We start from the raw sequence: 57,671 nt of genomic DNA, 5'->3' as shown, positions 1-57,671 counted from the left end.
CGCGGACGCCAATGCGGGCCCGCCCGAAGACGGCGGTCACCTCTACAGCCGTCAGGTAGCCGAGGCCTCGAGGCTCGTTGCGGCCGCGTCCGGTGTCGAGGACTACGACCTGGTGTGGCAGTCCCGATCGGGACCGCCACAGGTTCCGTGGCTGGACCCCGACATCTGTGACCATCTCGAAGCGCTCTCGGCTCGGTCGGTCGAGTCGGTGATCGTGTGTCCGATCGGATTCGTGTCCGACCATCTCGAGGTCGTGTGGGATCTGGACACCGAGGCCGAGGAGAAGGCTCGCGAACTCGGGATGGCCTTCGCCCGCGCTGGAACCCCCGGGTCGGATGTGCGTTTTTCCAAGATGATTCGCGAGCTCGTCGACGAGTACCGCCTCGGTGCCGACTGCCGCGGGCTCGGACGCGTGCCGGGCTACGGTTCGACGCTGGACGGAAATCGCTGCGCCGTCGGCTGCTGCGAGCAACCGACCCGGCCGGCTCGTCCTGCCGGGGCCGCTTCCCGATAGTCGCCGATCGAACGACCGACGGGAATCAAGCGGAGTGCATCCCCGCTTCGATGCTCGTCGCGACCGCGATGGTGCGGGCAGTACGGACAGCAGCCCACAGCGGCCGAACCAACTCCTCGCGCGCCGCAGCAGCTGTCGCGGTGGGGGCTTCCGACGGAGCAGACCCCGCCGCGACGGTCAGAATGGCCGCAACCCGGTCTGCCGATTCGAGTACCCGGAATGCCCTGTCCGACATCTCGGCGGGGTAGCGATGCCGGGCCGCGTCGGCGATCAGTGCGGCGATGCGGGCGCGTGGATCGGATTGCAGGGTTCGGGTGGGGAGCGACTGCATCTGGGCGAGAGCGTCCGCCGCGCCGCGAACGGCCTCGCGCATCTCGTATTCGGCCTCGCCCAAGCCTTGTTCCCGATGGCCGTGCTCGGGAACGACTATCGAATACACGGTCCAGCGCAACACATCCGGTCCCTCGACGATCGGCACCACTCCGATCCCGTGGTTGCCCGAGGCACCGACTATCACGGCCTGCCCGGCGTTCAGGGCGGCGCGCGAGAAGTCCGTGTTCGCCGGCAGTCCGCTGACTGCGCCTGGGGCAGGCAGAACGAGTCTGACCCGGTCGTCTCCGACTGCAGACCGCATCTCTGCCCCTGCGGTGGCCCTGATCGCCTGCAGCAGGCCTGCGATGCCCTCGACGTAACCGGGATGCTGCAGTCCGAAGCTCGCGGCCGCACCCGCATCGCCCGCACCCACCAGATGCATCGGAGCCCACTCGGACATGGCGTCGATGACGTCGTCCGGTGAGCTGGCACCAGCCAGCCAGGAACTGGCCCACAGGGCAAGACTCGCACTCGAAGAACACACGACTCACGAGCATAGGTCGGCGTGGCGAACCGTGCTCGGGACGCCGGTGTCGCTAGCGTTGACCGCCGTGAACGACATGTACGGCGGAGACATTCTCAAAGGGCACAGTCGGATGCGGAAGGTGCCGGCGCCGGAAGTTCCGGCCGAGCGCGGACTGGTCGTCGAAGACGCCGGAACCGGTTACTGCGGTGCGGTGGTCGGATTCGAGCGCACTTATGACGGAGACTTCGTCCGACTCGAGGACGGTGCCCGTACCACGCGTCTGTTCGCCCTGCGCGAAGCCGCGTTCCTGATCGACGGCCGTCGGGTGACTCTGGTCCGCCCGAAGCCCGCCGCTGCGACACCGCAGCAGACGCGCTCTGCCTCCGGGTCCACCAAAGTCGAGGGACTGCGGGCACGAACGGCCCGCGCGAGCCGGATCTGGGTCGAAGGGGTGCACGACGCGGCCCTCGTGGAAAGTGTGTGGGGCCACGATCTTCGAGTGGAGGGAGTGGTCGTCGAGCACCTGGAAGGTCTGGACAACCTGGGGGAGCGATTGGCTGATTTCGGTCCAGGCCCCGGCCGGCGCGTCGGAGTGTTGGTGGACCATTTGGTGACCGGCTCCAAGGAGTCGAAGTTGACGAGGTCGCTGGGCGAGCACGTGCTGGTCACCGGGCATCCGTTCATCGACGTCTGGGAGGCGGTCAAGCCTGCTGCTGTCGGTATCGATGTCTGGCCGAAGATCCCGCGGGGCGAGGATTGGAAGACCGGAATCTGCCGAGAGCTGGGGTGGGGGAGTCCGCGGGAGGGATGGCGTCGGGTGTATTCGTCGGTGTCGAGCTTTCGTGACCTCGAGGCACCGTTGATCGGAGCGGTCGAACAATTGGTCGACTTCGTGACCGAGTGAACGCTCTGTACTGCTGAACGCCCAGGTCAGGCCGTTCCGCAGGCTTCACTCCACCGCCGGATGTCCGATTCGTGATTGGATGGAGGCTGTGGCAGCGATCATTTGGCTCATAGCGGCAGTGGTGCTCGCCGGTGCCGAGGCACTGACGGGTGACTTCTTCCTTCTGATGATTGCCGGCGGTGCCCTGGGTACTGCCGGTGTCTCTGCTCTCACGGATTTCCCGGTGTGGGCCGATGCGATCGTCTTCGGTGTCCTCTCTCTGGCGCTGGTTCTCGGGTTGCGACCGATTCTGTTGCGGCGCTTCGCGAATCCGCCCGATACCCCGATGGGCATGGCGGCACTCACCGGCAAGAGTGCCGTGGTGCTCGAGCAGGTCACTGCGCACGAAGGCCAGATCAAGCTCGGTGGTGAGGTGTGGACCGCTCGTCCACTCGACGAGACCGAGGTCTATGCCCCGGGTACCACCGTGACCGTGATGGAAATAGACGGCGCTACCGCCGTCGTATGGAAGGGACCGTAGCCAGTGGAAGCACTCATCGCACTGGCTGTCATCGTCGTGTTCGTCGCGGTGCTGATGGCCAAGTCCATCTCGATCGTCCCGCAAGCCGAGGCAGCCGTGATCGAGCGACTCGGTCGCTACACGCGCACCGTGTCCGGTCAGCTCACGGTCCTCGTACCGTTCGTCGACCGCATTCGTGCCAAGGTCGACCTGCGCGAGCGGGTCGTGTCGTTTCCCCCGCAGCCGGTGATCACCAAGGACAACCTGACCGTGTCGATCGACACCGTCGTCTACTTCCAGGTGACCAATCCGCAATCGGCCGTGTACGAGATCAACAATTACATCGTCGGCGTCGAGCAGTTGACGACCACCACGCTGCGCAACGTCGTCGGTGGAATGACGCTGGAAGAGACGCTCACGTCGCGTGATTCGATCAACGGTCAACTCCGCGTCGTGCTGGACGAGGCGACCGGCCGATGGGGCCTGCGAGTGGCCCGAGTGGAGCTCAAGAGCATCGATCCGCCGCCCTCGATTCAGGAGTCGATGGAGAAGCAGATGAAGGCCGATCGCGAGAAGCGAGCGACCATCCTCACTGCCGAAGGACATCGTGAATCGGCGATCAAGACAGCCGAGGGTGACAAGCAGAGTCGAATTCTTGCAGCCGAGGGTGGCAAGCAGGCAGCGATTCTCACCGCCGAGGGTGAGCGGCAGTCGCGCATCCTGCGAGCGCAGGGTGACCGTGCCGCGAAGTACCTCGAAGCTCAGGGTCAGGCCAAGGCGATCGAGAAGGTGTTCGGTGCGATCAAGGCCGGCAAGCCCACGCCCGAGTTGCTCGCGTACCAGTACATGCAGACGCTGCCGCAGATGGCTCAGGGCGACGCCAACAAGGTGTGGATGATCCCGAGCGATTTCGGCGATGCGCTCAAGGGCTTCGCCAAGACACTCGGTGCTCCCGGCGAGGACGGGGTGTTCCGCTACGAGCCCAACGAGTCGGCGGGCAACGAGCCCAAGCCCGAGGACGACTCGGACGAGGTAGCCGAATGGTTCGAGACCAAGACCGATCCGGCGGTCGCCGAGGCGGTCAAGGCTGCAGAAGCAGTGGCGCGCAAGCCGGTCGACACGTCGTTGGCTGCGTCTCCGGAACTCTCGAAGGGCTTCGACGTCGGTGCCCTCTCGGCGTCGCCCGAGGCGGAGCCGGAACAGCGCTGAGATTTTCGGTGATCAGTTGAACAGGGCGGTTCCTACACCGGCAGCGGCCAGGGCCCACAGCACGCTGGCGAAGGTGCCGATGATGAACTGTTCGGAGGCATGGGATTCGCGCAGCTCGGGATAGCGCGCGAGTCCCTTGACTGCGAGCACGATGGCGATCCCTTCCGGCCAACCGGCGAGGATCGACACGGCAACGGCCACGCGTTCGAGGATGCCGATGGTCAGTCCACCACGAAGCGGCTCGACCGGATCGTCTCCGGTCGAGTCGCTTTGTCGTCGTGCGACGCGAAACACGGTGGGTACCATCGCTGTTCCGCCCAGGGCCGCAGCGAGGACGGTGAGGACCACTCCGATGGCGTGGCCGAGACCGTAGGCCGGTCCGGCCACCGTGGCCAGGATCGCCGCTGCCGCGAGCAGACTCGACGCGGCGGCGGTGGGCAACCATCGGCGAATTCCGGTGCCGGCGGGGATGGTGGCGGCGCCTGCGGTCAGTGCCAGTAGCACCAGGGTGGCAACGATCATGGCCGATGGCTTCCCGTCGTGTTCGCGGTGTCGAGCAATCGAGTCGCCAGGGTGCGGCCCGCGTTCTCCACCTGCCAGCCGGCGACGGAGAGTCGTTGCGACATAGCTTGTTTGCTGATCTTCAACCGCTCTGCCGCGTCGGTCTGCGACAACCCGTCCTCCATGAGTGCAACCGCTTCGCGGCCGTTGTCCGATCGGCGGCCGATCAGGAGGGCAACAAGGGTGAATGCCGTCTCCGCATCTTCGGCGGCAGTGGGCTCGGGGCCGGAGACGGCAAGCGCGGCGGGGGTTCCCTTGGCTCTGGTCACAGCGTCTCGAGCTGCCTCGAAAGCCGGACCACGTCCGGCTCGCGTGGTTTCCGGTAGTGGAAGCTCTACGGAACCGATGCCGATTCCTACGCTCCATTGTGGTGTGGATACCAGTTCGAGCGCGATGGAGACGACGGTGGCGGCGTCCTCGCACACGGCTTGGACTTCGTCTCCTGCCGTGCGATCGAAAGGACGGATCAGCCCGTGGTCGCGATACCGGTCGAGCAGTTCGGGCACCCGATCGATATCACGTCTACTTCGACGTTGGTCCACGGTCAGAACGAACATTGGACAAGGCTAGGTCGTTGATTTGGAATAGTCAAGCTTCAAGGCTTGATTTATCGGAGTCAAGGCTCCCGCCCTGCTGACTGCCGGCAGGAACACGCTCCGACTTCGAGCCGCGCGAGAGCCGCCAATCCACCACCAGGCCGCTCAGTCCGATCGCGATGCAGACCGCGGACAGCACCAGCAGCACCGGATGCGTCTCACCTCCGATGGCGCCGCCGATCACGACGATCCCGAGAGTGCCCGGCAGCATGCCGATCGCGGTCGCCACGGCGAACGGCACGAGACGCACCGCCGATACACCGCAGGCGTAGTTCACCAACGAGAACGGCACCGGGGCGATCAAACGCAGGGAGCCGACGGCGAGCCAGCCTCTCCGGCGAAGGCTGTCGTCGACCGAGTCCAGGGCCGAATGGGACATTCGAGCTGCCACGGCCTCGCGTCCGATCGCGCGGACCAGCAACAGAGCCAGGATTGCGCTGACCGTCGACGCTCCGATAGTGACGGCCAGGCCGGTCAGCGGCCCGAACAGAACTCCGGCACTGAGTGTGAACAGGGTTCTCGGGACCGGCGCGATGGTCACGATCGCGTGCACGGCGAAGAAAGCGAGCGGGAACGCAGGCCCGACGGCTGTTCCCCACCGGCGAATCTCTTCGACACTCGGATGGGGAGCGAACACGGCCACGAGGGCGAAGACGACGATCACCGCCACCAGCGCGATCAGTCGGAGGTCGCGCAGGTGCCGGGTCACGAGAGGCCAGCGTACCGGCGCAAGGTGACACCTTCGCCATCTCGGAGTTCGACGACCGAGCGGTACGACCGAACGTGAGGTGATCCTCACGATAACCTGCAATGAAGTGGGGTTAGCATCACTTCAAGTCGGGTGTAGAACTGCCCGCCGAACCGAGGGAGCAGCACACGTGTCCATCGCGTCGCACGAAGATGCCGCACGCAGTGCTCATGCGGCCTGGCAGAAGTCAGTGGCCGGTGTGTTGGCCAAATCTCGCAGGGTCGAGGTGGCCGATCTGCCCGCCGATCCCGAACATCTCCTCGATTCCACGACCTACGACGGGATCACGGTCTCCCCGTTGTACACAGCGTTCGACGAGCGACCGGAAGGTCCGCTACCGGGCCAGTTTCCGTACGTACGGGGTCGCGATCCCCATCGCGACGTCAATGCAGGCTGGAAGGTGTGCACTCGGCACGGCTCGACTGCCCGTGACGCAGCCGACGGTGACGCGTCCGTTCTCAACACCCAGATTCTCGACTCGCTGTCCAACGGCACCAGCGCCCTGTGGTTGGCGGTCGGCGGCCACGGCGTCGACCCGGCCGTGCTGCCGGAGGCTTTGCGCGGGGTGTTTCTCGAGCTCGCACCGCTGACGATCGATGCGCGCGAGGACGTATCCGCCGCGGCAGCCTCGTTGTTCTCGATTCTCGACTCGGCCGACATCGACGATCGCGCCGCAGTCGATATCCGACTCGGAGTGTCCACCCTCACTGCGCAGTTGGGGGGCACCGCGACGATCGAGATGACCGAGGCACTCGAGCTGGTCCACGAGTCGATCGGTCGCGCCGAGACCGTTCGCGCGATCACCGTCGACGGCACCGTCTTCCACAATCTCGGAGCCGGCGACGCGCAGGAACTCGGTGCGTCGATTGCCGCAGGCCTCGAGTACGTCCGCTCCATGACGAACGCAGGCGTCGGCATCACGGATGCTCTGCGCCAGATCGAATTCCGGTTCGCCGCCACCGACGATCAGTTTCAGACCATCGCCAAGTTCAGGGCCGCGCGCACACTGTGGGCGCGCGTTGCGCAGGTGTGCGGATCCCCGGACGCCGGTGATGCTCCACAGCATGCGGTGACCTCGGAAGCAATGATGTCTCAACGAGATCCGTGGGTGAACATGCTGCGCACCACACTCGCGTCCTTCGGTGCCGGGGTGGGCGGCGCGGATTCGGTGACGGTGCTGCCGTTCGATGCAGCGCTGAACGGCGGCGCGGCGGGGGTGTCGAAGACCTTCGCGGCCCGCATCGCCAGGAACACCCAATTGCTGCTGCTCGAAGAAGCCCATCTGGGACGGGTGCTGGATCCCGGCGCGGGGTCCTGGTACATCGAGGAGCTGACGGCCGCGGTCGCCGCGAAGGCCTGGGAGTTCTTCCAGACCGTCGAAGCGTCGGGTGGATTCCGCGCCGCCGTCGACGACGGTTCACTCGTGGCGGCGATCGAGAAGACCCGTGCAGAGCGCGATTCCGACATCGCCCACCGGCTCACCCCACTGACCGGTGTCAACGAATTTCCCAATCTGGCCGAGGCTCCACTGAGCCCCGAGCAGACCGCGCAGCAGGGCTCGGCGGTGCACCGGTACGGCAGAGCCTTCGAGGCGCTTCGGGATCGGTCGGATGCCTTTCTGGCCGAGCATGATTCGCGGCCCACCGTGCTCCTGATACCGCTGGGAAGCGTCGCCGAACACAACGTCCGAACGACGTTCGCGTCGAATCTGTTGGCATCGGGCGGGATCGAGGCCGTCAATCCAGGTCCACTGACTGTGGACGGAATCGCCGGATCGATCGGGACCTCTCGAGCCTCCGTCGCAGTGGTGTGCGGCACCGACAAGCGGTACGCCGACGAGGCGTCCACTGCCGTGGATGCAGCACGCGCCGCTGGTGTTTCGCGGGTTCTGCTCGCCGGACCCGAGAAGATCTTCGCCGGCATCGAGGGCACGTCGCGCCCCGATGGATTCCTGACCGCGAAGGTCGATGCCATCGCCGTGCTGACCGAACTTCTCGACACCCTGGGAGCCTCGAAGTGACGACCGACGAGAACCGAATCTCGCACACCATCGGCAGTTTCGCCGACGTGCCCCTGGTCGACCCCGACGAGCCGACGCCGTCGCCGCCGTCGGCCGAGGACGTCGCCGCTCATGTGGAGCAGGGTGCGAAGGCCAATTTCTACACTCCCGAGCAGGTGGTGTGGTCCACCCCCGAGGGTATCGACGTCAAGCCGGTGTTCACCGAGGCGGATCGTGACGCCGCGGAGGCCGAGGACTATCCGCTGCACAGCTATCCGGGTGCCCCGCCGTTCCTCCGCGGGCCGTATCCCACGATGTACGTCAACCAGCCGTGGACCATTCGTCAGTACGCCGGATTCTCCACCGCGGCCGAGTCCAACGCCTTCTACCGCCGCAACCTAGCGGCCGGCCAGAAAGGCCTGTCGGTGGCGTTCGACCTGGCCACCCACCGCGGGTACGACTCCGATCATCCGCGCGTGCAGGGTGACGTCGGAATGGCCGGTGTCGCAATCGATTCCATCTACGACATGCGTCAGCTGTTCGATGGCATCGACCTCGGTAGTGTCTCGGTGTCGATGACGATGAACGGAGCGGTGCTGCCGATCCTGGCGCTGTACGTCGCCGCCGCGGAGGAGCAGGGTGTCGGGCCGGAGAAGCTCGCCGGCACCATCCAGAACGACATCCTCAAAGAGTTCATGGTGCGCAACACCTACATCTATCCGCCGAAGCCGTCGATGCGCATCATCTCGGACATCTTCGCGTACACCAGCGAGAAGATGCCGAAGTACAACTCGATCTCCATCTCCGGTTACCACATCCAAGAAGCCGGTGCCACAGCCGATCTCGAACTGGCCTACACCCTCGCGGACGGTGTCGAGTACATCCGCGCCGGCCTCGATGCAGGTATGGACATCGATACGTTCGCACCGCGACTGTCGTTCTTCTGGGCCATCGGAATGAACTTCTTCATGGAGGTCGCCAAGCTCCGAGCCGGGCGCCTGCTGTGGGCCGAACTCGTCCAACAATTCGAGCCCAAGAGCGCCAAATCCCGTTCGCTGCGCACTCATTCGCAGACATCGGGTTGGTCGTTGACCGCACAGGACGTCTTCAACAACGTCGCGCGTACCTGCGTCGAAGCCATGGCCGCTACCCAGGGCCACACCCAGTCCCTACATACCAATGCGCTCGACGAAGCACTGGCGCTGCCGACGGACTTCTCGGCCCGCATCGCACGCAACACCCAGCTGCTCATCGCTCAGGAGTCCAACACCGTGCGCCCGATCGATCCGTGGGGCGGCTCGCATTACGTCGAATGGCTCACCCACCAACTCGCGAATCGGGCTCGGGCACATATCGCCGAGGTCGAGGAAGCGGGCGGTATGGCCCAGGCCATCGGCGAAGGAATTCCCAAGCTGCGCATCGAGGAGGCGGCGGCCCGCACCCAGGCTCGCATCGACTCCGGCCGACAGCCGCTGGTGGGCGTCAACAAGTACGTGCCCGACGAGCCCGACACCATCGAGGTGCTCAAGGTCGAGAACTCGAAGGTCCGCCGTGAGCAGATCGAGAAGCTCGAACGCCTTCGTGCCGAGCGCGACACGGCCGAAGTCGAGGCAGCACTGGCGAATCTGACCCGGGCCGCGGCCTCGGATCAGCCGGGAATGGAGAACAATCTGCTCGCTCTCGCCATCGCCGCCGCGCGCAAGATGGCCACCGTCGGCGAAATCTCCGATGCGCTCGAGAAGGTCTACGGGCGCCATCAGGCGGAAATCCGGACAATCAGTGGTGTGTACCGCGACGAGGCAGGTAAATCCGAGAACATCACCCGCGCCACCGGGCTGGTCGAGCAGTTCGCCGAGGACGAGGGCCGTCGGCCCCGTGTGCTGGTGTGCAAGATGGGTCAGGACGGGCACGACCGTGGCCAGAAGGTCATCGCAACGGCGTTCGCGGATATCGGCTTCGACGTCGACGTCGGCCCACTGTTCCAGACGCCGGAGGAGGTGGCCCGCCAGGCCGCCGACAACGACGTCCATGTGGTCGGCGTGTCGTCCCTGGCGGCAGGCCATCTGACACTGGTGCCCGCCTTGCGTCAGGCCTTGGCCGACGTCGGCCGCGGCGACATCATGATCGTCGTCGGTGGCGTCATCCCACCCGGCGATTTCGACGAGCTCTACGCGGCGGGCGCCGCGGCGATCTTCCCTCCGGGCACCGTTATCGCCGACGCCGCGATCGGGCTGGTGGAGAAGCTGTCCGTCGCGCTCGGGCACGCACCACGCGAGGCCAACGCCTGAGTATGGGTTCTCCGAACGACAACACGAGTTCCTCGACCGGTGCAGCGTCGCCGAGAGGCCGAACCATCGACATCGATGCGGTGGCCGAGTCGGTCCGAGCGAACGAGCGATCCGGCCTGGCGCGTGCCATCACGCTGGTCGAGTCGACTCGATCGGATCATCGAGATCTGGCGCAGCAACTGCTCCTTCGCGTGTTGCCCGACGCAGGTGGCTCTCACCGGGTCGGCATCACCGGAGTGCCGGGGGTCGGTAAATCGACGTTCATCGACGCGCTCGGTATGCGGTTGATCGAGAAGGGGCACCGGGTCGCGGTGCTGGCGGTCGATCCGTCGTCGACGCGGACCGGTGGTTCGATCCTGGGTGACAAGACCCGGATGTCGCGATTGGCGGTGCAGGAGAACGCGTACATTCGGCCGTCTCCGACGTCGGGAACCCTGGGCGGGGTCGCACGTGCGACCCGAGAGACCATCGTCCTGCTCGAAGCAGCCGGTTTCGACGTGATCCTGGTCGAGACGGTGGGCGTCGGACAGTCGGAGGTGACGGTGGCCAACATGGTCGACTGCTTCACGTTCCTCACGCTTGCGCGCACCGGAGATCAGTTGCAGGGCATCAAGAAGGGCGTTCTCGAACTCGCCGATCTGGTGGCCGTCAACAAGGCCGACGGCAAGCACGCGACCGACGCGAAGAACGCGGCGCGGGAGTTGGCGGGCGCGCTGCGGCTGATCTATCCGCACGATGCGATCTGGAAGCCCCCGGTGTTGACGATGAGTGCCATCGAGGGCACCGGGCTCGACGAGTACTGGGACACAGTGCTGCGCCATCAGCAAGTGCTCAGTGACGCAGGCGAATTCGCAGAGAAGCGTCGCAAGCAGCAGGTCGATTGGACGTGGACGATGGTCAACGATCAGCTGCTGCGCCGGCTGGCGCAGAATCCCTCCGTCAAGGCCATCCGTAGCGACGTCGAGGCCCGGGTGCGCGACGGTTCCCTGACCGCCGCGCTCGCGGCGCAGGAGCTACTCGACGCGTTCGATTCCTGAATCTGCGTCGGCCGCCGGCGTCGCGGGATAGAGCCGGGCGGCGAGAGCTCCGACACGATCGATCAGGCGGTCGAAGAACGCCTCCGGATCGGTGTGCGTCGCGATCGCGACGTTCGCGTCCCTGCCCCACATTCCGCGCCAGTCCGCGACTGTGGTTCCGCGCGTGAGGGTTCCGACGAGTTCGACGTCGACGGTCGCGTGTCGGTAGGTGGCGATATCCGCGTCCAGCGCGACAGCGGCCGCGAACGGATCGTGCATGTGCGCCAGGAATCCTTGATCGTGATCGCGATGAAATTCCATGTAGAACCGCACCGCGTCGGAGAAGTGCCGCACGATCGGATTCGACGCGGTCGACCGAACACCTGGTGCATCGTCGGGCGAGATCACCTCGCCCGGAGAGCTTCCGGCCCGATCGGCAAGCCGCCGGACGTGTTCCGGCGTCATCTCGATGGTCTCGGTGATGTCGAGCGCACAGACGATGGGGCGGCGCTCTGCAGGTAGTCCGGAGAAGGCTGCGAACACCTCCGCGGCTGCCTCCGGGTCCACCGCGATGTTCCATTCGCTGGTAGGTGTGGTGTTGCCCTGGTGTTGGAAGGCTCCGCCCATCAGCACCAGACGCTTCAACAGTCGAGGAAGCTCGGGGTCACGCCGGATCGCCAGCGCGAGATTGGTCAGTGGACCGGTGACGAGACCGGTGATCTCGCCCGGACGCGACCGGACCAGCTCGATCCACATCGTGGTGGCGTCTCGCTCCGACAGCGACCGCGACGAGACCGGTAGTTCCGCGTAGCCGATGCCCTGCGGCCCATGAGTGTCCTCGGTGGTCATCAGTGGTGCCACGAGCGGCACCTGCGCACCGAGGGAAACCTCGACATCACTCGCGCGGCACAGGTCGAGCCAGGCCAGATTGTTCGCCGCCACTTGGTTCACCGGCACATTGCCCGCGGTGGATGCGATACCGAGGATCTCGGCATCCTCGCTGGCGAGCAGATAGAGCAGGGCGAGCGAGTCGTCGATCCCGGTGTCGACGTCGACGATCAGTGGCGCCGTCATGCGGCCACCTGCGTGGTCGGGGTGTGGCGAACCGGAAAATTGACCGAACGTGCGATGAAGCACTTCGACGACGCGGATGCGTGCAGTTTCTCGGCGCGGGCCACCATCGACGGGTCGGCCACACTCACGACCGGGGCCAGGGTGACTTCGACGAACTGCCCGGACCCATCGGATTGCTCGGTCATCACCCCGGTGGGGGAGTCGACGTAGCCGGTGACGGTCACGCCCGACGCGGCGGCCAGTCCGAGGTACCAGAGCATGTGGCAACTCGACAGCGAGGCCACGAGGAGCTCCTCGGGATTCCAGCGCTCTGCATCTCCGCGGAAGCTGGGATCGGAACTTGCAGCGAGGTCGGGTTTCCCTGGAGCCGAGACAACGTGGTCGCGGTCGTAGCAGGAGGCGCCCGAGGTGCCCTCGCCGCGGTTGCCCGTCCAGTTCACTGTGAGTCCGTAGTTGTGGTTCGGCACGAGACCATCGTGCCAGTACCGGGCCGAGGGGCGACGGTCCACCTGGTCCCTCGATGTCCGGATCGACCGTATTGCCCCAATTGTCAAGGGGGCCAGGCAAAACGGATCTTTCGACCACCGACCTGGTGAAACCTGGACCGATGTCGCCTTTTGTCGTGTTCGTTGTTTGATCTGCGGTCATTCCCCTGGCTAACGTTGCAGCAATGACGGTTGCGCAAGGTCCAGAATCTCCCGAGTCGTCACCCCGACAATCGCGATGGGGACATCGGCATGTCCAACTCCTCCGACGGGACGCGTTCTCCCATCGGATGCGGAGAAAGCCGGCGCTGTCGGAGGAGAGCATCACCGTCGTCGATCAACCGATGCTCAAACGCGCGGTGTCGGCTGCGGCCCTCGGCAACACGATGGAGTGGTTCGACTTCGGTGTCTACGGCTACCTGGCGGCGACGCTGGGCAAGGTGTTCTACCCCGACGCCACGCCCGCGGTTCAGCTCATCTCGACGTTCGCCACGTTCGCCGCAGCATTCGTGGTTCGGCCACTGGGCGGCCTGTTCTTCGGCCCGTTGGGGGACCGAATCGGTCGGCAGAAGGTGCTCGCCGCCACGATGATCATGATGGCCATCGGGACCCTGGCCGTCGGACTCATCCCCAGCTACGCGACCATCGGAATCTGGGCACCGATCCTCCTTCTCGTCGCACGCTTGGTTCAAGGCTTCTCCACCGGCGGTGAGTACGGCGGTGCCACGACCTTCATCGCCGAGTACTCCCCGGACAAACGGCGTGGCTTCCTCGGTAGTTGGCTCGACTTCGGCACCTTCGTCGGATACGCGATGGGCTCCGGCCTGGTGACGATCCTCAACGCGGTGCTGGGCGAGGCCTCGATGGTCGAATGGGGCTGGCGCATACCGTTCTTCGTTGCCGGCCCGATGGGGCTCATCGGGCTGTATCTACGTCTCAAGCTCGAGGACACTCCCGCATTCCGTAAGCAACTCGACGAACACGACAGCAAGGTGAAAGCGCAGGAGAGTGCACGGAGGTCGGTGGGAAAGATCTTCACCGATCACTGGCGAGCTCTGCTGATCTGCATGGGAATCGTGCTGTTGTACAACGTGACCAATTACATGGTGACGTCGTATCTTCCGACGTACTTCACCGAAGTTGTCGGACGTAGTCAGCTCAGTGCCGACTTGCTCGTACTTTCGGCGATGATCGTCGTGGTGAGCATCATCGTGCTCGTGGGCAGACTCACCGACAGGATCGGCCGCAAGCCGGTATTCGTGTTCGGTGCCGTCGGACAGATCGTTCTGGCCGTACCGTGCTTTCTTCTGCTACGTGGCAGCGGATGGGTCGGGCCGCTGATCGCGTGCCTCCTGCTCGGCCTCGTACTGGCGTGTTTCGCGGCACCGAGCGCATCGACGCTACCTGCCCTGTTTCCCACCCGGATTCGCTACGCCGCGCTCTCGATCGGGTTCAATCTGTCGGTCTCCATCTTCGGCGGAACGACGCCCCTGGTCACGTCGGCCCTGGTCAGTGCAACCGGCAGTCCGATGATTCCTGCCTACTACCTCATCGTGAGCGGCGTCATCGGACTCATCGCAGTCGGTTTCCTGCGCGAATCCGCCACGCAACCGCTCGACGGGTCTCCGCCGCAGGTGGATTCGACGGAGGAAGCCAAGGAGCTCTACACCGAGGCATCGGCTTTGGCCGGACGACCCTGACGAGAACCTGGCCCTGACGAGACAGATGGCACGTCACAACCAGAGCGCCTCGTCGGCTCCCCATGGGCGTGCTGGAAACGGGTAGTCGGCGTAGTCGTCGAACACCGGACGCGCTGCTGTGACGCGACCGTTCGTGACCACACAGTCCGGTGTCGGGGTCTCGGCCGGACCGTGATCGGGATCCCGTCCGGGTGATTCGAGCAACCAGGCGGCCGTCCCGGCCAGGGACACTTCGACGGTGGCGGCCGACCCGAATCCGGATGCACAATCGGCCAGCTCCGAGGCTATTCCAGCAGCGAGCAGGTACCCGCTCGCGTGGTCCAGCGCCTGGGCCGGCAGGCGCCCGAGTTCTCCACCACTACCTTCGAGTACCGAGATGCCGGTGGCAGCCTGGACGAGACTGTCGAAGCCACGCCGTCCCGACCATGGTCCGCGAGTACCCCAGGCACTGACCCGTCCGTGCAGGACTTCCGCTCGGTGTTCGAGTCCGAAGCGCTCGAGAGCGCCCGGGCGGTACCCGGTAACCAGGACATCGGCGAATTCGAGCAGTCGGTTCATCACGGCACGTCCTTCATGCGTGCTCATGTCCACCGTCGCCGAACGCTTCCCCTGCCCATTTTCCCTGTGCTGCCAGGTGATTTCGGGGCGGTGGGGCGGATCGACGCGAAGCACCTCGGCACCGAACAGGGCGAGCGCGCGGGTGGCCACCGGTCCGGCGATGACGCGGGTCAGGTCCAGTACCCGCACTCCGGCCAGCGGAGCAGCCGTGGTCCCTCGGAATTCGGGAACTCGATACGCGGCAGAGCCCGTGTCGTCCGAACGCGCGATCACCGGACCTGGCCCGGCCGCAGTTCCTGCAGGCTCAGCGGACCACTGGTCTTCGGTGCGGACCTGCACTGCCAGAGCGCCGTTCTGTGCGCACGACCATTCGAGCTCTGCAGCGGCGATACCCGCCACCCGCACCGCGAATTCATCTGTGCCGCAACCTTCGTCGAGACCGACTGTCTCGAGTAGCGCGGTCCGGTGGTGCGGATAGTTCGCGTGAGTTCTCACCCAGCCGTCGGACGCGCGGAAGAAGCCGGACAGATCTGCGAACGGCTGTACCGGTGCGCCGTCGAGGCGCAGCATCGAGTCACCCATGAACGATGCCGCTATCCGCTCCGCCGACGCGGTCGGGCCCGCGCCGGTGGGGGACGGTCCGAGAACACCCCGCAGCCTGCCGACTGCGGTACCGAGGGCGCCGACCGACTCGGCAGCGATGGTCGCCACCGGCAGTGTCGCTGCGAGCCATGCACTCACGGGGGCAGGCCCCGTGCCGATGGGACTGCTGTTCCCGACATCAGTTCCGCTTGGCCCAGATCTCCATCCCGGCCGCGTTGAGACGGTCGATGAGAACGTCGCCGATCGCGGTGGCCGGAGTCAGAACGCCACTGGCCTTCGGCAATGCATCGCCACCGAGCACCAGCGCCAGCGCCGATTCCCCGAGCATCACCGCGGTTGCCTTGTAGCCGGGGTCGCCCGACGCCTTGATCCGGGCCCGGTAGCGAGCACCCGAGGTGGTGAGGGTGTACAGGTCGACGGTGAAATGGCCCTTCTCGCGGGCCTTCTCGCTTGGACCGGTTCCTGGCTTGGGCAGGATGCGGTCGAGGACCTTACCCGGCAATACCGTCATGGCCGACACTCCGACGAACAGCCCTGCCGAGAGCGCTCCGGCGAGTACCGGACTGGCGAACGACGACCCGACGCTCATCACTTCGCTGTAGCGGAACTGTTTGCCGTACGCCCAATCACGAAGTGCATTGCTGCGCCGGACGACGCGTGTGTTGTACGAGGCCATCACGAACGGTGCCTTCCATCCGCGCAGGCTCGGGTCGATCTTCTTACCGTCGATCAGGACGGTGTCGAGTTGACGGCCGAGCTGCGGCTCCAGGCCTCGGTCCGGGCTGAGTGAGTACGGTCGAGCGGCGATCCGTCGTGCCCGCTTGTCCTTCTTCATCGCCTCGATCTGTCCTCGCAGCGAGTCGATGGTGCCGCCGCTGACTCCACCGGACATCGAGGTGACCACCAGCGTCGTGTCGGTGAGTTCGCCTGCGTTGTCGGCCGTGACGGCCTCGTACAGGGCATGTACTCCGATGTCGGACGGAACGGAATCGAATCCACACGAGTGGACGATCCGTGCTCCGGTGCGCTGAGCGATCTCGTGATTGGCGTCGATGCTCTCGCGGGCGAACAGGACCTCGCCGGTGAGGTCGACGTAGTCCGTGCCGGCTTCGGCGCAGGCAGTTGCCAGGGCCAAACCGTACTTCGCGTAGGGGCCGACCGTGGTGATGACGACCTTGGTGGACCGGGCCATGGCGTCCAGCGACGCGATATCGGTGGCGTCGGCTTCCAGTGCGGACCAGTGTGCGGCCTTCGGTCCGAGTTCCTTCTGCGCAGCATGTACCCGTGCGGTCGAACGACCGGCCAGAGCGATGCGTGTGCCGGCCGGAGCGTGCTCGGCAAGGTACTTCGCCGTCAGTTTCCCGACGAAGCCGGTGGCTCCGTAGACGACGATGTCGTAGGTGCGATCGGGGCCGATGGTCGAGTCCGAAGCAGGCGAGTTCATAGCAGCGACACTAACGCGGTTGCCTCACCGAGTCGAAGCGCCGTCAGTTGGTCCAGGTGTGTACGGGCTCTCCGGAGTTCATCTGCGTGACGTAGTCGCCCAGCATTCCGGCGAGAGCTCGATCCCGCTTGTCGCCTGCACGTTCGCGGGCGACGACCGAGTTTCGTTGCCAGACCGACCCGGACTGCTTTGCCAGGCAACGGGCCTCGATCACGCCGAGGTACCGGTCGCGCACGGCCGTGTCCACTCCGTAGGCGGCCAATCCGGCATCGGCCATCGGCAGCAGCCGACGCAACACCAGTTCTTGCGGACTCACCCAGCCGACCTCGGGCCAGTACAGCATCGAATCGAAGCCGCCGCGTGCGGCGGAGTGCACGTTCTCCTCCGCAGCGTCGAACGACATCTGCGACCACAACGGTCGATCGGCATCCGCCAGTGCTCGCACCGTGCCGTAGTAGAACGCGGCATCGGCGAGGGTATCCACCACCGACGGTCCGGCCGGGAGGACGCGGTTCTCGAGCCGGATGTGGTGACCGTCGCCGGACCGGTCGTAGATCGGACGATTCCACCGGTAGACGGTTCCGTTGTGCATGCGCAGCTCGGAAAGCGACGGCGTCTTTCCCTCGGCCAGAGCTGCCTTGGGGTCCTCGTCGCTGCACACGGGCAGCAACGCCGGAAAGTAGCGGGAATTCTCCTCGAACAGATCGAAGATCGACGTGATCCATCGTTCGCCGAACCACACCCGTGGCCGCACACCTTGATTCTTCAGCTCCTGGGGGCGGGTATCGGTGGCCTGCTCGAACAGCGGAATGCGAGTTTCGTGCCACAGCGCGCGGCCGGCGAAGAACGGCGAGTTGGCGGCAAGGGCCACCTGAACTCCCGAGAGTGCTTGCGCCGCATTCCAATACGACGCGAACTCGTCGGGCGCGACCTGCAGATGCAACTGAACGGAGGTGCACGCAGCCTCGGGAAGGATGGTGTCGGTGACGATGTCCAAGTCCTCGGTAGCGGCGGCACCGGGCAGTCGAACACCACCGATCTTCAGTTCGATGTCCTCGCCGCGAGCGGCGAATATCTGTTGGTTGAGCAGGTCGTAGCGAGGATTGGCCGACAGCCAGCGGTGCTGAAAGTGTTCTTCGTCCAAGGTCGGGAGCATGCCGATCATGGCGAGACGACTACCCGAGGTGCGGGCGCGTTCGTCCGCTGCGTTCAGCGAGCGCCGCAGGTCCTCTTCCAGTTCTGCGATGGAGGCACCACGCAACGGCCGAGGATCGACGTTGATCTCGATGTTGAACTGGCCGAGTTCGGTTTGGTAGTCGGGGTCGGCGATGGCGTCGAGCACGGCGGCGTTGGCCATCGAAGGTGCCATGTCGTCGTCGACGAGATTGAGCTCGATCTCCATGCCGATCTGCGGCTCACCGACGTGGAAGGTCTCGTCGGCCAGCATGATTGCCAAGGCGTCGAGACAGTCCTGAACTTTCTGACGAAACTCGTGTCGATCCTGCCTGGTGAACTTGCGACGCTCGACGTCCTCGCCCATGGTGACCGCCTATCGGTGCGTGAAGAAGGGCCGATCGCTCACACGTAACGGCTTTTCGAGTATCGCAGCCCGTCTTCGCCCTGGGGCACGCACACCGAAATTACTCCACAGTCGAAGGCGGACATCACCACGGTGACGGTTGGTAGTCCTTGAGGAAGGAGCCGTACAGATCGTTTCCGAGCTCTCCCTGCACGATCGGGTCGTACACCCGAGCCGCACCGTCCACCAGGTCGAGCGGAGCGTGGAATCCCTCGTCGGCCAGCCGCATCTTGGTGGGGTGCGGGCGCTCGTCGGTGATCCAGCCGGTGTCGACGGCGGTCATCAGAATCCCGCTCTCGAGCATCTCCTTCGCGCTGGTTCGCGTCAGCATGTTCAGCGCGGCCTTGGCCATGTTGGTGTGGGGATGGCCCGGTCCCTTGTATGCGCGGCCGAACTGGCCCTCCATCGCCGAGACGTTGACGACGTACTTGCGTCGCGCATCCGAGGCTTCCATTGCCGGACGCAGACGCGACACGAGAATGAACGGGGCAACGGAATTGCACAGCTGCACTTCGAGCAACTCGACCGGGTCGACCTGCTCGACGGTGTGGATCCAGCTGTTCGTCTCGGCCAGGTCGGGCACCAGACCGCCTGCGTCGATAGCGAGCCCACTCTCGATTCGCTCGGCCGTCACCGAGCCCGCGACCATGGCGAGCGAGGCCACGTCGTCTGCACTCAGCACTGCGGCCGGCTGCCCGCCGAGCGCCGTTGCCGGCAGCGAACTCGCGAGCGACGCGGGGTGGGCATCACTGGTCTTGCCGAACGTGATGCGCTCCGGGCCCGCCCCGTCGGCCAAGGCGGCCGGCAGAGGCTCGGCCTCGGCGTCGGCCAGTGCGCTGTACGAACCGGGGGAGCGCTTGACGGTCTGTGCGGCATTGTTGATCAGAATGTCCAGCGGTCCCTCCGCAGCAACCGAATCGGCAAGGGCCACAACCTGAGCCGGATCACGCAAATCGATCCCGACGACGCGAAGACGATGCAGCCACTGGTCGCTGTCGTCCATCGCAGCGAATCGCCGAACCGCATCATTGGGGAAGCGGGTGGTGATGGTCGTGTGTGCACCGTCCCGAAGCAGTCGAAGCGCGATGTACATCCCGATCTTCGCCCGACCTCCGGTCAACAACGCGCGTCGTCCGGACAGGTCCGTCCGCGCGTTGCGCTTACCGCGATTGAGCGCCGCGCACTCCGGGCACAGCTGGTGGTAGAACGAGTCGACATCGGTGTAGCGCTGCTTGCAGATGTAGCAGGGGCGAGCCTTGATCAGCGTGCCCGCGATGTCGCCCTCGGCGCGCGAGGTGAGCGAAAGACCCGCAGTCTCGTCGTCGATGCGGTCCGGTGATCCGGTTGCGGTTGCAGCGACGACGGCACGGTCGGCGGCATTGACGGCATTACGTGCGGCGACGCGTCGGGCACGCTTGAGATCTTTGAACATGGCACCGGAGGCACGTTGAACGGCAATGGAATCAGGATGATTCTTGTCCAATTCGGCGGCCTGCTGCAGCACCCGTAGGCACGTCTCCAGATCGGTGGGGTCGATCGAGTCCATCGTCAATCTCCTAGCATCTGCCCGGTCGAGCCGAACGAGGCGAGTGGAGAACGAAAAAGACCCCGATTCCGAAGAATCAGGGTCCGTTTCGTCTGTCTCAACTCAGATCTTTGAAAATCTTTGTCTGCCTACATCTTTCAGACGGTGTCCGAGGGGGGACTTGAACCCCCACGTCCGTTAATAGGACACTAGCACCTCAAGCTAGCGCGTCTGCCATTCCGCCACTCGGACCAGCGCGACTCGTGTCGCACGTTTCAACCTTGCTTTCACAACCGGCCGCTGTGCGCTGCGTTAGATTATCCGACGGGTTCCCGATAACCCAAATCCGCACGTCAGTTCATGTCCGAAGGCGTTCGCCGGTGGTGCCCACAGCGGATTCTGGTGGTAGGAACAACGGTGTGCCCAACGAAGTGAGCAACCCCGGACATCGCACCACCGACAACCCCACCGTCGCCCTCGACGAAGTCGTGGATCTGGTCAGTTCCCTCATTCGATTCGATACGTCGAACACAGGAGAACTCGAGACCACGGTCGGCGAGAAGGAATGCGCCGAGTGGGTGGCGAGCAAGCTCGAGGAGGTGGGGTACGAGACCGAGTACGTCGAATCCGGCGCTCCCGGCCGTGGCAACGTGTTCGCCTGGCTGCGCGGAGCGGACTCCTCGCGCGGTGCCCTACTGGTCCACGGCCACCTGGACGTCGTACCGGCCGAGCCGGCCGACTGGAGCGTGCACCCGTTCTCCGGCGCCGTCGAGGACGGGTACGTGTGGGGTCGTGGTGCGGTCGACATGAAGGACATGGTCGGTATGGCCCTTGCGCTGGCCCGGCAATTCAAATCGAACGGAACCGTGCCGCCGCGCGACATCCTCTTCGCGTTCCTCGCCGACGAGGAGGCGGGTGGCAAGTACGGATCGCATTGGCTGGTCGACAATCGACCCGACCTGTTCGAGGGCGTCACCGAGGCAGTCGGCGAAGTCGGCGGGTTCTCGCTGACCGTCGCTCGCCCGGACGGCACCGAGAAGCGGCTCTACATGGTCGAGACGGCGGAGAAGAGCCTGGCGTGGATGCGGCTCACCGCCAAGGCCCGCGCCGGCCACGGATCGTTCCTGCACGACGACAACGCCGTGACGTACCTGGCCGAGGCCGTCGCCAAACTCGGCAATCACACGTTTCCGTTGGTCCTCACCGAATCGGTGTCCCAGTTCCTGCACGCGGTCTCCGAGGAGTCCGGCCTCGACTTCGACCCCACCTCGCCGGATATCGACGGCACCCTGCTCAAACTCGGCAGCATCGCGCGCATCGTGGGAGCGACTCTGCGTGACACCGCGAACCCCACGATGCTCTCGGCCGGATACAAGGCCAACGTGATTCCGCAGACCGCGACTGCGGTAGTGGATTGCCGGGTGCTGCCCGGGCGGCAGGCGGCCTTCGAGAAGGAGGTCGACGAATTGATCGGCCCCAACGTCGAACGGGAATGGATCACCAAGCTCGAACCCTACGAGACCACCTTCGACGGTGACCTCGTCGACGCGATGAACGAGGCCGTCCTCGCGCACGATCCGAACGGCCGAACTGTTCCGTACATGCTGTCCGGGGGTACCGATGCAAAGGCGTTCGCGCGCATCGGCATTCGCTGCTTCGGCTTCGCTCCGTTGAAGCTGCCACCGGAGCTGGATTTCGCGGCGTTGTTTCACGGCATCGACGAACGAGTACCCGTGAAGTCGTTGGAGTTCGGTACACAGGTACTGGAACACTTCTTGATGCACAGCTGACACGAAAGGAACCATCGTGGCGTACAACCCATACGACTCGCTTCCGGACCTACCGTCCTTCGAGTTGACGTCCGAGGACGTCGAGGACGGCCAGGCGTTGGCCGCTCAGCAGGTCAGCGGAATCATGGGAGCCGGTGGGCACGACAACTCTCCGCAGCTGTCCTGGTCCGGCTTCCCCGAGGGAACCAAGAGCTTCGCTGTCACCGTCTACGATCCCGACGCTCCCACTGCGTCCGGATTCTGGCACTGGGCAGTGGCGAACATCCCCGTCGAGACGACGTCACTGGTGTCGGGCGCAGGCGACGACGGCGGCACCGGAGTGCCCAGCACCGCGGTGACGCTGAAGAACGACGCGGGCCTGTTCCGCTACATCGGAGCGGCTCCGCCGGCGGGTCACGGACCGCACCGGTACTTCATCGCCGTCCATGCGGTGGACGTCGAGCGACTCGAAGTGGACGAGACGGCCACCCCGGCCTACCTCGGCTTCAATTTGTTCTCGCACGCCATCGGCCGTGCGGTCATCACCGGCACGTACGAGGCCTGACCTCGGCCCTGTCGTGCGCGTTTTGCGTAGCTCCAGCTACGCAAAACGCGCACAAGGGGATCAGGGCCTGTTCGCCGAACCCACGGCGTCGGCGATCGTGGCGAACCCGTTCTGTTCCAGGCGCGCCGACAGTCCCCGGTGAATGCCCTTGATCCACAGCGGGCCGCCGTAGATGAACCCCGTATAGCCCTGCACCAGGGAAGCGCCTGCGGTGATCCGCTCCCAGGCCTGCGCCTCGGTCTCGATTCCCCCGACCGAGATCAACGTCAGCTGCGTACCCACTCGGCGGTAGAGACGACGCAGCACCTCGAGTGACCGCTCTGCCAGCGGTGCGCCGGACAGGCCTCCAGCTCCCATTCCGGCAACCATTTCCGCATCGCTGCGCAGGCCTGCGCGCGAGATCGTCGTATTGGTGGCCACGATGCCGTCGAGACCGAGTTCGACGGCTAGGTCGGCCACGGCGTCGATATCCTCGTCGGAGAGGTCAGGGGCAATCTTGACCAGCACCGGCACGGACACCACCGACTGCACCGCCGCCAGGATCGGTCGCAGTGATTCGACGGCCTGCAGGTCACGGAGCCCCGGGGTGTTGGGAGAGCTCACGTTGACCACGACGAAATCCGCCAGCGGCCCCAGCGAACGAGCGCTGGCGGTGTAGTCCGCAGCAGCATCGGCGGGTTCCACGATCTTCGTCTTGCCGATGTTGGCACCGATCGGGATGCGGGTGCGCCTCGAGCGCAATCGCTGAGCGGCATGTTCTGCACCGTGGTTGTTGAAACCCATGCGGTTGACGATGGCGCGATCGAGGGGCAACCGAAACAGTCGAGGGGTCGGATTACCGGGCTGGCCCTGCGCTGTCACGGTGCCGATCTCGGCGAACCCGAATCCGATGGGTTCCCAGGAATCGATGCCGTCGGCGTTCTTGTCGAAGCCGGCCGCGAGACCGAGCGGAGCTGGGAAGTCGACGCCGAACACCGTCGAGCGCAGGCGCGGGTCGTCGGCCACGAACAACTTCCCGGCCAGATGGCGCAGCGGCGGTACGACAGCCACCGCGCGGAGTACACCGAACGCCAGGTGGTGAATCCGTTCCGGTGGCACGAGGAACATCAGGCGCAACAGCGCGCGGTACAGACGGTCTCCCACGGTCTTCTTTCCGATCGATCCGGCTCGGTAGACATGTTGAGGTCGAACTTCCACTGCGGTCGAACAGTACTGCTGTGACGATCAGATCCCGGGCTCCGGGATGTGATGCGCAGTCTTCTTCCGCTTGAGCAGAACACGCCGGCTGCCGTCGGTATACAGCCGAACCCGCGACAGTTCCCAGCCGCCGAACTCCGCTTGGATCGCCAGCCTCATCGACGCCGTGACCCGAGTGACGTCCGGGGGCAGCCGCAGCGGCACGTACTCCCAATCGTCGGATGGGGACACTTCCCATCCGATGGGCATCTTGGCTCGGCCCGGTGTCGAACTCTCGTGTGCGTTCACGTGCCTCCTTGACGACCCGCGGAAGGGATGCGTTGCAGCCCGTCGCCGGTTGCCGATCCGATGTACAGGTCGCCGGTGTTGTCGTCGACGGCAATCGAGTCAGGCTGCCGCACGGTGGCCAACCGCTCGGTCTCGACGGGAATTCCGGTATCGAGTGTGTATCCGACCACTTCGTTGAGGGCGGGCAGTGTCACCCACGCGACGCCGGACTGTTCATCGTAGGCGATAGCCCAGGGCTTCGACCCGACCGGAAACCGTTGCCGCATGAGCAGGTCGTGCGAGGTGAAGACGAGCAACTCCGTGCCGGTCGAATCGGTGACCAGAAGCCGCCCGAATTCGTCGCTGGTCATTTCCGCAGCACCTTCGCCGGCCCGCAGGGCCACTCCGAGGGTGCCGTCGTCCAGATTCAGATCGGTCACCGACGTCTGTCTGCGATCGAGAACCGAGACGCCCTTCGGCGTACTGGCCAGCGCATCGGCAGAGGTGACACTGCCCCCGGAGACCGTCCGGGTCACCTGTCCGCTCGCGTCCAGGACGCGGATCGTGCCGGTGTCGTCGCCGACGGCAGTGGTGCCGTCGGGCAGGTCGGCAGCCGACAGGGCATTCGATTCGACGGCCAGATCGGTGCGCTGCCCGTCAGCGACGTCGATCCTTGCCACCGAACCGTTCAGGGGAACCAGGACGGTCGAATCCCGACCGGCAACCAGTTCTGCTCCGACAGAGCCCAGGTCGATCACACGCGTCTGCGCCGCCGCGTCGGTGCCGACCAGACTCACCGAAGTCGATGAGTCGGTCAGCGCAACGAGCGTCCGGGTGACAGGATCGAAGGTGAGCGCGCTGACGGGCGCAAAGTCGGTGACGATTCCGGCAGGAGTCACAGCCGTTGCGGGGGATTGGGCCGGTGGCTGCGGTTCGACCGATATCTCGTCGGAATTCTCGTCGTCGCTCGAACACCCGCTCACCGACAACACTGTGACCACGGCGAGTGCGGATGCAACTGCCGCTCGAACCGTACGAGCCGACGGTGTTCGCATGGAACCGAACCTACTTCCTTGGTGGCACTGCCCTGTTGTGGCGATGCCACATCTGTACCAGCGTGCGACGATCCCGGTGAAATCGACCGTGCCGGATCGGGTGTCCCCGGCCGTGCCGGGCGAGGCGGTAGCGTGATCGTCCGAGGTGAGTGCACGACATGGGAGTGGACGTGGAATCCGAAGAAGCACACTTCGTCGTCGAAGAAGTGAATGCCGGAACGCATGCGAACGGTTTCGGGCACACCGACGACGGTCGGGCGTTCGCGTTCAGAGTGCACCGCAGCACGCTGTACGTGGAGATCTACCGAGCCGACGTACGATCCCCGGTGCCGGATCGGTCCGAGGTCGAAGCGGTTTCCGAACACTCGGTCACCGAGATCGATCTGACCGACGAACGCAGCATCATCGGCGTCGTGCGTGACGCGGTCGCACATGCACAGCAGCTGTCCGATGCGTCACAGCGAGACACGACGGCAGTCCGAGCCTTCTTCAATCGTGTCAACTCCGTGCTCGAGGGTTTCTGACTCGGCGGGGAACGACGAGTTGTTCACCGGTGTCGGGGTGATCGAAGACGTCGACGGGGTGTCCGTACACGCGAGCGAGCAGCTCCGAGGTCAGCACCTGTCGCGGCGGACCAACGGCAACGAGTGAACCCGAGTCGAGTATCGCAACGCGATCGGCGTACGCCGCTGCGAGACCCAGATCGTGCAACACGACGACGACGGCGCGGCCCGCGGCTGCGAGGGAGCGCACCACAGCCATGACGGACTCCTGATGTCCGAGGTCGAGCGCAGCGGTGGGCTCGTCGAGCATGATCGTCGCGGTGTCCTGCGCGATCACCCGTGCCAGCGCAACCCGAGCCTGTTCACCCCCGGACAACGACGCGAACGGCCGACGTGCAAAGCCCGAGACGTCGCATGCAGCCATCGCGGATCGGACCCGAAGATCGTCGTTGCGTGCCTCGGCCGTTCCCACCCAGGGGGCACGGCCCATCCGGACTATCTGTTCGGCCGTGAACGCGAATCCGACAGTGTGGTGCTGCGGCAGCACCGCGCGTCTTCTGGCCAGATCGAGGGACCGGTACGGCTGGGTTCCGAGTGGGGTCGGTGATTGCGACGCCACCACCACCGATCCGGTACCGGGCTCGGTGTCACCCGACAGGACGGAGAGCAGCGTCGACTTTCCCGCGCCGTTGGGTCCTACGAGCGCCAGAATCTCGCCGGCGACGACGTCGAGGTGGACGTCGTCGAGCACCGTTCTCTCGCCCAGCTGCGCGCTGACTCCGCGAGCGACGATCGTGTTCGAGCCCGGCGTCGGGGCAGTAGGGATGTCGTTGCGAACCCGGCCGAATCGCCGCATCATGCCCAACCGCCTTGCCGAGCGCGAGTGCGACGAAGCAGCCAGAAGAAGAACGGCGCCCCGGCCAGGGAGGTCACCATGCCAAGGGGGAGGTCGACGTTCGCGACGAGGGTGCGCGTGACGAGGTCGGCAGCGAGCAACACGATGGCTCCCGCGAGCGCGCTGGCCGGAATGAGGACGCGATGCGATGGGCCGAGCACCATCCGCATCGCATGCGGAACGACCAGGCCCACGAACAGGATTATTCCGGTGAACGCGACACCGGATGCGACGAGCAGGGCGACGATCACGATGGCGAATTGTCTGAGACGTTCGACGTTCACTCCGAGATGACGCGCCACGTTCTCCCCGAGCGCCAACAGATCGAGTCGGCGAGCGATCACCAGCGAGGCTGCGATCCCGAGTACCGCCAGTGGGGCGACCACAGCCACCGACTGCCACGTTGCGCCCGCCAAGGACCCCAGTTGCCAGAACACGATCTGATCCCTGGCAGCGGGACTGGCGACGAAGGTGAAGAACGCGATCACACCGCCTGCGAAGGCATTGACTGCGACGCCGGTGAGGATGAGGGTCACCACCTCGGTGCGGCCGGCGTTGCGCGCCAGGAAATACACCGCGATCGTGGTGATCAGCCCGCCGACGAACGCGGCCAGAGCCACGCTCCAGACCCCGGCGAAGCTACCACCGAGGACGATGACCGAACTGGCACCGACGGCTGCCCCAGAGGACACTCCCACAACGCCTGGCTCGGCCAGAGGATTCGCGAACACACCCTGCAGCAGTGCGCCCGCGCACCCGAGACACGCGCCGACGAACACTGCGAGGGTCAATCGAGGAAATCGGACCTGCCACAACGTCACCTCGCCGCTGGGGTGAGCGGGCATCGGACCGATGTCGAGACCGGCCCGATGGGCGAGGCTTCCCAGCACTTCCAACGGCGACGTCGGCACTTGCCCGACGACGGCAGAGATCAGCGCCAGGGCAACCAACGCCACGACCGATACGCCGAACGTCACGACGACCCGGCGTGTGTCCGTTCGCGCCCCGATCGGTGATGCCTCGGTCATGACGGCGGGTCGTACACGGCTGCGGACAGTGCTCGCAGCACCTTGCCGGTGTTGGGGCCGAAACTGAGAATGGTGCCGTCGTCCATGTCCACCACGCGGCGTTCTCGACCGGCCGGGGTCTGTGCGATTCCTGGAATCTGCTCGAGTCCCTCGATGCCGCCGATCGACTGCAGTCCTTTTGTCATCATCAGGATGACGTCGGGTGCCGCGGCGATGAGTGCCTCGCTCGTCACCGGTACGAATTGTTCGGTCAGACCGGATTGGACACCCGCGTCCGTCGCCCCGAGCGCCTCGATCAGCGCGTCGGCTCCCGAGCCGGGTCCGGCGAGCATCTTGATCGCCGGACCACGCATGTACAGAAACGCGATCTTCAGCGGTACGTCCGATGTCGGGATGTCGTCGGCAGCTTCGTCGATCTCGGCGTTCGCACGTTCGGCGAGCGCGCGGCCGGCGTCGGGTACCCCGAGTGCGGCGGCGACGGCTTCGATCTGGTCGGCGACCCCGGTCAACGTTCGGGTCGGGTCGAAGTACACGACGGGGATGCCCGCGGCTCGGATCTGGTCCTGCACTGCGCGCGGACCGATGCTGGTGTCGGTGAGTACGACGGTGGGCGAGAGCGCCAGGATTCCCTCGGCGCTCAACGAGTGGCCGGTGGGAGTGACATCGGGCACGTCCTGTGCCGCCGGAAACGCCGCCGATGTGTCGCGTCCGACCAGTTTGTCACCGAGTCCCAGTGCGAAGACCGTCTCGGCCAACGTGCCGTACTGGTCGGCAGCGACGATGCGGCTGTTGTCGGTCACCGTGACGGCGACGCCGTCGAATCCGGTCACGGTGGCGGGTAGCACCGCCGCCGGGTTCTCGGCGACCGGTTCCGGATTCGGGTCTTCGACGACGGCGGTGCGGGGGCCGAATGTGCCGGTGGGCCCGGCGTCGGGCGTGGTCACGGAGCAGGCGGCCGACAGTGCGGCGACGACAAGCACGGCCGTTAGGCGTTCGACGATCACCACCGAAGGTTAGCCTGTCCGATGTTTCTGGTCGCCCCCGAAGTTTCTCGGTGAGAACGACGCGACCGATCAGGCGCTGACGTCGTCCAGGGCGGACGCAATGGCCGCCGGCAGTTCGAGTTCTTCGGCCATCAATGCGCCCATCAGCTGGGCAAGATCGCGGGCACCCACGATAGCGCTGCTCACACCCGGACGATCCCGAGCCCATGCGAGCGCCACGACGAGGGGAGAGGTCGCGAGCCCGTCGGCAGCGGTGACGGCAGCGTCGACGATGCTGACAGCAGAATCGGTCAGGTAGGACAGCACGGATTCGGCGTGCAACTCGTCGGCACCGCGCGAGTCTGCAGGAATTCCGTTGCGGTACTTGCCCGTCAGCACGCCGCCCGCGAGGGGAATTGCGGCCAGGACGCCGATGCCGTGGTGATGTGCTGCGGGAACCAACTCGTCCTCGATCCCGCGGGCAAGCAGGGAGTATTCCGCCTGCGTGGCCACGATCCGACCGGTATCGGCTGCTCCCGCTGCCGTTGCCAACTGCCAGCCGAGGTAGCCGCGGGCACCGGTGTAGCGCACCCGTCCGCTGGTGACGGCATAGTCGAGCGTCGCCGCGACCTCGTCGACAGGCGTCATCGGGTCCCAGGCGGCGACCTGCCACAAGTCGAGATAGTCCGTTCCGAGCTCTCGCAGCGTGGCATCCAGCTGTCCGAGGAGACCACGTCGTGAGCAGTCGACGTCGTACCGGCCGTGGCGCGGGTTCAGTCCTGCTGCACTGCTGATCACCAGTTCGTGCCGGGGGACCACGTCGTCGAGCAACTCGGCGAGTACTCGCTGCGCACGACCGTCCCCGTACGCGGGGGACGTATCGACCAGGGTGCCGCCGGCCTCGGCGAACGCCGACAGCTGTGCTGCGGCATCGTCACCGTCGGTTCCGCTGCCCCAGCCGAGGGTGCCGAGGCCGAGTCTGGAGACTCGGAGTCCGCTGGTGCCGACCGATCTCTGCTTCATATGTGCCGAATGTCCTTTTACGTGTGATCGTCGGTGTCGAACTGCACTGCCGCCAGTGCACAGTAGTGCGCCCGGCCGCTGTCTGTGAATGTGCCGCGCCGCGTCGCTCGGCTCGGTACGAACCTGCCTCGCCGGGTACGGTCGTGCCCGTGAATCGCGAATTCAGGGGGCGTGCCGTCGGCCGCGCATCGGTAACGAACAGTCCATCCGCTTCCATATCGGAGATGTCGATGTCGGAGCGGGGTGCCGCATGATCGACATGACGTGGCTGCAGGCGATCATTCTCGGTGCAGTGCAGGGCCTGACGGAATTCCTACCTATTTCGTCGTCGGGCCACCTCCGCATCGTGTCCGGAGTGTTCTGGAACGAGGACGCGGGTGCCTCGTTCACCGCCGTGACTCAGCTCGGCACCGAAGCTGCTGTGCTGCTGTTCTTCTGGCGCGACATCGTCAGGATCGTCAAAGCCTGGTTCGTCGGACTGACGAAGAAGGACGAACGCGGTCTCGATTACCGGATGGGCTGGTACGTGATCATCGCCACCATTCCCATCGGCGTTCTCGGATTGCTGTTCAAGGATCAGATCCGAACCGGTGCCCGCAACCTGTATCTCATCGCGTTCATGCTCATCGCGTTCGCCATCGTCATCGCGGTCGCGGAGAAGGTCGGTCGCAAGGAACGCCCGATCGAGAAGTTGACCACCCGCGACGGCATCGTGATGGGTCTGGCGCAGTGTCTGGCGTTGATTCCCGGAGTGTCTCGCTCCGGCGCGACGACCAGCGCCGGCCTGTTCCTCGGCCTCGAACGCGAGGCAGCAGTGCGATTCTCGTTTCTACTCGCCATTCCGGCGGTGACCGCCTCCGGATTGTTCTCGCTGCCCGACGCCTTCGAACCGGTCGGCACGGGACTGGCCGCGTCCGGCCCACAATTGCTGGTGGCAACCGTCATCGCCTTCGGCCTCGGCTATGCCTCGATTGCCTGGCTGCTCAAATTCGTCGCGAACCATTCGCTGTACTGGTTCGTCGGATACCGCATCGTGCTCGGCGTCGTGGTGCTCGGTTTGCTGGCCGGCGGGGTCGTATCGGCTACCTGAGCCCCACTAGGCTCAGAGCAATGACAGTCATCTTGCTTCGGCACGGCCGCTCGACTTCGAATACCGCGGGCACTCTCGCAGGTCGCAGTGCCGGCATCGAACTCGACGACCGTGGGCGCGAGCAGGCGCAGGCGGTCGCGGACCGCCTCGGTGAGCTTCCGGTCGCCGAGATCGTCCGTTCGCCGTTGCTCCGGTGTGAGCAGACAGTGGAGCCCTTGGCGGCCAGGCTCGGCATGTCGCCGGTGGTCGAGGACCGTCTGGTGGAAGTGGACTACGGACAATGGACCGGCCGGACGATCAAGGAATTACTGGCCGAGCCCCTGTGGAAGGTGGTTCAGCAGCATCCATCGGCAGCTGTGTTTCCCGACGGCGAGGGCCTGGCGACGGTGCAGCAGCGCGCGGTGCAGGCCGTGCGCGAGCACGACGCCCGGTTGGCTGCGCAGCACGGCCGGGACGTGCTGTGGGTGGCATGCTCACACGGCGATGTCATCAAGTCGGTGCTGTCGGACGCGATGGGTGCCCACCTGGACTCCTTTCAGCGCATCGTCGCCGACCCGGCGTCGATCAGTGTCGTTCGATACACCTCGACGCGGCCGTTCGTTCTGCGGACCAACGACACCGGGTCCGATCTCAGTGCATTCGTGCCGAAAGCCGAGGAGCCCGACACGTCGGAATCGGATAATTCGAGCTCTTCCGACGCGGTAGTCGGCGGTGGAGCCGGCAGCTGAGGCGGGCGATTCGGCACCGAAGCCCCCATCGGTGGCAGGCTGGAGAGCAAGCAATACCGTCCGTGGTCGATCTGTGGCCGATAATGAAGGTTCCGCGATGTGCCACGCGGAGTAGTTCGAGTCGTTAGGAGGTGCAATGCCGCGCGCAATACACGTTTTTCGCACCCCTGATCGTTTCGTTGCCGGGACCGTTGGTGAACCGGGCGACCGAACGTTCTTTCTGCAAGCGGTGCACGACGCACGAGTGGTGTCGGTCGCGCTGGAAAAGCAGCAGGTTCAGGTCCTGGCCGACCGGGTGGGACTTCTGCTCGAGGAAGTGCACCGCAGATTCGGAGCCGATGTGCCGGCCGAGGAAACGGACACGGTGGACACCAGCCCGCTTCTGACACCGATCGACACCGAATTTCGTGTCGGCACGATGGGACTCGGCTGGGACGCCGATGCCAATGCAGTCGTGGTGGAACTGCTTGCTGTCAGTGAGGTCGAGGTGGACGAATCCGTCGTACTCGACGACACCGACGAAGGCCCCGATGCAGTCCGAGTGTTCCTGACTCCGGTTCAGGCCCGCGAATTCGCGGTCCGATCCGAGCGCGTGATCGCAGCGGGTCGCGCGCCGTGCCCGTTGTGCGGACAGCCGTTGGCACCCGAGGGACACGTCTGCATCAGAACCAACGGATATCGCCGCGGTGCGACGTTCGGACCGGTGACCGAGGTCGACGAGTCTTGACCGTCGACCTGCCTCCGTTCGAGGGCCGCGAAACGATGGAGACCGGCGAGCTCACGATCGTCGGGCGGGTGGTCTCGGCCAGCAACGCCACGTTGGTGTGCGAAGCGGGCGAGGGCGATTCGTCTGTCCGGTGCGTCTACAAGCCCGTTCGCGGGGAGGTGCCGCTATGGGACTTCCCCGACGGCACTCTCGCCGGCCGCGAGGTTGCGTCCTACGAGATATCCGAGTCGCTCGGCTGGGGTGTCATACCTCCGACGGTTCTGCGCGACGGGCCGTTCGGGCCCGGAATGGTGCAGAAGTGGATCGACACACCCGAGGTTCACGCCGAGGGACGGGTCGATCTCGTCGACATCTGTCGACCCGATCTGGTACCCGCAGGATGGATTCCGGTGCTGCAGGCGTACGACGGCGACGGAGAAGAGATCGCGCTGATCCACGCCGACGATCCGCGTCTGCAGCGGATGGCAGTCCTCGACGTGATCCTCAACAACGCCGACCGCAAAGGCGGACACGCGCTCGAAGGGCTCGACGGATACGTGTACGGGGTCGATCACGGCATCTGCCTGCACGCTGAGAACAAGTTGCGCACGGTGCTGTGGGGATGGGCCGGCCAGGCGGTGGACGACGCGTTGATGAACGACGTCGTTCGGTTCGTCGAGACCTTCGACGCCGTCACCGCCCCGCGTCTGGTGGACAAGATCACGCTGACCGAAGCCATCGCAGTTCTCGATCGGGCGCAGGAGCTCATTGCACGCCCGGTCATGCCGGAGCCTCGTTCGAGCAGACCCATACCGTGGCCCGCCTTCTGATCGGGCTCGGATAGGCTCGGCTGCATGCATTCTTGGTCCAGCCCGGAGATCCCGACAATCCCAGGACAGGGTCCAGCGCTTCGATTGTTCGACACCGCCGACCGCCAGGTCCGTCCCGTCACCCCGGGTTCGACCGCCCGCATGTACGTCTGCGGCATCACCCCGTACGACGCCACCCATCTGGGACACGCAGCGACCTACCTGACGTTCGACCTGATCAACCGGTTGTGGCGGGATGCCGGTGTCGACGTGCACTACGTGCAGAACGTCACCGATGTCGACGATCCGCTGTTCGAGCGTGCCGATCGCGACGGTGAGGACTGGCGCGACCTGGGGGCACGCGAGATCGAGCTCTTCCGCGCCGACATGGAAGCTCTGCGGGTGATCCCTCCTCGCGACTACATCGGGGCCGTCGAGTCCGTCGACGAGGTCGTCGAACTGGTGGAGAAGTTGGTTGCGTCCAAGGCCGCCTACGTCGTCGACGACGCCGAGTACCCCGACGTGTACTTCCGCGCCGACGCCACCGAGCAATTCGGCTACGAGTCCGGATACGACCGCCCCACGATGGACACGTTCTTCGCCGAGCGCGGTGGCGATCCAGATCGCGCAGGCAAGCGAAATTCACTCGACGCATTGTTGTGGCGCGCGGTGCGTCCCGGCGAACCGTCGTGGCCGTCGCCGTGGGGCCCCGGCCGACCGGGTTGGCACATCGAGTGTGCCGCAATCGCACTCAATCGAATCGGAACCGGCTTCGACATCCAGGGCGGCGGAAGCGATCTCATCTTCCCGCACCACGAATTCTCTGCGGCCCACGCCGAGGCCGCGACCGGTGATCCCCGCTTCGCCCGCCACTACGTGCACACGGGAATGATCGGGCTGGACGGCGAGAAGATGTCCAAGAGCCGCGGCAACCTGGTGTTCGTCTCCAAGCTCCGCGCCGAGAACGTCGATCCGGCCGCTGTGCGTCTCGGGCTGTTGGCGGGTCACTACCGGCAGGATCGACCGTGGTCCGACGAGGTCCTCGAACGGGCTCACACCCGGCTCGCGCTGTGGCGTCGGGCAGCGGCGCTCGAGGCGGCGGCGTCGGCCGACGACGTGATCAACCGGCTCCGGCAGCACCTGGCCGACGACCTCGACACACCCAAGGCGCTCGACGCTCTCGACGCGTGGGCTAGTTTTGCAGTCGAGCGGGGTGGATCGGATGCAGGTGCACCCGGTGCCTTCGCCGATGCCGTCGACGCGCTGCTCGGAGTGCCGCTGCGTTAGTTCGCGGGCCCCAGGCGTAGATCCGCCAGCAGATCCGGGATCAGTCGTTCTTCCATGACCGCACGACCCGAATCACGGAGTGCGGCAGCCAGTTCCGGGTCCCACGGACTGTCCGTGGGATGTCCCTTCAGTGGTTCCGAATTCCGCGCATCCAGTCCGTGACGGTAGGAATCGACATCCATTCGCCACGGTGACGCGCCGTATCGATCCACGGCTCGTTTCACCATGTGCAGTCCGGCCCAGTCGAAGTCGGCACGCCACTCGATGGCGGTGTCGGGAGCGCGCGAAGCCAGCAGCCGATGCACCGCGGCCGACGGCTGGCCGTCGGTGCAGATCACGCTTGCGCTGCTCGAGCCGAGAGTTCGGGCTGCAGCAGCGAGCACAGCGATGTTCTCGCAGACGAACACTCTCGACGAGCTGTTCGTGAGCGGGCCACGCGCGAGCATGTCCACGGTGACGGGAAAAGGCACGCCCTCGTCCGCTGCGTCGTTGAGCCAACGAGCCACCGTGTGGTTCTCGTCGACGCGGTAGCCGAGAACCAGGACCCGACTCGACAGTGCGTCGACCGACACCCCGGCCGTCTCCCACAGCGCCCTGATGCCCACCGGGTCGACGGGTCGAGGCACGTTCTCGCACAACGACAGTGCGTCGAGGACGAGCTTCGCGGCTCCTCCGCCCGCGAGGGCCTTGGTATCACCGGTGGCCAGTTCCGCCAGCTCGGTGAGCGACATCCCGTCCACCGGAAGCAGGGCCAGGACCTGCGTTGCCACCGCCAGTGCGTCGACGGCGACGCGGCCGCCGAGCGTGCCGTCCTGATTGAGCAGCGAGGCGATCCAGTACTCGATCCACTCGCGATCGGTACCACCGCCGAGTACCTCCCTGGCTCGATCCAGAGCGTCCGCCCGCATCTGAGCCTTGTCCGCAGCGATGCGCTTCTTGTCCTGCAACGGGGCCTGCTCGGTGAGAGTGTCGATCAATCCGGCGCCACCATTGAGCGGATGGCGCAGCCACGCGTCGAACCGCTCGAGATCGAGCTTGGTGCTCCGCGCCCGAGAATGCAGACTGGAGTTGGACCGAGAGATGGCGCTGCACAGACGCCACAGCTCCGGGGCATCGCTCAGATCGACGGTGATGTTGCCACCGACCCGAAGCCAGTTGGACTCCAACTTCTTTCGTGCAGCATCCAGCAGCGCAGACAATTCCGCGCTGCCCCGCCATTCGCCGTTACTGGACAAACTCCAGCCCGCCTTCGGTTCGGGTCGGCACACGGCGAGTCAACGGTGATCCGAGTGCGGCCGCGAGGTCGGTGCCGTCGTGTTCGGCGAACAGTTCGCCGTTCTCCCACACCAGAAGCGCTGCACTGACGGTGTTCTCGGCCGTCGAATGCGCCAGGTCGTAGTGCGCGCAACCGGGGACGTCCGCGTAGGTGATCCACAGGTCGTAGCCGGTCATGAACAGGTCGAGGTCGAATTGCACACTCAGGCCCAACAATTCGCTGCGGCCGTTGTCGTCGACACCGGCGAACGCCTCGTCGAGAGCGAGCAGACGAGGGGAGTGCGGATCGGCGGACGAGAGCATCACGTGCGCTGCCGCGAACAGCGGCAGGTGCAGCGACACAGATTGCTCGCCGCCGGAGAGCGCACTGTGCCGGGCGACGGTCAGGCGATCCTCGTTGCCGTCCCCACTGATGAGCGTGAAGGCGAACACCCGCCAACGGCGATAGTCCAGTGTCGCAGAAAGGATCTCGGGGTACGACCGTTCCGGATGTGCGGCACGGGCAATCCTGATCTCCGACGCGAAGTGGGCGCGCATCGCGGCCAGGTCGTCCTGGTTCAGCGCCGAGGCGTCGCGGTCCAGCAGTTTGGACACCGCCCGCGCCCCGTCGTCGAGGTTGTCCGCGAGCACCCAGTGCACGCCGATCGTGTTGCCCGAGGACATCCGGCGTTGCTTCATCTCGGCGGACATCTGAGCGATCAGCTCGCGGGCGTCGACAGTGCGTTCGTGGATCTGCTGCGCCAGACCGGTCAGCAGGGCATCCTCGAGAATCCGGCGCTCCTGCTCGGTCAGCAACAGTTCCTGGTCGGCCCTGGCCGAACCGATTCGGTCGGCGAAGTCTCCGACCGACGAATAGCCCTGCTCGTCCTGCACTCGTACCACCGTCAAACCGTCCGGCGCATCCCATTGCAGACGGTAGTCCTGACCCGATGCGGCCAGTTGCGAGTCGAACTCCTGCAGCGCACTCGTCAGCGCCGTTCGGGTCGACTTCCGGCTCGAGTCACTCACTTTCACCGACGCCGTCGCCGCGTCGAGTGCCGAATGCAACGCGCTCACCACCGGTGGAAGCACCGGATCGACGTCGTCCGGGCCGTCGGCCTGCTGAACTCGATACAGGATCTGTTCGACCGTCAGCCACGCCGAGTCACTGGCCGGCCACGCGTACGTCTCGTGGACGCCGAGGATGGCGAGCAGATCCTTGCGGGCGTACGGCGCGAGCCGCACCGCATCGGTCAGGGTTTCGGTGACCGCGGCGCGCAGGGTTTCGAGTGCCGTGTTGCAGGCACCCTCGGCCTTGCCGATCGCTTCGCCGGCTTCCTTGTCCGCTTTTCGGGCTGCCCGCTGCTCGACGCGGCATTTCTCGATGCGTTCGCGTGCGTTCTCGAGATCGGTGTCGATCTGTTCGGCGGTAGCACCGAGCTTCTCGCTCAGGAGCTCGAGGCGTTGCACCTGCTGCCGGTAGTTCTCGTCGGCTATCGCGGCTTCCTCGGCGAGCTCCTCGGCCAGACCGGTCGCTTCCTCGAGGCGGTTGGTGGCTTCGCGGGCCCGCTCGCTCTCGCGCGTGTGGTCGCTGCGCTTGCGGATGACCACCGCGCCCTGGTGCTCGAAATGGCGAATCGCTGCGGCAAGGGCATCGACATCGCGTCCGATGTGAGGGGTGCGATGGGCGACGGCGACGGTGCGCAGTTGCTTCTCCTTCGCGGACAGATCCGCGATCGCCTGATCGAATTCGCGGTCGGCGGCTACGGAACCATCCTTCGAGGTGCGCAGCGCTCCAGCGGCGGCCGTGACGGCGCGTTGTGCCTTCACGATGGACGAGACACGGGGGAGTTGTTTGGCGGCCGCGCCCAGAGCCTGCACCCGCTCGCGTGCCGCCAGCTCGTCGGCCGTCGCGGTCTCGAGCGCAGCCGTTGCCGTATCGATCGCGCTGCCGAGTTCGGCGATGCGCTGCTCCCGCCGGCGAGCCCGCGCCGTGGCACCGATGTACTCGGCGTCCGGTTTCGCGTGTCGACCCCGCTGCACACCCTGCCAGTATCGGCCGTCGACACTTACCGCGACAGCGCCGCCCGATCGATCGTTCGGCTCCTGCTGCAATGCAACGGATTCGAGCAGATCCAGGACTCGGGACGCCGGTACGGCCGTTCCGGGTTCCGGTTCCAGAACGGACGCCAACGTTGCCCCGGAAGGCCTGGAGGCCTCCGGTAGCGGCACCAGATACTGCTCCGAGTCTGCGTCGGCGGGGAAGTCCGCGGTCGGGTGGATCCAACCGTCGAGCACATTGGCGGCCTGCAACGCGGATTCGATCCCCGCCGCGTCGGCAGGGGACACCGCGTCGGAAAATCGAACCAGCTGCCACAGCGGTGCGCCCGAGATATCTGCACGGCTGTCGGTCCGCGCAGCGAACGGCGGTGGGGCGTCGTCGTGTTCGGCTCGAACCAGAGACAGTTCGTCGCGCAGCGCATTCAGTTCGGCCGAGCGCGTGGACACGTCGACGCGTGCCTGTGCCTGCCGGGCACGAATTGCGTCGATACCGTCTGCGGTCTGCTCGGCGAGCACCGATTCCAGGCTCGGGGCGTCGTCGTCGCCGATGCCTGCCAACGCCGCGTCGAGGGCGTCGAACACAGCGGAGGTGATGCCCGCGGAGGAGTACAGCGCCGAGTTGTTTGACCACCAGGTCCGCAGTCCCGAAGCGAACTGCGCCTTCTCCAGATCCACGGTCGCCTCGGCCTCGGTGACCGCTGCCGCCGCTGCCTCCAGCAAGTCGCGCGCCTTCGTTGCAGCCTTCTCCGCGCGAGCACGTTCCGTGGACGCCTTCTCGACGGTTGCCAGCGCCTCACGAACCGCGCGTACGTCACCGTCCCGCTCCTCGGCGTGCCCTCGAAGAGCGGTACCGATCTGGTCACTGCGAGCCGTACCCGGCAGCGGTGTCCACACGATGCCCGCGTCCTCGGCTGCAGTCTGCAGCTCTTCCTCCGCGCGGGTCACCCCGGAGACGGAATCCCGGAGTGCGGCGTCCGCTCGAGCTGCCTCGGCGGTGCGCTGTTCCAGTTCTGCTTGCGCTTTGCGTGCCCGGTCGGCCTGCTGCGCCGTCGATACTTCCAGCTTTGCCGCAGATTCGGCCAGGTCGTTCAGTTGCTGCTTGCCCTCGTAAGCGCTCGAGCGCTGCAGTGTTTCGCGGTCTGCGACGGCCTGATCCAGTGCACGCTCGGCCTCGTCGAATCGAGTTTCGGCTGCCGCACGCTCCACCAGTCGACGGTCCTTCAGCGCCGACGCCGCGAAGTGCGCAGTGGTCGCGTGGGTTACGGTCTCGAGCCGGCGCGAGACTTGCTCGACATCCGAACGAGTTTGCACCCGAAGGTATTTGGAATAGACCGACACGAAGTTCCTGGCTGCCTGGTCGGCTTGAGCCAGCCCTTCCAGCGCACGTCCCACTTCCTCCATGTCACTGAAGGATCGTGCGGCCTCGAGCACCAGTTGCTCGTCGAGAGGACGCAGACCATCGGTCAGCGCTTGGGACAGTCCCTTCGGATCGAGATTCTTGGCCAACTGCGGACGGCGAAGTGTCAGAATCAGATTGATCAACTGGTCGTAGCGTTGCGCGCCGAGCCCGAACATCCGGGCATCGATCGCGGCACGGTAGTCGACAGGTCGATCGGTGATGGCATCGCTGCCCAGTTGTTCGGCCAGCTGCTTCTTCGTCAACGGTCGGTCGTCGGAGCCCAACAACGAGAAGTCGACGCCAACTCGGCCGTCGGCCACGAAGTACCAGCGGGTCACCTTGTCGTTCTGACGGCTGGCCCGCATGCCGATGCCTACCGTCACCGATTCGGGGTCCTCGCGCGAGCCGCGGCCGAACTCCATCCACACGTACGAGTGAGCGCTTTCCTGCCCTCGGTAGAGCAGGTTGGACTTCATGGTTCGCTCTTCACCGGCGAACGGATTGAGTCGGCGCGGTTCGATGCGACCATCGAGGACGAAAGGAAACAATACTTCGAGCGCTTTGGTCTTGCCGGATCCGTTGGGCCCACGCAGCACCAGGCGACCGTCGGCGAAGGAGAACTCCTGATCGCGGTAGTCCCACAGGTTGACGATCCCTGCTCGTGTCGGCCGAAAACGTGTCGAGTGTGCGGTCATCTACTCAAGCCTCTACTTCGGATGGATCGGTGCTGGGGGATTGTCCGTTGCCGAACAGTGAGTCCTGCGGGGTCCGATCACGCACGCTGACCATCACGTCTCGGTAGCGCGCGATCACCGGCAGTACCAGCGCGCCGCCGGACACGCAGTGCACCAGGCGAAGTCGATGCAGTAGTGCCAGTGCACGCAGCCGTAGGCCGTCCCGATCGCTCTGCCACTGAGCAGCGAAGGTGCGGCCGAAACGTTCGACGAGATCATCGACGACCGTGGTCAACCAACTGTCCTCGATCAACGGATACAGCTTCTTCTCGTTCACACTGTCGAATGTCGTTGCGTCGGAACCGAACCCGAACTCGGCGAGATCACCGAAGATCCCACCGTCGGGAATGGCACTGTCCAACTGCTCGATCAGGGCGTCACCGTCGGGTAGGGGGTAGGTCGCCAGAGCGGGTGCATCCGGATCGATCACTCGGTCCGAGATTTCACCGGCGATCAACAACGCTACCTGGGCAATGGTTCCGGTGCTGGGGAAGCGGTGGTCCGACAGCCGACCCGAGGTGTCGATGAGTGCCACCCCCTCGGAACGGCGCTCGGCAACGAGACCGGTCAGCAACTCGACGTCGGCAACGGTGCGCGATGCGGCCAGGGCAGTGCGGCCGTCCGGGTCGAGATCGTCGAGGTAGACGACCGGTTGCTCGACCAACGCTCGGCGTACTGCACGTAGCGTTTCCTTCGGGTCTGCTTCGCGTCCGGAGTCGGTGTGTCCTGGATCGGAATCGTCGAGATCGATCGCGGCGTCCGTGCCGGCCAACAGACCGCGAATCGATCGCAGATGCTGGACGGCGCGAGGCGGCCGGAAGAGAGCGACGACGACAGGCCGGTCGATGTCGTAGAGGGCCTCGCCTGCGGACGGATTGTTCGCCCAACCGGTGGCGTCACCGTCGGCCAATGCGATCGCACCGCGGGTCGCAAGCCAGCCGATCGCGTCGACGAATGCGTCTCGGTCGCTCGCTCGGTCGGTCGTCAGCTCTACTCCGTCTACTTGACTTGCTTCTGCCGCAACATGATCGGCAAGCTCGGAGAGGGTGATCTGGTTGCCCGCCCTGCCGAGTGCCGCCAGTGCCAGTGCCAGATACGCGTATCTACGTCGGTCGAAGATTCGGTCGGTGGCTGTTCGGGCGGGTTGACTGTCGTCGAGCCGATCGATCACCGGGTACAGACGTGCCGTGGTCTCGGTGACCTCGAGGCGATACCCGAACAGTTCGAGCAGGTCCTCGCGTAACTCGGTGGCCCATCTGCGCAGCAGAGGCAGCGCAATCCTATCGGGATACGTCGTGGTCACCAGGTGATTCGACAGCGCGACCCGGGCGGCCCGCTGGTAGGAATCCAGTGCGAGGGTGGAGATTTCGCGAGCTCTCATCGGCGAGCGACCTCGCTGACATCGAGAGACAGGCGGTCCAGATGCAGGCGTCCCCGGCTGGTCCGCACGATCGTCGAACGGTCGCTGTCACTCAGCGTCAAGCGCACGCCGCTGTCCGATCCGGACGAGTCGGAGGTCCGCCCACTCACCCGTACCCGCGCCGTGAGTGCAGCGTTCAGCAGGCTCAACAGCACCTCGGTTTCCTGCTCGTTCAGAATTCGGTCGTGGATTCCGGCCGACGCAAGCGACTGCGCTGCGGCACTGCGTGATCGCTGCGCGTGCAGTTGCTGCTCCCGAAGCCGCCTGATGCCGCCGTCGTTGCGCTGCACCCGACCCGGAACGCCGGGGGTCGGGGTGCGTCCGGTCTCGGCCAGGGTGCGGGAAATCTCGACCGGTGGAGCCTCCCACCACGATCGGGACGTCGAGATGATGTCGGCATCGGGATGCACCATCGACAGGTGCCTGGGCCTGCCGAGACCGAACACTGCGTGAAACAGGGCGTGTGCGCTGTCCTCGGTAGGCGTGGCCGCGAACCAGCCGGCCAGATGCCGCAATTGGCTTTCCCTGCTCACGCCACCCCTGCGGGTCTCCGTGACGCGGCGTAGGAGCGACAGCACGGCGGCAATCGCGCTCATCGTGCCTTCGCGGAGTCGCTCGGACTCGCTGAGTTCGGACTCCGCCGCGACGAACCAGTGCGACAGGCCGGCCCAGCGGTCGGTCCAGTCGGCTCGCCGTTCGTCGACGGAGAGAAATACTCGTTCGTCGCTGATCGCGGCGCGCTCGACGAGCTCCTCGATGCCGGTGCTCTCGACGAGCGCGATCGCCTCCGCCAGCTTCGGGGCGTAGCGGGTGAGATCCGAGCTGAACTCGCGCATGTGCGTCAGCAACGCATCCTTGTGGACCAGAAACGACTCGGGAGTGATCTCGGTGGTGCGCACCAGATCGCCCAGCACCAAGTAGAAATGTGCGGCGCGGGTCGCCATCTCCGACAGCGTCGAATCGAGTCTGCTCAGCTTGCGGTAGATGCGATCGCCGTCGGCCTGACGGTTCGCCTCGGCCAGCTCGTGCATGTCGGCCAGCAGCTCGGGCAACACCAACCGCGACAGTGACGCGTCGTCCAGGCGGGCGCCGAGCACGTCCTCGACCGCGCGGTACGCCTTGTAGCCGGCCTGGCCGAACTGGTAGACGAAGTGACGGTTGCGGTATTCGGCGAGGGTCGCCGCGCGGGTGCCGTCGTAGCTGCGTTCGAGCAGGCCCCAGGCGTGGAGCTGATCGAGGAGGGGCGCGATGTCGAGTGTGGTCAGTGCGGCGTGCCGACCGGGGCTGCGGGCGATGAGGTCGGCCACGTCTCCGGAGTGCAGCAGGACGACGTAATTGGCTCGTGCGGTGTCGAAGGCCCGCAGGACTGCCAGGTACTCGGATCGCTTCTCGGCAACGGCGAACGAGAACAGACCGAGACGGTCCTCCTCCACGAACGCGTTCACGGCGCCCAGCCGTGCGTCCTCACCTGAATCGCTCACTGGAACAGGGTAGGGGGTAGGAGTGGAGCCTGCGGAATGACCCTGGCCACGGGTCTCGGTCGTTCAACCGTGCCGGTTAGAGCTCGACGGTCACTTTCCCGTCCACCACTGCGGCGGGGTAGGTGCGCACGGAGTCGATGCCGCTGGGGCAGGAGCCGTCGTCGAGCGAGAACGTGTACTGATGGAGTGGGCAGACGACGATGGATCCGTCGATCTGACCGTCCGCCAGTGGCCCGCCCTTGTGTGGGCAGATGGCGTCCATCGCCCGCACCGAACCGTCACCGAGCAGGAACACAGCCACCTGCTTGCCGTCCACCACGTAGGCCCTGCCCTCACCGGGCGTCAGGTCCTCGACCGCCCCCACCGGCACGCTCATCGGACCGGCACCTGTGGCAGCGGAAGCAGTGGCAGCGACGGGGTGAACTGCGCGGGTGATCTGGGTGCCGCGCGGTCCTGCCACGGGTCGACGTAGCCGTCCACCGATGCCTGCATTCGCTCGTCGAGTCCGGCCACGATGCCGTCACGGTCGTCGATCAGCACGCTCTGCAGTTCTTCCAGGCCGAGGCGCGGAACCCACGCGTACGTTCGCTCGAGCCATTGGGCGTTCTCGCGGTAGTGCTGAATGAACCTGCCTGCCACGGTCAGAACCTCCTCGGCCCCCGTCACGGTAGCCAGTAGATCGCCCTTGCGAATGTGTGCGCCTGCCGCGCCTCCGACGTAGATCTCCCACTTGTCCTCGCCCACCGAGACGACGCCGAAGTCCTTGCACAGTGCCTCCGAACAGTTGCGAGGGCAGCCTGCTACCGCGAGCTTCAACTTCGCCGGAGTCTCCAGGCCTTGGAACCGCTCTTCGAGGGCGATACCGAGAGCAGTCGAGTCGCCGAGGCCGAAGCGGCAGAAGTCGCTGCCCACGCAGGTCTTCACCGTGCGCATGCTCTTGCCGTACGCGAACCCCGAGGGCATGTCCAGATCGCCCCACACCTTCGGCAGGTCTTCCTTCTTGATGCCGAGCAGGTCGATGCGTTGTCCGCCGGTCACCTTGACCAGCGGAACGCTGTATTTGTCTGCGACGTCGGCGATCTTTCGCAGCTGATCCGGTGTGGTGACGCCACCCTTCATCTGCGGCACCACCGAGAACGTGCCGTCCCGTTGGATATTGGCGTGCACACGATCGTTGATGAACAACGCGCCGCGCTCGTCCACCCAATCCGGACCCCACACGGTGCGCAGCAACGACGCCAACGGCATCTTGGCGGCGGCGTCCTCGAGGCCGTCGGTCGCGAGCGTTGTGAACACCTGCGACACCGCCCGCAGATCCTGCGCTCGGACGGCGTCGATCAGTTCCGGCTTCGTCATCGGGATACACGGCACGTACCAGTCCGCGGTGGGGTCTGCTTCGACGGCACCGCCCGCTGCGCACGCGATGATGTCTTTCACCAGCCCCTTGCACGAGCCGCACCCCTTGCCCGCGCGGGTCTTCGCGGTCACGTCGCTCAGATTCTTGGCACCCGCGTGCACGCAGGCCACGATGGCACCCTTCGTGACACCGTTGCAGTTGCACACCTGGACGTCGTCGGCCAATTCCGCGGCTCCTGTTGCCGCAGAGGGAGTTCCCATATCGAAGAGCATGCTGATGCGCTCGTCGGGCAGTGGTACTTTCTCGTCGAATGCCTGAGTCAGGAAGTTGGCCTTGGAGATGTCGCCCAGCAGAGTGGCACCGACCAGTTTGTTGCCCCGCACGATCACCGACTTGTACGTGCCACTGCGCGGCTCGTAGAACTGGACGAACTCGTCGTCGTCGCGCTCGGGGGCGGTGATCCCCATCGAGGCGACGTCGACACCGGCCACCTTGAGCTTGGTCGTCAGACGCGAACCATGATACGCCGCAGTGGGATTCGCACCCGTGAGCACGTCGGCCAATACGACGGCCTGCTCCCACAGTGGCGCAACGAGGCCGTAGACCTCGCCGCGATGTTGGCAGCATTCACCGACGGCGTAGATGGAACCTTCGTCCTCGCAACGTAATTGGTCGTCGACCACGATTCCTCGTTCGATCACCAAACCGCCGGCGCGAGCGAAGTCGACACTGGGGCGGATACCGGCGGTGACGACGACCATGTCCGCAGCAAGCGAGGTGCCGTCGTTGAACCCGACGCCGGTGACGACACCGTCCTCGGAACGCAACACCGAGGTGGTTCTCTTCGAGGTGTGCACTCCGACCCCGAGCGACTCGATCTTGTTGCGCAGCACTCGTCCACCGCGCTCGTCGAGCTGCTGGTTCATCAAGTGTCCGGGGGAGTGCACCACGTTCACGTCGAGCCCCTGGGTCCGCAGACCGTACGCGGCTTCGAGTCCGAGCAGTCCGCCGCCGATGACGACGGCGCAGACGTCGTCGCGAGACTCTGCCATCTGCAGCATGCCATTGGTGTCTGCGATGGTCCGGAAGCCGAACACACCGCGTGCCAGTCTGCCGTCGGATTCGCGGAGACCGTCCATGTTCGGGAAGAACGTGTTGCTTCCCGTTGCGATGATCAGCACGTCGTAGTCGACGGACCGACCGCTCTCGCACACAACGGTCTTGGAGAATCGATCCAACGACACGGCACGATCGCCCACGTGCAGTGTCACGCCGTTGTCGCTGTACCAACTCATGGGATTGAGGATCAGATCCTCGTCATCGACGGTGGTCTCACCGGACAGCACGTGCGAAAGCATGATTCGGTTGTAGTTGCCGTACGGCTCGTCGCCGATCATCGTGATCTCGAACAACGACCTGCCGTCACGCTCGAGGATCTGCTCGACCGTTCTCGCGCCGGCCATTCCGTTGCCGATCACCAACAGCCGCTGCTTGCCTGCAGTCATCAGACGAGCACCAGACCGAAATCGACGACGACCTCTCCGGTGGTTCCGGCCGGGGCAGCGACGACCAACTCGAGGACGGTGTCCGGATCGACGTCCTCGACCACACGGAGGGGGATGTTGACCCCACTCTTGGCTCCCATCGGGAAGATGCGCATCGGGCTACCGTCGCGCAGCAGAGTCACGACCACGAGTTCGTCGCTGGAGTTTCCACCCCGGAAGTACAGCGGTTGGGCCGTCACACCCTCGGGCACGACGAAACTCAAGCTGGGATCGATCAACTCGGGCTTGTCCAGGCCGTTGCCGGAGAAGGAGAAGACGCCTTGCAGAAATCGTGGTGTGCTGGCCATACCCACGAGATTGCGGTGTCGGGGTGACGCCACCGATGCGGTGACGTTACGTCGGCATCAGAAATACCTCACCGAGCCCCGGTTCATCGTGTGCGCTCGGGTCAGAGTCCGAAGTTGCCGGGGCCGCGGCGCCTCAGGTACTTCTCGAACTCGGCTGCAATGGCGTCGCCGTCGATCTTCGCTATCGCGTCGGACATGTCCACCTCGGCATCGCCGCGCTCTTCGAGGCTGCGCACGTATTCGCTGATCTCCTCGTCCTCTTTCGTCATCTCGTTGACCGCTTCTTCCCACTCCTCGGCCTGGGTGGGAAGTTCGCCGAGCGGTACCTCGATGTCGAGCACGTCCTCGACCCGCTGCAGCAATGCAACGGTCGCCTTGGGATTCGGCGGCTGCGAGACGTAGTGGGGCACGGCGGCCCAGAACGACACCGCAGGGACGCCGGCCTTCACGCATTCGTCCTGCAACACGCCGGTGATTCCCGTCGGGCCCTCGTATCGGGTCTGTTCGAGATTGAACTGTTCGGCCGACTCGGTGCTGTAGGCGGTGCCGGTGACCGGAACGGGCCTGGTGTGCGGGGTGTCGGCCAGCAGTGCTCCCAGGATGACGACGGTCTCGACGCCGAGCTGTTCGACGAACTCGAGCAGGTCGTCGCAGAAGCTGCGCCACCGCATGTTCGGCTCGATGCCGCGCAGCAGCACCACGTCACGGTCGCTGCCGGGAGGCGAACACACCGACAACCGAGTCGACGGCCACTCGATCTCACGGGTGACACCATCTACCTGGCGAACCGTCGGTCTGTTGACCTGGTAGTCGTAGTAGTCCTCCGAGTCCAGCTCGGCAAGAGGACTGGCATCCCAGATCAGCTCGAGGTGCTCGACGGCACCGCTCGCCGCATCGCCCGCGTCGTTCCAGCCCTCGAAAGCAGCCACCAGGATGGGGGAGCGCAACTCGGGAATGTCCTCGTCAAGATCGTCGAGGTCTGTGGCATTGGCCACAGCGTCGTGGACGGCCTCGATCAACGCGGCGTCGAGCGGCACGGCCGAGTCGGCACCCGGAATGTCCGTATTTTCGGTAACGTCGTCGTTCGGGGACTGGCCATCGAGGTTTCGGGGACTCACCACGACAGCCTACGACCCGAGGGAACTGCGGTGCCCACTACTCTGTAGTGATGCCCGATCAACACAAGCCCGGTCTGCTCGATGCGATTTCACGTCGCGTTGTCATCGGCGACGGAGCGATGGGCACGATGCTCCAGGACGCCGACCTGACTCTCGACGATTTTCTCGGTCTCGAGGGATGCAACGAAATTCTGAACGCCACCCGGCCCGACGTGCTGCGCGAGATCCACCGCGAGTACTTCGCAGCCGGTGCGGACGCCGTGGAAACGAACACGTTCGGATGCAACCTGCCCAACTTGGCCGATTACGACATCGAGGATCGAATTCGCGAGTTGGCCGAGAAAGGCACCCGGCTCGCCCGCGAGACCGCCGACGAAATGGGCCCCGGCCGCGACGGGATGGACCGATACGTCCTGGGTTCGATGGGCCCCGGGACCAAGCTCCCCACACTCGGACATGCTCCGTTCGCCCGGCTGCGCGACGCGTACACCGAAGCCGCTCTGGGAATGATCGACGGCGGAGCCGATGCCATTTTGGTCGAGACATGCCAGGACTTGCTTCAGGTCAAGGCCGCGATCATCGGTAGCCAGCACGCGATGGACAGGCTGGGCGTCCGTATTCCGATCATCACCCATGTGACGGTCGAGACGACGGGTGCGATGCTCGTCGGCAGCGAGATCGGTGCAGCGCTCACTGCGCTCGAACCGCTCGGAATCGACATGATCGGCCTCAACTGCGCCACCGGTCCGGCCGAGATGAGTGAGCACCTGCGCCATCTGTCCAAGCATTCGCGGCTGCCGGTGTCGGTGATGCCCAATGCCGGTCTGCCGACGTTGGGTGCAAAGGGAGCGGAGTACCCGCTGACCGCACCCGAACTGGCCACGGCGCTGAGCGGTTTCGTCAACGAGTACGGGCTGGCTCTGGTCGGCGGTTGCTGCGGAACCACCCCCGAGCACATCCGTCAGGTTGCCGACATGGTGCACTCAGCCACGAAGCTCGAGCGCCGGCCCGCGCCGGAGCCGGGTGTCTCCTCGCTCTACACTGCCGTTCCGTTCGAGCAGGACGCCAGCATCCTGATGATCGGTGAGCGCACCAACTCCAACGGCTCCAAGGCATTTCGCGACGCGATGCTGGCCGAGGACTACGAGAAGTGCCTCGACATCGCCAAGGATCAGACGCGCGACGGGGCGCACATGTTGGACCTCAACGTCGACTACGTCGGCCGCGACGGTGCCGCCGACATGGCCGCGCTCGCAAGCAGATTGGCGACCGCGTCGACGCTGCCGATCATGCTCGACTCCACCGAACCGGCCGTACTCGAAGCCGGTCTGGAGCACCTCGGCGGCCGTAGCGCCGTCAACTCGGTCAACTACGAGGACGGCGACGGGCCCGATTCGCGGTTCCAGAAGATCATGCGTCTGGTCAAGGAACACGGTGCCGCCGTCGTCGCCCTCACCATCGACGAGGAAGGCCAGGCCCGTACGGCCGAATGGAAGGTGCGTGTCGCAGATCGCCTGATCACCGACATCACCGAGAACTGGGGCCTGCGCCACGAGGACATCATCGTCGACACCCTCACCTTCCCGATTTCCACCGGCCAGGAAGAGGTTCGACGCGACGGCATCGAGACCATCGAGGCGATCCGGCAGCTCAAGGAGAAGTATCCGAAGGTGCACACCACCCTCGGGTTGTCGAACATCTCGTTCGGTCTCAATCCCGCTGCACGCCAGGTGCTGAACTCGGTCTTCCTGCACGAGTGCACACAGGCCGGCCTCGATACCGCCATCGTGCACGCGTCGAAGATCCTGCCGATGAACAAGATTCCCGACGAGCAGCGCGAGACCGCTCTGGATCTGGTGTACGACCGCCGCCGCGAAGGCTACGACCCGTTGCAGAAGCTGATGCAGCTGTTCGAGGGCGTCTCGGCAGCATCGGCCCGGGAATCTCGCGCTGAGGAACTGGGTCGTCTGCCACTGTTCGAGCGACTCGAACGCCGCATCGTCGACGGCGAACGCAACGGTCTCGACGTCGATCTGGATGCAGCGATGACCGAGAAGCCGCCGCTGGAGATCATCAACGAGACGTTGCTCTCGGGCATGAAGACCGTGGGGGAGCTGTTCGGTTCCGGTCAGATGCAGTTGCCGTTCGTGCTCGCCTCCGCCGAGGTGATGAAGGCTGCGGTGGCGTATCTGGAGCCGCACATGGAGGCGACCGACGACGACGGCAAGGGTCGTATCGTGCTCGGTACCGTCAAGGGCGACGTCCACGACATCGGGAAGAACCTCGTCGACATCATCCTGAGCAACAACGGCTACGAGGTCGTCAATCTCGGTATCAAGCAACCGATTTCGACCATCCTCGAAGCCGCGATAGACAAGCGCGCCGACGTGATCGGGATGTCCGGGCTGCTGGTGAAGTCGACCGTCGTCATGAAGGACAACCTGATCGAACTCAACTCCAAGGGCGTCGCGGAACAGTTCCCGGTCCTGCTCGGTGGAGCAGCGTTGACGCGGTCGTACGTCGAGAACGATCTGCAAGATGTGTACGAGGGTGACGTCCACTATGCGCGAGACGCATTCGAGGGCCTGCGTTTGATGGACACCATCATGACCACCAAACGCGGTGGGGGTCCGGCTCCCGACAGTCCGGAGGCACTCGAAGCGAAGGCCAAGGCCGCCGAGCGCAAGGAACGCCATGAGCGGTCCAAGCGCATCGCGGAGAAGCGCAAGGCTGCGGAGGCACCGGTCGTCGTGCCCGAACGATCCGATGTCGCAGCCGATATCGACATCCCGGTTCCGCCGTTCTGGGGTACTCGCATCGTCCGAGGCGTGTCCTTGGCCGACTACTCGGGTCTGCTCGACGAGCGTGCGCTGTTCCTCGGGCAATGGGGCCTGCGCGGTGCTCGCAAGGGTGAAGGTGCCACCTACGAAGACCTGGTGGAATCGGAAGGCAAACCGCGCCTGCGGTATTGGCTGGATCGCCTGAGCACCGACGGCATACTCGCACACGCCGCACTGGTGTACGGGTACTTCCCGGCGGTGTCCGAGGGCGACGACGTCGTCGTGCTCACCGAGCCCGAACCCGATGCACCCGAACGCTTCCGATTCACGTTCCCCCGTCAGCACCGTGACCGATTCCTCTGCATCTCGGATTTCGTTCGGTCGCGTACGGCTGCACGAGAATCCGGCCAAGTCGATGTTCTGCCGATGAACCTGGTGACAATGGGCCAGCCCATTGCCGACTTCGCGAACGAGCTGTTCGCTGCCGACTCGTACCGCGACTATCTCGAGGTGCACGGAATCGGTGTGCAGCTCACCGAGGCGTTGGCCGAATACTGGCATCGTCGAGTGCGCGAAGAACTGAAACTGTCCGACGGCAAATCGATCGCCGCGGAGGATCCCACCGAGGCCGAGGGGTACTTCAAACTCGAATACCGCGGTGCTCGTTACTCGTTCGGCTACGGGGCATGCCCCGATCTGGAAGACCGGATCAAGCTCGCCGCTCTGCTCGAGCCCGAGAGAATCGGCGTGAAGCTCTCCGAGGAGCTGCAGCTCCATCCCGAACAGTCGACCGATGCGTTCGTACTTCATCACCCGGAGGCCAAGTACTTCAATGTCTAGTGGAATTCACCTGCAGGGTGTCCTGTGGGACATGGACGGCACACTGCTCGATTCCGAGAAGATCTGGGACGTCGCGATCGGTGAGTACTCACGAAATCTCGGGACGGAACTCAGCGCAGAAGTGCGCGAGAGCACCCTCGGAAATTCGATGTGGGATGCACTACGCAAGGTCCTGGCACACGCATCGGTCGAGGTCACCGACGAGCACCTGACCGAGGGTCGTGAGTGGCTGACGACCCGTGTCGGGGACCTGTTCGCCGAGGGTATTCCCTGGCGGCCCGGTGCCAAGGATGCGCTCGCTCTGGTTCGCGAGATGGGTCTGTCCACCGGGCTCGTCACCAACACCGAGCGCGGTCTGGTCGAGCGAGCGCTGGATACGTTGGGCCGCGAATACTTCGACATCACGGTCACCGGCGACGAGGTGGAGGTCGGTAAACCGCATCCAGCGCCGTACCTGCGCGGTGCCGCACTGCTCGGCGTGGACGCTGGAGCCTGCCTCGCGGTCGAGGACTCGCCTACGGGCTCACTGTCCGCGCACACTGCAGGATGCCCCGTGCTGGTGGTTCCCTCGGAGATCGCCGTGCCGCCGGCTCCTGGGTACACCATTCGTGACGGTCTTGTCGGTCTCACCGCCGACGACGTCCGGCGGGCCTGGGCAGCCTGATTCCTCGAATCTCGACCGAATTGATTCCGCTGGATACCGACGTGAAAGAATACGAATCCGTGAAGACTTTCGATTCCCTGTTCGCCGAGCTCACCGACCGCGCGAAGACCCGCCCGGAGGGCTCGGGCACCGTCGCAGCGTTGGATGCGGGAGTTCATTTTCAGGGCAAGAAGGTTCTCGAAGAAGCGGGCGAAGTGTGGATCGCAGCCGAGCACGAAAGCGACGAGGCGCTCGCCGAGGAAATCTCGCAGCTGTTGTACTGGGTCCAGGTGATGATGGTGGGCAGGGGCATCGAGCTCGAGGACGTCTACCGACATCTGTGAGTCGAGGACCCGCATGTCTCCCACGAACTCACCGAAGAAGGAAAACTCCATGCTGCGCGTAGCCGTACCCAACAAGGGCGCTCTCTCCGAGTCCGCCGCAGAGATTCTCAGCGAGGCCGGCTATCGGCGCCGAAGCGACTCGAAGGACCTGACGGTTCTCGATCCAGCGAACGGCGTCGAGTTCTTCTTCCTCCGCCCCAAGGACATTGCGATCTACGTCGGATCCGGCCAGTTGGATCTGGGCATTACCGGCCGCGACCTGGCCCTCGATTCGGGTGCTGCCGTCGAAGAGCGCTTGGCGCTCGGATTCGGCCGCTCGACGTTCCGCTACGCGGCGCCCGCGGGCAAGGAATGGGCACCCGAGGACTTGGGCGGACTCCGCATCGCCACGTCTTACCCCAATCTGGTGCGCGCGGACTTGGCGCAGCGGGGGTTGGAGGCCACGGTCATCCGCCTCGACGGCGCGGTCGAGATCTCCATCCAGCTCGGGGTCGCCGACGCCATTGCCGACGTCGTCGAATCGGGCCGATCACTGCGCCAGAACAACCTGGTGGCCTTCGGTGAATCGCTCTGCGATTCGGAGGGCGTACTCATCGAGCGCGCAGGCACCCCGGGTACCGATTCCGCGCGTAAGCAGCTCATCGCCCGCGTGCAAGGCGTCGTATTCGCACAGCAGTACCTGATGCTCGATTACGACTGCCCGAAGTCGATTCTCGACGAGGCCGTCAAGATCACCCCGGGCATCGAGTCGCCCACGCTGGCGCCGATGGTCGACGACAACTGGGTTGCCGTGCGCGCCATGGTTTCTCGCAAAGTTCACAACAACGTCATGGACGAGCTCGCCGAGTTGGGGGCAAAGGCTATCCTGGCGTCCGACATCAGGTCGTGCCGCGCCTTCTAGATCCGGCGGGCTCGACTCGTCTCCACCGACGGTGGCATCGTAGAGGTTCGCCTCAGTAACCGACCCGAGCTCCGACAGCAACACGGCTTCGTGCACGGTGGCGTCATCAGCTATCTGGCCGACAATGCCGTGACGTTCGCCGGCGGAATCGCGCTCGGCGGCGACGCGGTGACCGCGCACTGCACCGTCGATTTCGCGAGGCCGGCAACCGGCGAGTATTTGATCGCCCGCGCGCACTCGGTCTCGTCGACCCGAAACCAGGCTGTCTGCCACTGCACCGTGTATTCGATCGACGGGGACACGGAACGGATTGTCGCGGTGGCTCAGGGCACCGTCGTGACAGCGCGCACGTCCTGATCGGTCGCTGCCGTCAGTTGCGACGCCGGACCAGGACCGTCTGCGCGATTCGGCCGACCGGACCCAGTTCGTCGCTCAGAGTGCCAGCACACATGGCGATTCCGTCCGGACCGGTGGAGGTTTCGGCCGAGACTCCGACCCAGTCACCCTGAGGCACCCTGAACACGTGCACTGTCAGGTCGGTGTTCAAGAAGGTCCATTCGTCGATCGGTAATTTCGCGCCGATTCCGTTCGCGATGTCCGCAATCGAGAACAGTCGCTCCAGCGGAGTCATCGATTCACCCTGGACGAGAACAGGTTTGGGCCTGGCCCAGATCTCGCCGGGACCATCGGCACCGAGCCCGGTGAGAATCTTGAACTCGACGGCGTCGAGATAGCCCGACGACCATGTGCCCCCGAAGGTGTAGTCGACTCCGTCTCCCACCGGCTTCATCACCGGGTCGCCGACGTGTTCGACGTCCTCCGTCGGTGTGGTGCGCATACGCCACGCGCTGCCGCGAGCCACCGCCCGAGCCGTGCCGGACGAACTTTCCGCCCACAATTCGGCAACAACGAGTTCGACGTTGCCCCCGGGGCGCTCCGTCCATGCCCGAATCTCGATGTCCGCGACCGGAATCGGACCGAGTATGTCGACCGCGACTCGACTGATACGGGTGTCCTCCCGAGCGTCGACGCGCTCGAGTGCACGGACCAGTAGAGCGGACGGCGGAGCGCCGTGCTGCATCGTCGGTGCCCACAGACTGACGGTGTTCTCGGTGGCCGTGACCCTCTCGAAGCCGTTCTTGCCGACACCGGCGGGAACGAAGAAGGCGTCCGGAATGGTCACAGCTCGGGCTCCGTCTGTTCCGATGCGACCTGCGGCCAACCCGGGTACGGCGGGGGAGTGCCGCCGAACTCGGGACACAGGGCCTGGTGGTCGCACCACTTGCACAGTGCGCCTTTCTTGGCGCGAAAGTCACCGGTCTCGCCTGCGGCCAGAATCGCTTTCCAGATGGCGGACAGCATGCGCTCGAACCTGCGCAGCTCGTCTTCGTCGGGAGCGTAGGTCAGTTCCTGCTTGTCGGCCAGATACATCAATTTCAGTTGCGCCGGAACGACTCCGCGCATGCGCATGATCATCAAGGCGTAGAACTTCATCTGGAACAACGCCTTGGACTCGGTGAACTCCCGCGGTGCCCGACCGGTTTTGTAGTCGACGACGCGAATCATGCCGTTGGGTGCGACGTCGATTCGATCGATGAATCCCCGAAGCGGCGTGCCGTCGTCCAGATCGATCTCCACCCGTTGCTCGCAGGACTCGGGCTCGAAGTGAGTAGGGTCCTCGAGTTCGTAGTATCCGGCGACCAGAGCCCGAGCGCGATCGAGAAAAGCCGTCCGCTCGTCGGCCGGAACCAACGACTCGATGGCGGGCGACTGGGCAACCACTCGCTCCCACGCCGGATCCACCAGGTCGCGCGCAGTCGTCGGCACTCGGTCCTGCGCAGGCAACGCGTAGAGAGCCTCCAGTGCGGCATGCACCACAGTTCCCTTGACCTGAGCTTCGGTGGACACCTCCGGAATGCGGTCGACCGCGCGAAAGCGGTAGAGCAGAGGACACTGCTTGAAATCGCCTGCGCGGGAGGGCGACAACGCCGGCGTGCTGCGGGGGCTCGGCACCGCCAGCGGCGGTCGCGCCCTGTCGCCGAGGTCGAGTAGAGGCAAGTCGATGGGTGCCGACACGGAAATACTCACGACTGCGAGACTATGCCGCTGGTCCGACAACTTCGGTCAAGGCCGTAGTCTGGCACGTCGAGTCGTCCCCGACGCCTGCCCGCTCCGGTAGATCGTCGAACCGAACAACGAAAGCAGGTTCCGCTGTGTCCACCGGTGATTCCGCGTCCGCGTCGACCGACGGGCCCGAGGTCGACGCGCTCGTCGATGTCCCGGTTCCGAGTGCGGACGATGTGGTCACCGCCACGGTCGACGAGATCGAACCCGACCAGGTCCCGACTGCGGACGAGAACTCCATCGCACCGGTTCCGACCGGACCCGCCCGCAGTGGGCCGTTCCGCGTCGGAGATCGAGTGCAGCTCACCGACGGCAAGGGCAGGCACTACACGGTGGTGCTCGAGGCAGGCAAGGAATTCCACACCCACCGAGGCGGAATCACTCACGACAAGTTGCTGGGTGCCGACGAGGGCAGCGTCGTGACCTCCGTCAACGGCACCCCGTACCTTGCGCTTCGGCCGCTGTTGACCGACTACGTGTTGTCGATGCCGCGCGGCGCGCAGGTCATCTACCCCAAGGATGCAGCGCAGATCGTCCACGAGGGCGACATGTTCCCCGGAGCCCGCGTTCTGGAGGCCGGTGCCGGATCGGGCGCTCTGACGTGCTCGCTGCTGCGTGCGGTGGGTACGGAAGGAACGGTCATCTCCTACGAGATCCGCCAGGACCATGCCGACTACGCGATCAAGAACGTCGAGACGTTCTTCGGCGAGCGGCCGTCCAACTGGCACCTGACGGTGGCCGACGTGGATCAGTTCGGTGTCGATCGACCGGGGGAGCAGGTGGATCGGGTGGTTCTCGACATGCTGGCTCCCTGGGACGCACTGCCTGCCGTATCGAAGGCTCTCGTTCCGGGCGGAGTGCTGTTGGTCTACGTCGCCACGGTGACGCAGCTGTCCAAGGTCGTCGAAGCCCTACGCGCACAGGAATGCTGGACCGAACCCCGTTCGTGGGAGTCGATGGTCCGAGGTTGGCACGTCGTGGGACTGGCGGTTCGGCCCGAGCACCGTATGCAGGGGCACACGGCATTCCTCGTGAGCGTTCGACGCCTCGCCGAGGGCACCGTCACCCCCAAGCCGCAGCGTCGGTCCGGTAAGGGCTGACCGATCGCGGCGGTCTCGCTCGACTGGCGGGCCCGGACTTCAGGCGCAGGGTGCTTGCCCCATCGCAAGGATCTGGCAGGTGCTGGCGTCGGAGAGCTTCCACTTGCCGTCGATCAGGACCCAGGTCTGCGGTGAGGGCGCTGCCGTCCCTCGTGGGGTGGCGATCGCCACGTCGGCCGTGGACGTCTCGCCCTCGACGGTCGGCTCGGCAACCTCGAACGTGATCGTGCCGTAGTTCGCCAGCGCGGCGGTCATGGTGTCGAGGTTCGTCAGACGCGCCTGACCGTTCTCGACCGCGGCCGCTTTGGTTGCCGCGTCGACGTCCGGTGCCACCAGCTGCAGCAGCGAGGATTCGAGTTCATCGGAGGTCGGTGCCGCAACAGCAGGCACGTCGGTCGTCGTGCCGACAGAATCTGCGGCCGACGTCGAATTGTGATCGGCGTGATCGGATTCATCTGCGGTGCTGCACCCGGCCACCGACATCACCGCCGCCGTGAGTGCGACGCTGGCGGAGAATATGCGCATCTTCACTGGTGAAGCCCCTGTTTCCGTAGTCCGTCCACCGTTTGGTCAGGTGAGGCTAACATGACCCCGGCCTCGGTTGGTGTGCAGTCGAGGCATGCAGCAGGCACGCCCGATCGTGGTGTCGGTCCGCACATTCGGGCCGGTGCCGGTAGCGTTGATAGATCGTCACTGGGAGGAGTCGCTCATGAGCTCAACAGACAATCCGGATGTGGCCGCGGCCAGAGCCGAACTGGACGCCGTGCGAGCCGAAGCCGCTTCACTGCGCCGTCAACTGGGGGAGTCCCCCGAACAGGTACGCGAGCTCGAAGGCCGTGTCGATTCGCTCTCGCTCCGCAACACCAAGCTGATGGACACCCTCAAAGAGGCCAGACAACAGCTCATCGCGCTTCGCGAGGAGGTCGACCGACTCGGCCAGCCGCCGAGCGGTTACGGCGTTCTGCTGAGTGTGTTCGACGACGGAACCGTCGATGTGTTCACGTCCGGCCGAAAGATGCGCCTCACGTGCTCGCCCAACATCGAAGCCGACTCGCTTGCGCCGGGCCAGACGGTGCGGCTGAACGAGGCGTTGACCATCGTCGAGGCCTGCACCTTCGACCAGGTCGGTGAGATCAGCACTCTGCGTGAGCTTCTCGGCGACGGATCGAGGGCTCTCGTCGTCGGTCACGCCGACGAGGAGCGCGTCGTGTGGCTGGCAAAGCCGCTGATCGACATGGTCAACGACGACGGCCCCATCGACCCGGACGAACCGTCCCGCAAACTCCGTCCCGGCGATTCGCTCCTGGTCGACACCAAGGCCGGCTACGCCTTCGAGCGTGTCCCCAAAGCCGAGGTGGAGGACTTGGTCCTCGAAGAGGTTCCGGACGTGGGATACGAGGACATCGGTGGTCTCGGTCGACAGATCGAGCAGATTCGCGACGCCGTCGAACTCCCGTTCCTGCACAAGGATCTGTTTCGCGAGTACTCCCTGCGTCCACCCAAGGGTGTACTGCTCTACGGCCCTCCCGGGTGCGGAAAGACGTTGATCGCCAAGGCGGTTGCCAACTCGTTGGCCAAGAAGATCGCCGAGGCCCGCGGGCAGGACGCCAAGGAAGCGAAGTCGTTCTTCCTCAACATCAAGGGTCCCGAACTGCTCAACAAGTTCGTCGGCGAGACCGAGCGTCACATTCGCATGATCTTCCAGCGCGCACGGGAGAAGGCGTCCGAGGGCACCCCGGTCATCGTGTTCTTCGACGAGATGGACTCGATCTTCCGCACCCGCGGTTCGGGTGTCTCGTCCGATGTCGAGACGACGGTCGTTCCGCAGCTGCTCGCCGAGATCGACGGTGTGGAGGGGCTCGAGAACGTCATCGTGATCGGTGCCTCCAACCGAGAGGACATGATCGACCCCGCGATCCTGCGGCCCGGTCGCCTGGACGTGAAGATCAAGATCGAGCGTCCCGACGCCGAATCGGCACAGGACATCTTCTCCAAGTACCTCACCGACTCGCTGCCGGTCAATGCCGACGATGTCGCCGAGTTCGGTGGTGACCGCGCGGCCTGCATCCGAGGGATGATCGACCGGGTCGTCGAGCGCATGTACGCCGAGAGCGACGACAACCGTTTCCTCGAGGTGACATATGCCAACGGCGACAAGGAAGTTCTGTACTTCAAGGACTTCAACTCCGGTGCCATGATTCAGAACATCGTGGACCGC

General features: G+C 65.2%; 51 protein-coding genes and 1 tRNA gene (2 of these 52 only partly in view). 23 read left to right on the top strand and 29 right to left on the bottom strand.

The features are described 5' to 3' along the window. A protein-coding gene (locus CH286_RS22095) for a ferrochelatase (RefSeq protein WP_037150487.1) crosses the window boundary here: on the top strand, positions 1 to 514 show its final stretch. 569 nt of this gene lie to the left of the window's left edge; only the last 514 of its 1,083 coding nucleotides appear in the window; its start codon lies off the left edge, out of view; it ends in the stop codon at positions 512 to 514. A gap of 25 nt (positions 515 to 539) precedes the next feature. Here the strand turns inward: CH286_RS22095 and CH286_RS22090 are convergent, their stop codons facing one another. Further along, the gene (locus CH286_RS22090; protein ID WP_176458314.1) at positions 540 to 1,370 is read right to left on the bottom strand and encodes a hypothetical protein; all 831 of its coding nucleotides are present in this window, start codon (positions 1,368 to 1,370) and stop codon (positions 540 to 542) included. 76 nt (positions 1,371 to 1,446) lie between these two features. Here CH286_RS22090 and CH286_RS22085 point away from each other — a divergent pair, with 76 nt between their 5' ends. From CH286_RS22085 to CH286_RS22075, 3 genes are all read left to right on the top strand, one after another. Continuing rightward, positions 1,447 to 2,256, top strand: a complete 810-nt coding sequence (locus CH286_RS22085; RefSeq protein WP_037150670.1) for a DUF3097 domain-containing protein — start codon at positions 1,447 to 1,449, stop codon at positions 2,254 to 2,256. A gap of 88 nt (positions 2,257 to 2,344) precedes the next feature. Beyond that, the gene (locus CH286_RS22080; RefSeq protein WP_032378478.1) at positions 2,345 to 2,776 is read left to right on the top strand and encodes an NfeD family protein; all 432 of its coding nucleotides are present in this window, start codon (positions 2,345 to 2,347) and stop codon (positions 2,774 to 2,776) included. Positions 2,777 to 2,779: 3 nt separating this feature from the next. Next, positions 2,780 to 3,964, top strand: coding sequence for an SPFH domain-containing protein (locus CH286_RS22075; RefSeq protein ID WP_032377853.1), 1,185 nt, complete (start codon positions 2,780 to 2,782; stop codon positions 3,962 to 3,964). Between the two features lie 12 nt (positions 3,965 to 3,976). Here CH286_RS22075 and CH286_RS22070 read toward each other — a convergent pair whose 3' ends face one another. Genes CH286_RS22070 through CH286_RS22060 form a run of 3 tightly spaced genes read right to left on the bottom strand, consistent with a single transcriptional unit; the run spans position 3,977 to position 5,830 of the window. Further along, positions 3,977 to 4,486 (bottom strand): hypothetical protein, encoded by a 510-nt coding sequence (locus tag CH286_RS22070; RefSeq protein ID WP_094610382.1) that lies wholly within the window; start codon positions 4,484 to 4,486, stop codon positions 3,977 to 3,979. Then, complete coding sequence (locus CH286_RS22065) at positions 4,483 to 5,082, bottom strand: hypothetical protein (RefSeq protein WP_094610381.1); 600 nt, start codon at positions 5,080 to 5,082, stop codon at positions 4,483 to 4,485. Before CH286_RS22065 ends, CH286_RS22070 begins: the two co-directional genes overlap by 4 nt. A 31-nt stretch (positions 5,083 to 5,113) precedes the next feature. Then, a complete protein-coding gene (locus CH286_RS22060; protein ID WP_094610380.1) occupies positions 5,114 to 5,830 on the bottom strand; it encodes a TVP38/TMEM64 family protein in 717 nt (238 codons plus the stop codon). Positions 5,831 to 5,999: 169 nt separating this feature from the next. On the opposite strand from CH286_RS22060, the gene mutA reads away from it, so the two are divergent. Genes mutA through meaB form a run of 3 tightly spaced genes read left to right on the top strand, consistent with a single transcriptional unit; the run spans position 6,000 to position 11,193 of the window. Beyond that, positions 6,000 to 7,889 (top strand): methylmalonyl-CoA mutase small subunit, encoded by a 1,890-nt coding sequence (gene mutA / locus CH286_RS22055; protein ID WP_094610379.1) that lies wholly within the window; start codon positions 6,000 to 6,002, stop codon positions 7,887 to 7,889. After that, the gene (gene scpA, locus CH286_RS22050) at positions 7,886 to 10,156 is read left to right on the top strand and encodes a methylmalonyl-CoA mutase (RefSeq protein ID WP_094610378.1); all 2,271 of its coding nucleotides are present in this window, start codon (positions 7,886 to 7,888) and stop codon (positions 10,154 to 10,156) included. The genes mutA and scpA overlap by 4 nt, the downstream gene beginning before the upstream one ends. 2 nt (positions 10,157 to 10,158) lie before the next feature. Next, positions 10,159 to 11,193, top strand: coding sequence for a methylmalonyl Co-A mutase-associated GTPase MeaB (meaB, locus tag CH286_RS22045; RefSeq protein WP_249305453.1), 1,035 nt, complete (start codon positions 10,159 to 10,161; stop codon positions 11,191 to 11,193). Here the strand turns inward: meaB and CH286_RS22040 are convergent. Both CH286_RS22040 and CH286_RS22035 read right to left on the bottom strand, forming a co-directional pair. After that, positions 11,170 to 12,246 carry a nucleoside hydrolase gene (locus CH286_RS22040; protein WP_094610377.1) on the bottom strand — a complete coding sequence of 359 codons (1,077 nt, stop codon included), beginning with the start codon at positions 12,244 to 12,246 and terminating at the stop codon, positions 11,170 to 11,172. The genes meaB and CH286_RS22040 overlap by 24 nt on opposite strands. Continuing rightward, a complete protein-coding gene (locus tag CH286_RS22035) occupies positions 12,243 to 12,713 on the bottom strand; it encodes an OsmC family protein (RefSeq protein ID WP_032378481.1) in 471 nt (156 codons plus the stop codon). Before CH286_RS22035 ends, CH286_RS22040 begins: the two co-directional genes overlap by 4 nt. A gap of 308 nt (positions 12,714 to 13,021) precedes the next feature. On the opposite strand from CH286_RS22035, the gene proP reads away from it, so the two are divergent. Continuing rightward, the gene (proP, locus tag CH286_RS22030; protein WP_242640151.1) at positions 13,022 to 14,431 is read left to right on the top strand and encodes a glycine betaine/L-proline transporter ProP; all 1,410 of its coding nucleotides are present in this window, start codon (positions 13,022 to 13,024) and stop codon (positions 14,429 to 14,431) included. A 33-nt stretch (positions 14,432 to 14,464) separates the two neighbouring features. On the opposite strand, the gene CH286_RS22025 is transcribed toward proP, so the two are convergent. The 5 genes from CH286_RS22025 to CH286_RS22005 form a co-directional block, all read right to left on the bottom strand. Then, positions 14,465 to 15,730 carry a CoA transferase gene (locus tag CH286_RS22025; protein ID WP_094610376.1) on the bottom strand — a complete coding sequence of 422 codons (1,266 nt, stop codon included), beginning with the start codon at positions 15,728 to 15,730 and terminating at the stop codon, positions 14,465 to 14,467. 40 nt (positions 15,731 to 15,770) lie between these two features. After that, the gene (locus CH286_RS22020) at positions 15,771 to 17,036 is read right to left on the bottom strand and encodes a saccharopine dehydrogenase family protein (RefSeq protein ID WP_094610375.1); all 1,266 of its coding nucleotides are present in this window, start codon (positions 17,034 to 17,036) and stop codon (positions 15,771 to 15,773) included. 43 nt (positions 17,037 to 17,079) lie between these two features. Then, on the bottom strand, positions 17,080 to 18,576 hold the full coding sequence (locus CH286_RS22015; protein WP_032403401.1) for a glutamate-cysteine ligase family protein: 1,497 nt from the start codon (positions 18,574 to 18,576) through the stop codon (positions 17,080 to 17,082). 124 nt (positions 18,577 to 18,700) lie between these two features. Continuing rightward, the gene (locus CH286_RS22010; protein WP_176458313.1) at positions 18,701 to 20,161 is read right to left on the bottom strand and encodes an SDR family NAD(P)-dependent oxidoreductase; all 1,461 of its coding nucleotides are present in this window, start codon (positions 20,159 to 20,161) and stop codon (positions 18,701 to 18,703) included. A 145-nt stretch (positions 20,162 to 20,306) separates the two neighbouring features. Beyond that, positions 20,307 to 20,392 (bottom strand) — tRNA-Leu (locus CH286_RS22005). 179 nt (positions 20,393 to 20,571) lie between these two features. Here CH286_RS22005 and CH286_RS22000 point away from each other — a divergent pair. Beyond that, the gene (locus tag CH286_RS22000) at positions 20,572 to 21,930 is read left to right on the top strand and encodes a M20/M25/M40 family metallo-hydrolase (RefSeq protein ID WP_094610373.1); all 1,359 of its coding nucleotides are present in this window, start codon (positions 20,572 to 20,574) and stop codon (positions 21,928 to 21,930) included. 16 nt (positions 21,931 to 21,946) lie between these two features. Beyond that, complete coding sequence (locus CH286_RS21995) at positions 21,947 to 22,474, top strand: YbhB/YbcL family Raf kinase inhibitor-like protein (protein WP_032377863.1); 528 nt, start codon at positions 21,947 to 21,949, stop codon at positions 22,472 to 22,474. Positions 22,475 to 22,534: 60 nt separating this feature from the next. On the opposite strand, the gene CH286_RS21990 is transcribed toward CH286_RS21995, so the two are convergent. The 3 genes from CH286_RS21990 to CH286_RS21980 all read right to left on the bottom strand — a co-directional run bounded on the left by CH286_RS21990 (position 22,535) and on the right by CH286_RS21980 (position 24,993). Then, positions 22,535 to 23,605, bottom strand: a complete 1,071-nt coding sequence (locus tag CH286_RS21990) for a quinone-dependent dihydroorotate dehydrogenase (RefSeq protein WP_094610431.1) — start codon at positions 23,603 to 23,605, stop codon at positions 22,535 to 22,537. Positions 23,606 to 23,698: 93 nt separating this feature from the next. Further along, entirely contained in the window at positions 23,699 to 23,920 is a 222-nt protein-coding gene (locus CH286_RS21985) for a DUF5703 family protein (protein ID WP_032403404.1), read from the bottom strand. A 35-nt stretch (positions 23,921 to 23,955) separates the two neighbouring features. Continuing rightward, positions 23,956 to 24,993, bottom strand: a complete 1,038-nt coding sequence (locus tag CH286_RS21980; protein WP_094610372.1) for a YncE family protein — start codon at positions 24,991 to 24,993, stop codon at positions 23,956 to 23,958. 158 nt (positions 24,994 to 25,151) lie between these two features. Between CH286_RS21980 and CH286_RS21975 the strand changes: the two genes are divergently transcribed. Then, positions 25,152 to 25,517, top strand: a complete 366-nt coding sequence (locus CH286_RS21975; protein WP_032377866.1) for a hypothetical protein — start codon at positions 25,152 to 25,154, stop codon at positions 25,515 to 25,517. Here CH286_RS21975 and CH286_RS21970 read toward each other — a convergent pair. From CH286_RS21970 to CH286_RS21955, 4 genes are all read right to left on the bottom strand, one after another. Next, entirely contained in the window at positions 25,492 to 26,352 is an 861-nt protein-coding gene (locus CH286_RS21970) for a heme ABC transporter ATP-binding protein (RefSeq protein WP_441347135.1), read from the bottom strand. The genes CH286_RS21975 and CH286_RS21970 overlap by 26 nt on opposite strands. After that, positions 26,352 to 27,419 (bottom strand): FecCD family ABC transporter permease, encoded by a 1,068-nt coding sequence (locus CH286_RS21965; RefSeq protein WP_094610370.1) that lies wholly within the window; start codon positions 27,417 to 27,419, stop codon positions 26,352 to 26,354. Before CH286_RS21965 ends, CH286_RS21970 begins: the two co-directional genes overlap by 1 nt. Further along, a complete protein-coding gene (locus CH286_RS21960) occupies positions 27,416 to 28,420 on the bottom strand; it encodes an ABC transporter substrate-binding protein (RefSeq protein ID WP_176458317.1) in 1,005 nt (334 codons plus the stop codon). The genes CH286_RS21965 and CH286_RS21960 overlap by 4 nt, the downstream gene beginning before the upstream one ends. 72 nt (positions 28,421 to 28,492) lie before the next feature. Further along, the gene (locus tag CH286_RS21955) at positions 28,493 to 29,425 is read right to left on the bottom strand and encodes an aldo/keto reductase (protein ID WP_032403407.1); all 933 of its coding nucleotides are present in this window, start codon (positions 29,423 to 29,425) and stop codon (positions 28,493 to 28,495) included. A gap of 259 nt (positions 29,426 to 29,684) precedes the next feature. On the opposite strand from CH286_RS21955, the gene CH286_RS21950 reads away from it, so the two are divergent. The 5 genes from CH286_RS21950 (at position 29,685) to mshC (ending at position 34,045) form a co-directional block, all read left to right on the top strand. Further along, the gene (locus CH286_RS21950; protein ID WP_032378487.1) at positions 29,685 to 30,515 is read left to right on the top strand and encodes an undecaprenyl-diphosphate phosphatase; all 831 of its coding nucleotides are present in this window, start codon (positions 29,685 to 29,687) and stop codon (positions 30,513 to 30,515) included. A 20-nt stretch (positions 30,516 to 30,535) separates the two neighbouring features. Further along, complete coding sequence (locus tag CH286_RS21945; protein ID WP_032403408.1) at positions 30,536 to 31,243, top strand: histidine phosphatase family protein; 708 nt, start codon at positions 30,536 to 30,538, stop codon at positions 31,241 to 31,243. Positions 31,244 to 31,379: 136 nt separating this feature from the next. After that, the gene (locus CH286_RS21940) at positions 31,380 to 31,970 is read left to right on the top strand and encodes a DUF3090 domain-containing protein (protein ID WP_032378488.1); all 591 of its coding nucleotides are present in this window, start codon (positions 31,380 to 31,382) and stop codon (positions 31,968 to 31,970) included. A gap of 35 nt (positions 31,971 to 32,005) precedes the next feature. Beyond that, entirely contained in the window at positions 32,006 to 32,779 is a 774-nt protein-coding gene (locus tag CH286_RS21935; protein ID WP_165430252.1) for an SCO1664 family protein, read from the top strand. Between the two features lie 24 nt (positions 32,780 to 32,803). Continuing rightward, positions 32,804 to 34,045: a cysteine--1-D-myo-inosityl 2-amino-2-deoxy-alpha-D-glucopyranoside ligase gene (gene mshC, locus CH286_RS21930; RefSeq protein WP_032403410.1), complete on the top strand. Its 1,242-nt coding sequence runs from the start codon at positions 32,804 to 32,806 to the stop codon at positions 34,043 to 34,045. Here the strand turns inward: mshC and CH286_RS21925 are convergent. The 8 genes from CH286_RS21925 to CH286_RS21890 all read right to left on the bottom strand — a co-directional run bounded on the left by CH286_RS21925 (position 34,042) and on the right by CH286_RS21890 (position 46,619). Beyond that, entirely contained in the window at positions 34,042 to 35,280 is a 1,239-nt protein-coding gene (locus tag CH286_RS21925; protein WP_080737279.1) for a DUF2399 domain-containing protein, read from the bottom strand. The genes mshC and CH286_RS21925 overlap by 4 nt on opposite strands. Beyond that, positions 35,270 to 39,454, bottom strand: coding sequence for a TIGR02680 family protein (locus CH286_RS21920; protein ID WP_094610369.1), 4,185 nt, complete (start codon positions 39,452 to 39,454; stop codon positions 35,270 to 35,272). Before CH286_RS21920 ends, CH286_RS21925 begins: the two co-directional genes overlap by 11 nt. A 4-nt stretch (positions 39,455 to 39,458) precedes the next feature. After that, positions 39,459 to 40,874 (bottom strand): DUF2398 family protein, encoded by a 1,416-nt coding sequence (locus tag CH286_RS21915; protein WP_094610368.1) that lies wholly within the window; start codon positions 40,872 to 40,874, stop codon positions 39,459 to 39,461. After that, a complete protein-coding gene (locus CH286_RS21910) occupies positions 40,871 to 42,346 on the bottom strand; it encodes a TIGR02677 family protein (protein ID WP_441347134.1) in 1,476 nt (491 codons plus the stop codon). The genes CH286_RS21915 and CH286_RS21910 overlap by 4 nt, the downstream gene beginning before the upstream one ends. Positions 42,347 to 42,470: 124 nt before the next feature. Next, complete coding sequence (locus CH286_RS21905; protein WP_037150453.1) at positions 42,471 to 42,770, bottom strand: Rieske (2Fe-2S) protein; 300 nt, start codon at positions 42,768 to 42,770, stop codon at positions 42,471 to 42,473. After that, positions 42,767 to 45,256: a nitrite reductase large subunit NirB gene (gene nirB, locus CH286_RS21900; protein ID WP_094610366.1), complete on the bottom strand. Its 2,490-nt coding sequence runs from the start codon at positions 45,254 to 45,256 to the stop codon at positions 42,767 to 42,769. Before nirB ends, CH286_RS21905 begins: the two co-directional genes overlap by 4 nt. Next, positions 45,256 to 45,603 (bottom strand): hypothetical protein, encoded by a 348-nt coding sequence (locus tag CH286_RS21895; RefSeq protein ID WP_032377878.1) that lies wholly within the window; start codon positions 45,601 to 45,603, stop codon positions 45,256 to 45,258. The genes nirB and CH286_RS21895 overlap by 1 nt, the downstream gene beginning before the upstream one ends. Before the next feature lie 101 nt (positions 45,604 to 45,704). Next, entirely contained in the window at positions 45,705 to 46,619 is a 915-nt protein-coding gene (locus CH286_RS21890; protein WP_052058405.1) for a PAC2 family protein, read from the bottom strand. Between the two features lie 152 nt (positions 46,620 to 46,771). Between CH286_RS21890 and metH the strand changes: the two genes are divergently transcribed. From metH to CH286_RS21865, 5 genes are read left to right on the top strand one after another with little or no spacing between them, the layout of a single operon-like run. Then, on the top strand, positions 46,772 to 50,341 hold the full coding sequence (gene metH, locus CH286_RS21885; protein ID WP_094610365.1) for a methionine synthase: 3,570 nt from the start codon (positions 46,772 to 46,774) through the stop codon (positions 50,339 to 50,341). Beyond that, positions 50,334 to 51,005 (top strand): HAD family hydrolase, encoded by a 672-nt coding sequence (locus CH286_RS21880; protein ID WP_032403416.1) that lies wholly within the window; start codon positions 50,334 to 50,336, stop codon positions 51,003 to 51,005. Before metH ends, CH286_RS21880 begins: the two co-directional genes overlap by 8 nt. A gap of 59 nt (positions 51,006 to 51,064) precedes the next feature. Next, a complete protein-coding gene (locus CH286_RS21875) occupies positions 51,065 to 51,328 on the top strand; it encodes a phosphoribosyl-ATP diphosphatase (protein WP_032378490.1) in 264 nt (87 codons plus the stop codon). A gap of 49 nt (positions 51,329 to 51,377) precedes the next feature. Then, positions 51,378 to 52,229, top strand: a complete 852-nt coding sequence (gene hisG / locus CH286_RS21870) for an ATP phosphoribosyltransferase (RefSeq protein ID WP_032377881.1) — start codon at positions 51,378 to 51,380, stop codon at positions 52,227 to 52,229. Next, positions 52,230 to 52,586 carry a PaaI family thioesterase gene (locus tag CH286_RS21865; RefSeq protein ID WP_094610364.1) on the top strand — a complete coding sequence of 119 codons (357 nt, stop codon included), beginning with the start codon at positions 52,230 to 52,232 and terminating at the stop codon, positions 52,584 to 52,586. 13 nt (positions 52,587 to 52,599) lie between these two features. Here CH286_RS21865 and CH286_RS21860 read toward each other — a convergent pair whose 3' ends face one another. Together CH286_RS21860 and CH286_RS21855 are read right to left on the bottom strand one after the other, a co-directional pair. Next, positions 52,600 to 53,412: a thioesterase family protein gene (locus CH286_RS21860; RefSeq protein WP_176458312.1), complete on the bottom strand. Its 813-nt coding sequence runs from the start codon at positions 53,410 to 53,412 to the stop codon at positions 52,600 to 52,602. Continuing rightward, positions 53,409 to 54,248 (bottom strand): RecB family exonuclease, encoded by an 840-nt coding sequence (locus tag CH286_RS21855; protein WP_094610428.1) that lies wholly within the window; start codon positions 54,246 to 54,248, stop codon positions 53,409 to 53,411. Before CH286_RS21855 ends, CH286_RS21860 begins: the two co-directional genes overlap by 4 nt. 344 nt (positions 54,249 to 54,592) lie before the next feature. On the opposite strand from CH286_RS21855, the gene CH286_RS21850 reads away from it, so the two are divergent. Next, positions 54,593 to 55,453 carry a tRNA (adenine-N1)-methyltransferase gene (locus tag CH286_RS21850; protein ID WP_032403681.1) on the top strand — a complete coding sequence of 287 codons (861 nt, stop codon included), beginning with the start codon at positions 54,593 to 54,595 and terminating at the stop codon, positions 55,451 to 55,453. A 39-nt stretch (positions 55,454 to 55,492) separates the two neighbouring features. Here the strand turns inward: CH286_RS21850 and CH286_RS21845 are convergent, their stop codons facing one another. After that, positions 55,493 to 55,978 (bottom strand): hypothetical protein, encoded by a 486-nt coding sequence (locus CH286_RS21845; protein ID WP_032403682.1) that lies wholly within the window; start codon positions 55,976 to 55,978, stop codon positions 55,493 to 55,495. Between the two features lie 184 nt (positions 55,979 to 56,162). Here CH286_RS21845 and arc point away from each other — a divergent pair, with 184 nt between their 5' ends. Then, positions 56,163 to 57,671 carry the 5' portion of a proteasome ATPase gene (gene arc, locus CH286_RS21840; RefSeq protein WP_032403683.1) on the top strand. Its footprint extends 255 nt past the window's final position, so the window shows 1,509 of its 1,764 coding nt (coding positions 1–1,509); it begins with the start codon at positions 56,163 to 56,165; the stop codon falls past the right edge of the window.

The organism is Rhodococcus sp. WWJCD1 (assembly GCF_002258735.1).
Classification (GTDB): domain Bacteria; phylum Actinomycetota; class Actinomycetes; order Mycobacteriales; family Mycobacteriaceae; genus Rhodococcoides.
This window is presented reverse-complemented; position numbering and strand designations above follow the sequence as displayed.

Bases quoted from the DNA above. Each gene is read 5' to 3' on its own strand.
- CH286_RS22085 (WP_037150670.1), top strand. From the start codon at position 1,447: ATGTACGGCGGAGACATTCTCAAAGGGCACAGTCGGATGCGGAAGGTG.
- CH286_RS22070 (WP_094610382.1), bottom strand. From the start codon at position 4,486: ATGATCGTTGCCACCCTGGTGCTACTGGCACTGACCGCAGGCGCCGCC.
- CH286_RS22065 (WP_094610381.1), bottom strand. From the start codon at position 5,082: ATGTTCGTTCTGACCGTGGACCAACGTCGAAGTAGACGTGATATCGAT.
- meaB (WP_249305453.1), top strand. From the start codon at position 10,159: ATGGGTTCTCCGAACGACAACACGAGTTCCTCGACCGGTGCAGCGTCG.
- CH286_RS22040 (WP_094610377.1), bottom strand. From the start codon at position 12,246: ATGACGGCGCCACTGATCGTCGACGTCGACACCGGGATCGACGACTCG.
- proP (WP_242640151.1), top strand. From the start codon at position 13,022: ATGCGGAGAAAGCCGGCGCTGTCGGAGGAGAGCATCACCGTCGTCGAT.
- CH286_RS22020 (WP_094610375.1), bottom strand. From the start codon at position 17,036: ATGAACTCGCCTGCTTCGGACTCGACCATCGGCCCCGATCGCACCTAC.
- CH286_RS22015 (WP_032403401.1), bottom strand. From the start codon at position 18,576: ATGGGCGAGGACGTCGAGCGTCGCAAGTTCACCAGGCAGGATCGACAC.
- CH286_RS22010 (WP_176458313.1), bottom strand. From the start codon at position 20,161: ATGGACTCGATCGACCCCACCGATCTGGAGACGTGCCTACGGGTGCTG.
- CH286_RS21985 (WP_032403404.1), bottom strand. From the start codon at position 23,920: ATGCCCATCGGATGGGAAGTGTCCCCATCCGACGATTGGGAGTACGTG.
- CH286_RS21980 (WP_094610372.1), bottom strand. From the start codon at position 24,993: ATGCGAACACCGTCGGCTCGTACGGTTCGAGCGGCAGTTGCATCCGCA.
- CH286_RS21975 (WP_032377866.1), top strand. From the start codon at position 25,152: ATGGGAGTGGACGTGGAATCCGAAGAAGCACACTTCGTCGTCGAAGAA.
- CH286_RS21970 (WP_441347135.1), bottom strand. From the start codon at position 26,352: ATGCGGCGATTCGGCCGGGTTCGCAACGACATCCCTACTGCCCCGACG.
- CH286_RS21965 (WP_094610370.1), bottom strand. From the start codon at position 27,419: ATGACCGAGGCATCACCGATCGGGGCGCGAACGGACACACGCCGGGTC.
- CH286_RS21955 (WP_032403407.1), bottom strand. From the start codon at position 29,425: ATGAAGCAGAGATCGGTCGGCACCAGCGGACTCCGAGTCTCCAGACTC.
- CH286_RS21950 (WP_032378487.1), top strand. From the start codon at position 29,685: ATGACGTGGCTGCAGGCGATCATTCTCGGTGCAGTGCAGGGCCTGACG.
- CH286_RS21945 (WP_032403408.1), top strand. From the start codon at position 30,536: ATGACAGTCATCTTGCTTCGGCACGGCCGCTCGACTTCGAATACCGCG.
- CH286_RS21940 (WP_032378488.1), top strand. From the start codon at position 31,380: ATGCCGCGCGCAATACACGTTTTTCGCACCCCTGATCGTTTCGTTGCC.
- CH286_RS21935 (WP_165430252.1), top strand. From the start codon at position 32,006: ATGGAGACCGGCGAGCTCACGATCGTCGGGCGGGTGGTCTCGGCCAGC.
- mshC (WP_032403410.1), top strand. From the start codon at position 32,804: ATGCATTCTTGGTCCAGCCCGGAGATCCCGACAATCCCAGGACAGGGT.
- CH286_RS21920 (WP_094610369.1), bottom strand. From the start codon at position 39,454: ATGACCGCACACTCGACACGTTTTCGGCCGACACGAGCAGGGATCGTC.
- CH286_RS21915 (WP_094610368.1), bottom strand. From the start codon at position 40,874: ATGAGAGCTCGCGAAATCTCCACCCTCGCACTGGATTCCTACCAGCGG.
- CH286_RS21905 (WP_037150453.1), bottom strand. From the start codon at position 42,770: ATGAGCGTGCCGGTGGGGGCGGTCGAGGACCTGACGCCCGGTGAGGGC.
- nirB (WP_094610366.1), bottom strand. From the start codon at position 45,256: ATGACTGCAGGCAAGCAGCGGCTGTTGGTGATCGGCAACGGAATGGCC.
- CH286_RS21895 (WP_032377878.1), bottom strand. From the start codon at position 45,603: ATGGCCAGCACACCACGATTTCTGCAAGGCGTCTTCTCCTTCTCCGGC.
- metH (WP_094610365.1), top strand. From the start codon at position 46,772: ATGCCCGATCAACACAAGCCCGGTCTGCTCGATGCGATTTCACGTCGC.
- CH286_RS21880 (WP_032403416.1), top strand. From the start codon at position 50,334: ATGTCTAGTGGAATTCACCTGCAGGGTGTCCTGTGGGACATGGACGGC.
- hisG (WP_032377881.1), top strand. From the start codon at position 51,378: ATGCTGCGCGTAGCCGTACCCAACAAGGGCGCTCTCTCCGAGTCCGCC.
- CH286_RS21845 (WP_032403682.1), bottom strand. From the start codon at position 55,978: ATGCGCATATTCTCCGCCAGCGTCGCACTCACGGCGGCGGTGATGTCG.